Origin of the sequence: Vibrio gelatinilyticus, assembly GCF_022836845.1 — a bacterium.
Lineage (GTDB): Bacteria > Pseudomonadota > Gammaproteobacteria > Enterobacterales > Vibrionaceae > Vibrio > Vibrio gelatinilyticus.
The window spans coordinates 403700-454148 of the sequence record NZ_JAJNNZ010000003.1; the positions used below are offsets into that span (position 1 = coordinate 403700).

Consider the following 50449-nt stretch of genomic DNA (forward strand, 5'->3'; position numbering starts at 1 on the left):
TAGGAAAGCGGCTTGTATTTGTCGACAATTGGAGATATGAGCTCCATCAACCATTTGATTTTTCCGCTGTTTCGGCGAGACGATTTAACGATAAGAGCAAGATCTAACAGAATACTCGTCTCCGATTTCTTGCTCTCAGGCAGATAGCGTATTGTACAGCATTCATCAAGTAGTTGGACCATAAGTGCATGATTATCTGTGAAAATAGTCGCAGTAAGCTTAGGGTCAAGTAACTTAAACAGATCGTTATGGTCGTTGACTCCAGGCACGACATATTTTACAAATTCACCATCTAGATTGCCATGCAATTGCCCGGTGCCACGGTGAATACGTCTTTGATAGAAGGTTTGTGGTTTATCGTTGAGCGCATGTACCCCAATATCCACTTCCTCTGCCAGAATCAGGCTCTCGCTAGTTTTATTCCACTGAAGGATCTCGATAGGTGCCTGGGTGTATTGGCGAATGGCCTTAATGATATCTTTACCACAGGCAATTAAATAAGGCTCAACAATATGTAAGGTGATCTTATCGATGCTCTTGGGCGAGAAAACCTCCGGCTCAATGGCCAGTTGCACTTGCTCAAGTGCGGCTTTCACTTTTGGCTCGATGGCCTTGGCGTATTCGGTAGGGGCTAAACCGTCAACACTTCGCAAAAATAGTTGGTCATCAAGTTCTTCTCTCAATTGAGCCAGCACTTTAGAGACATATGACTGAGAGCGCCCAAGTTTGGCTGCTGCACGTTGTGTGGAGTGAGTTTGCATCAAGGCAAGAAAGACGTTTAAGGCGTTTAGATCTGTCAAGCTTAAGGTCCTAACAAAGAATGCGATAAACCAAGCCTACAATAGATGTCATGTTATCACCATGTAAAACAACAAAATTGTCGGCTATTTTTTATCCTGTTAGATATTGCCAGGTTGGAGTGCTAGTTCAATACAACGTAGCCCCTGTGGGTCATACAGTTTTTAACCACTGCACTGCGATCTTCTTGATACTGGTTTTCGTTGTTTTGTCGAGACCGATTTCGATTAAGTACCCCAGCAGCAAGACCAACCGCAGCGCCTTTTTTAGCGCCTTCTGTCCCTGAACCGCCCGCTATAGCAACACCAGCCGAACCAATCGCAGCTCCTTTAACTGCGCCACTCACCGCGCCACCTGAAGCTTGCTCTTTCTGAACCTGATTCGACATTTCTTCGCATTGATGAAGGTCGTAAATATAGTCTTTCTCGTCAACACCAGATTTGTCGATTATCACGTTCGCCAGCGCTGGTTGAAAAGCTAATACAGAAAGAACGGAAAGTAGAAGTGGTTTATTCATGGACTTTGTTCGCTATTAGGGGGTAGGTGCCATGCATGGTACCGATAATTGAAAAGACATTTGGAATAACCATTATTCCAATGTAGTAACTGAGCGACGAGTAAGAATACTATTTTCCGATCAGAGCGGATCTTTACTTACGTTCTGGCAAATTGGCGAAACAAGCGTGGTTTAATAATAATGTTTAAAATCAGACAACTAGATATTTTGTGATGACCTTGATTGATCAAGTTCAACCGCATACAAAAAACGTGAACGAATATCAAAATGTGAAACCACAGGCGTTACCAAATAAGTTTTACAATCCCGCATACTTGACAAAAAATCGCCAACTTAACCTGCATTGATGATGGCCCTGAAGGACGTGATAATAAAAGGATTTACACTGTTAATTTGCGCTTTGAATGTGTTCTTTTTAGGGACTGATTCTGTGTATGCTTGTGATACATCTTTGGATCTAGGCTGGCAATTATCGGCTCACAGTATCACACCGCAGACTGTGTTTTCTTTGCAAGTGAAGACGGAGGATCGTCACAAAGATCATTGGCTTTGTTTGATAGCCAATTTCGAATAGGGGGCGTTGCAATACATCTTAAAGAGTTTTATAACAACAGCTTAGCTAAAAGCAGTCATTATGGGGAAGCCGAGTTTGGCGCGACTGTTTGAGAACTCTTTTACCAAACCAACATCAATGTGGGCTCGATTAATCTTGATGTGAGTGCCGAAAAAATGCGCGCCGATGGGGGCGGTTATGGTTACCGTGTATTGGACTTGTTTCGACCAAATAGAGGAAGGGATGGGAACCTTGGCAATATACCATTCGTGGTGCACTTAGAGATCTTATTGTTCAATTAAATCCAGATAATTTTTGGCAAATACACCGCTCGACGGTTATTCATCTTCCTTATGTCGACAAGGTGAAAAAAGACATTACTGGTAAACTTAATGTCTGTATTACCAATAAAAAACTCCCTGTTAGTCGCTCACTACAGCATTTAATTAAGTGATGAACGCACGCTACGACTCGACCTCAAATCTAAGCGATAGCGCAATTTGAAATACCGAGTCTACTCGTAGAAAATTGTCGCGACGATAAAGTGCTTCATTTTTTTTAAGGGGCACTTTTGTCATTTCTTACTAATTCAGGCAAGATGAACTAACTTGAATGAGGAGGTGAGTAGTATGAAATTGACGCTCAAAAAAACATTCAGAAAGCCGTTTACTAAGCCAATTGTTCTACTCGGCTTATGTTTGATGGTTGTCGGTTGTACAACTAAGTTTTTGTATAACAACCTTGATTGGTTCGTGATGGAGTACATTGACGACTACGTTACACTCGAACGTGATCAAGAGGAAATCCTTAGCCAAAGAATCGAACTATTGGCTCAGTGGCATAAAGAATCAGAGCTTCCTGTTTACATACAGCAGCTTGACGAGATCCGAGCCGTTGACCCTTCTAGCGTAAGCCCTGAGCTTGTAGAAACCCAGCTCGAAAAAATCCGCCAGCATACCAAAAGAATCGCAGAAGAAATGACACCCGATCTGTACGCGCTAACTCAGCAACTAAGCGATGAACAGGTCAATGAATTACTGCGAAACTTCTCCGAAAGAGATGCGGAATTCAATGATAAATATCAAGATCTCAGTGAAGAGCAAATACGCGATAAATACCAGGAGCGTATTGAAGAAAGCTTTGAAAACTGGTTTGGCTCTTTAGGCGATCAGCACAAGCGCATAGCGTATCAATGGTCCCGAGACATGTCTGTCACGGCAAAAGATTGGAGCCTGCATCGAGACAAAATGCGGGGTCACATTCGAGAACTACTCATTAGACGCACAGACGTTGGTTATTTCCAACCAAGGTTCCAAAGTTTGATGAACGATACTGACTCCTTTTACAGTGCTGAGCTTATGGAAAAAGTGATCAATAACCGACAGGTTGCGTCGAAGTATGTTGCTCTATCTTTGAACATTTTGACCAAAGAGCAGCATGAAAATTTGCTTGAAGAAATTGACAAGTGGCGGGACATTGCCAATGAACTCCTTGACTCTTGAGTTGGCATTATCATTTTGGTGACCAAATTCTTTTGCAAGGAATCTTAGACGCAGCCTCACGAATTTCAGATTGAACGACTTCGATACCGCGTCAGTTTGTTATGATTAAGTTATCGTTTCTTGATTATAAATTCATGCGAGGCCACATGAACGCCAATACAAGTACCACATCGCTTCCATCTGCTTTGTATACCGCACAGCAAGTCAGAGAAGGGGAAGTCGTAGCGGCTAAGGCTGCAAACATCCCCATGTACGATTTGATGGAGAAGGCCGGCAACGCAGTTTTCGAGAGATTATGTGTGCTGTATCCCAACGTCGCCAACTTATTGGTGTGTTGTGGGAAAGGCAATAATGGGGGAGACGGATACATTATTGCCCGCCTAGCGCGTGAACAAGGCATCAATGTGACGCTGTGGCAAATAGGCTTGCCTGACGCATTGCAAGGCGATGCTAAGAGCGCTATGCAGCGTTACGTTGACAGTGGTGGGGAAATCTCAGCGCCAACCAACCATGTGCCCGATGACACCGATGTCATTGTCGATGCCATCTTAGGAACTGGAATCGCGGGTGCTCCTCGAGATTTCTATAATCATGTAATCGATAGAGTTAATCAGGCACCTTGTCCTATTTTATCAGTCGATATCCCTTCTGGCTTGTGTGCCGACACTGGTCATGTGGCCGGAGAGGTCATTTCAGCTAAACACACAGTTACCTTTATTGCTATGAAGCAAGGTCTAGTCACTGGGCAGGCTCGTAACTGTGTTGGTGAATTACTATTCGCAGGATTAGGGCTCCAAGACACCTTCGAGCAACAGCAAACCCCAAACGCATTTCTTACCCAGGCTGACTGGCTTTCTGTGATTCCTGAACGTAGCCGAATTGCTCATAAAGGCAGTAACGGAAAGTTATGTTTGATTGGTGGAAATTACGGAATGAGCGGGGCTGCGATACTAGCGTCGATGGCAAGTAGCGCAACGGGCGTTGGATTGGTGGCGGCGCTTTGCCATAAAGACAGTATTGTGCCGTTTAGAGCAAGGTGTTTAGAAGCCATGGTAGCAGAAATTCGCGCCGACAGGCTTAAAGACAAACTTGCCTGGGCCGATGTATTGTGTCTAGGACCCGGGCTTGGTCGAGACAACTGGGCAGAGAATGTCTTTCACCAGGTTGATTGCAATCAAGTAAGTTTTACTTCGTTACAAAGCGATCCGAAATGTGCTCAGCTCAAACGCGTTTATGACGCCGATGCACTGTATTGGCTTGCGAGACTGTCTCCAGCGAACAAGAAAGCCCGCAGTGAAAACCGGATCTTGACACCACATGCAGGAGAGGCGGCAAGACTACTTGGCGTTGAGGTACAAGAGGTAGAATCCGACCGTTATAAAGCCGCCAATGATCTTCAAAACATCTATGGTGGTGTGGTTGTCTTGAAAGGGGCCGGCAGCATTATTTGTTATGGCAATAAGAGAATCGTCTGTCATGCTGGTAACCCCGGAATGGCATCCGGTGGTATGGGGGATGTACTTGCCGGAGTGATTTCTGCACTTTTAGCGCAAAGAGTTCCGCTAATGCAAGCGGCAGTCTTAGGCACGTTACTGCATAGTATGGCCGCGGATAGTGCGGCGAATGACGCTGGCGAAATCGGATTATTGGCCTCTGAGGTGATTCCTTATGTTCGAAAACACATCAATCAGCGTTAATTGAGAGCGACCTTAATTGAGCTAAACGGAAAACATTGACAAAAATTGTGTCGGTTTGAGTGTTTTTTGAACGTTTGAACTCAAAAAAAGTAATTAAATAACGTGCTTTTACACAGTGAAAACCGAAAAAAAGTGCCTCAAAATATAAATTTAGGTAATCGTTTGCGTTTTTATCATTCACTTTTCACATTAAGAGGAGTGAACTATAACTTTTAATATGAACGGGCGTGTTTGTCTAAAGTATTGATATGTTCAGGTATTTATGAAAGTAGGTGTGTGGCGAACGTACTTTGAAAGGGCGTGGGTATGCAGATTTTCGGAATAGTAGCATAAAAAAAATTAAAATATCAGACTTGCTGTTCAAAATTCTCAGCCTATAATGCTGAAAACCGGAGCGTCTGCCAACGCTCCGGTTTTTTTGTGTCCGAAGCAAGCTAACTCGTCTGCCAACGGGTTACCACAGCATTATGCTTACTGTAGACAAGTCAGTAAGCCATATGCCCACTGGAACATGTTTCAATAAATCAAGGAATTTACACAATGCGTATCGAACAAGAACTTAAGTTAGGCTTTAAAGATGTACTGTTTCGCCCTAAGCGTTCAACACTAAAAAGTCGTTCTCAAGTAAATTTAACCCGCGATTTTACATTCAAGCACAGTGGTCGTCAATGGTCTGGAACACCTGTTATTGCAGCTAATATGGATTCAGTTGGTAGCTTCGAAATGGCAACTGCACTAGCTCAGCACGGCGTAATGACAGCAATGCACAAGCACTACACTGTTGAGCAGTGGGCAGAGTTTGTAAAAGGTGCAGATAAAGAGACGTTGAACAAAGTGTTCGTTTCTACGGGTACTTCTGACAGAGAGTTCGAAAAAACCAAAGAAATCTTGGCATTAAGCGAAGATCTAGAATTCATTTGTATCGATATTGCTAACGGCTACTCTGAGCATCTTGTTGATTATGTTCAACGTGTACGTGCTGAATTCCCAACGAAAACCATCTCTGCTGGTAACGTAGTAACCGGTGACATGTGTGAAGAGCTTATTCTAGCAGGCGCAGACATTGTTAAAGTGGGTATCGGCCCAGGTTCTGTTTGTACAACTCGTGTAAAAACTGGTGTAGGTTACCCTCAGCTTTCTGCAATCATCGAGTGTGCAGACGCAGCACACGGCCTTGGCGGCATGATCATCGGTGATGGCGGTTGTGCTTGTGCCGGTGATGTTGCAAAAGCATTTGGCGGCGGCGCAGATTTCGTGATGCTTGGCGGAATGCTAGCAGGTCACGAACAGTCTGGTGGTGAAGTTATCGAGAAAGACGGTAAGACATTCATGAAGTTCTACGGCATGTCTTCAGAAAGCGCAATGGCGAAGCACTCAGGTGGTGTTGCACAGTACCGCGCGGCAGAAGGCAAAACGGTTCTTCTTCCTTTCCGTGGCGACGTGAACGATACGATTTCAGACATCCTTGGTGGTGTACGTTCAACTTGTACATACGTAGGCGCAGCAAAGCTTAAAGAGCTAACAAAGCGTACCACGTTCATCCGTGTACAAGAGCAAGAGAACAACGTTTACGGCAAAGACGCATAAGTTAACGCTGAGCAAAATTTGTTGAATAAGGGCCGCTTTTTAGCGGCTCTTTTTTTTGCCTGAAAAATAGCAAGTGGCGACAAAGTGGCGACAGTGAAATAATTTTTACCTTGCTCAAAATAAGCCAAATGCATAAACACCGTTAAAAATGAATAATGCTAGAGGTTAGAAAGCGGGTTCTTTGAGATGGCTTCAATCAAATGGTCTGGAGCAAAGTGCGAGTAACGCATCGTCATTTTAATGTCGGCATGGCCATGAATATCTCTCAACATAAGAATATTGCCCCCGTTCATCATGAAATGACTAGCAAAGGTATGGCGAAGAACATGGGATGCCTGACCGTTGGGCAGCTCGATACCGAGTTTGTTCTTCAATATGTAGCAGTACGGCGTGTAGCACTCTTCAAATAACCTTCCGGATATGGTGTGTAGATTTCATTAAACAAATCCTCAGAGATTGGCACAGAGCGATTCTTCTTAGTTTTCGTATTGGTGTAAGTGATCTTATATTTCGCTAACTGAGAACCACGTAGCTCTGCCGCTTCGCTCTGTGGCTAGGCATATCTTCACAATCTTGAGCATATCTTGTCGGTTATGCTGATCAACTAAATCTAGCAGTAAAGGGATCTTTTCTTTGGGAAGGTAAGCCATTTCGCGTTCAGCAAGTTTGAAAGGCTTTAATTTTTTCAAGTGGGTGAGGGAGCGACCATTCACCAATTTCCTTTAGTTTACTGAACACCGCTTTAAACCGAGCTAGTTCTGAGTTTAGAGTGGAAATAGATGGTGCACTCTTTTGCCATTTGTCATCAACAAAACTGATATTCCCAGCCATTCTTTGGCTGCGGAATTCAGCGTAGTTCTCCACGAAACTCTCTGACTATTCACACAACAGGTTGATACCAGTTGAGTTTTATAGCAAATGACAGCAACATAGACGGAACGGAAAGACGGAAAAAGTCCGCCTATAAAGCTAAGCATCAAAGGAGTTATATGGAACATCCCAAGTATAAAGGGTTAAGTAAACTAGATGCTGAAGTAAGAAAGTGTGAAAAAAATCTAGCAAAAAAAGAAGCAGAATTCGCGCGAATTACGAGAAAATTGAAAAATGCTAATCCATCTCTTTATGATATTAACTGTGTCCTTTATGAGCTTTTCTTTATGAGCTGAGTGTTAATCGAAAAGGAACCTAAATACTTAGGTGTTTCAATTGCCATTACGCTGAAAGTTATTACCCATTCACCACTACAACTTGATTATTTCAATACGTTAAGTGCAAATACTACTAATCTGTCCAAGGTTTAGAGGACCTTGAACAGATTAGGTATACACAAGCTTAAATTAAACGTTGGAACGCGCGTTTTTCTTCTTTGATTTATAGGCTTTCATTGAAGTTTTTAAAGCAAGCTGTTTTTGTTTTATTGAAATGAGTTGTCTAGTTACGACCTTATGGTGTAACTCTGTGATAAAGTTTTTTTCCCAAGGCGTAAGGCGGTCAAACCTCAATAAAATAGTGTCATTGAGTACATTGAACAGCTCGTATTGGCTTTTATCCATTCGGCTGCTAAGCATTCAATTAGAGCACTTAGCTAGAGAAATGACGTTAAGGCTTTCTACTTTCTCATTTTTTCCTAAGGTAATGATTCGATAAGAGATCCCACTTTCTAATAGTGGTCTTATTTCGATGTTGTCACAAAAACTAACGGCGACTTTTTCTACTAAGCTGTCCATATTCAACGTTTTCTTTTTTACGAAAATAAGAGTGACACGATTGCCCTCTGATTGAGCATTTACGAGTGTGATTGAGCCTAACTCTTGTGGCAGGTGGCTTGAGATAACTGTCGCTCTATAATCGGCAAGCCCATTAGATTTTATTGGGCTTATCTGACAACCGTTAAGCATAACACTGACGAAGAGAATTACAGTTGTTCGTAGCATCATGCGCTCCTTCTTCCTTTCTTTTCCCTTTAGGTGCCTTAAAATATTTATGGATATAACGTGAAGACATAGAAGATAAGAGCGCACTGTAATCTAAACTGAATGTGACTTTTTCCCCTACAAATAGTGGTTTTTGTGAGGATTCAAGGACCAGATGATCACTGGTTGAAGTCATGATCTTAATCCCATTCGGAGCCTTAAGCCCACTGACACAAACATCTTGGCGGCCTAATGCTACAATAGCTTGTGAGACCTCCCCTCTATCTTGAAGGCTTTCTTTTTCACCAAAAGCATTTAACCCCCGACTTCCCCAAGGCAAAGTCGGTTTAATCTTGGATTCAATCACTTCAGCGGTCAAAGAAACCGCATCCGTATGTAAGCCTTTGATATTTTCGTGCTCTAAAGGCTCACAGCCTAAAAAAATTGCTTCTCCGATACGAAGGTTATTGACTCGAGTTAAGCCTGTTCTCTGAAGAGCCCAGTTAACTGAAGTAGAGTTACCCCCTGAAATAATTTCTAGACTGATCCCAAATGTAGCTTCAATTCTATCGGCAAGATCAGAAAGAATATTCATCTTTTGATCATCTGGAGCGACACCATACCGACAGGCTAAATTCGTACCAATTCCTTTTATCGTGATGTTCGGTAAAGAAATAATCTCTCGGATAAAATCAATCACGCGATTCGGCATCACACCTTCTCTGAGATCGCCAAGCTCAACCATCACGATAATCTCGTGTTGGCAATTATGTTGTTTCGCTGCGTATGCGAGCTTTTGAATAACTTCAATTTCAGAGTTTAGACTCATGTCGCAATATTTTATCACACTCGCCACTTGGCTTAGCATGGGTGTACGTATCAGCATTTTAGGGATAGAAATGCCTGATTCTGTCATCTTTTGAAGATTTTCGATTCTTGAATCGGCTAACATTTTTGCGCCAGCATCAATAAGAACTTGTGCGATGAGAGGGTGGCCGAGGAAGACTTTTGTTACAGGCGTAACGGAGATATTTTTCAGTGAGAGTTGAGCAATCAGGAACTGAGCGTTATGGTGAATTTTATCACAATCGATGTCTAACCTAGGATAGTTCACCTTTTTTCTGCCAGTTTACTTGCTATCACAGGGAAGGCTGACGTTACGATGTGCAGTAGATGTTCGACAGGCAGTGATAATACGTCAGTAACAGGCACACCAAATTCGGTAGTGTAGCTGTCTATCGCACAACGTGTTTCATCCAAAGACATATCTTCATGATTCAGTGTTAGTCCAATAACATCGGTATTAGAAAACGTTTCGATTAGATGGATTTCAGAGGCGACCGAAGGCATTGGGCAATCAGGGAAGTCACTACGATATAAACGTTTAGGGGCATGTTGCAATATTACACCCGTTGGACAACTGCCACGTAAGATAAAAGCGCTGGTTGAAAACGCAGGGTGACTCAAGGCTCCTTGCCCTTCAATAATAATCAGATCCGGCTTTTCTTTTTCATAGGCCTGTACAATGACAGATTCCAACTCACCGGCACAAAATTGTGAAGGAACAGCATCGAGTGCAACGCAGTATTGTGCGCCTTGCATAATGCCAGTTTGACCGGTGGCAATCAAAACGACGTTAAGGCCTTTTTTAATCAGTTCATTCGCCAATATTGTTGCTGTTGTTCGCTTTCCTAGCGCGCAATCCGTTCCCATTACAGCAACTCTTGGACATTTAACACTGTGTATTTTCCCGCTAAACGTTTTCAGATCGCTTTTATTCTTGGGTTTTCGAGTGTCGAATATTCGAACGTTATTCTTTAAGCTTGCTTCTAAAAATAGAGGATCATCAGTTAGGAATTCATGTAAGCCATTTACGATGTTCATTCCTAGTGACATGGCATTTAAAATGATGCTTTTATCTAAGTCAGATAAAAAACCACTTGATGGCGCAATGCCAAAAATGCAGTAATCGGGAATGCTTTCTGCGTGAATGATAGCTTCTTCAGCATTAGCAAGGATAGGTATGCCATTGGCTTTGTTATCAAGAACTTCACCAGCATCTAAGCCAGCAGACTCACTATCAATAACCGATAGAATACGATAGCTTAACGAATGCCTCACTAACCCATTAGCGGTTTTACCATCAATTTTACCAAAATTACCTTCGCAATATATAATCGCTGAAGGGATGACGGGGTGTACTTTCTGGGCAAGTGGTAGCCAAGGTGCGGAATGGGGTACGTCGTTGTTAGTTTCTACATTTTCAATTCTAGTAAGTTTGAAGATGTTTCTTAACTTTTGGGTTGAAATAGACATAATTAAAGCCTTTGGTGAGGCTTAGGAGGGCAACTAAGGAGTGCCGAGATGCGAGTTCGGAAAAGAAAAGAAGTCCCTACTAAGCGGTAGGGATAGAGACCAAGATAACACACTCACCAGACTTTTGTTGATTATTATTCATACGCTTTCTAAGTCTATCACTTTCAGGCTTCACCCATACTAACGTGACTGATTAGAGATCTACGACTCATTGTTCAACGTCGCCGTATCAACCTCTCAGCTTTAAGGTTTCAAGATACTTTTTCTAATATCAGTTAAGTGAATTAGCGTTTTTGATCTAACGCGTTTTTGTCCAGATCCTTGCTGGCGGGGCGACTTAACTCAGATTTGTCCAGAGGCATTTTAGCGGGACTCGTGCTAACTTGCCTTTGCCCCATTCTAACTTAGGACAATACTCCGGTGTGTTTCAATGCAACTATCTTGACCTACTTTTTCTAATCTTTAGGTGCGTATAGGAAGAAGGGCTCTTAACAAGGGTCAATTGTCCAACAGGCTGTTGGAAAAATTCCATCATTAATAATTCTATCACTCGCAATTATCCCATCATATTGTTTAATAAATATTTATAGGTTGGTCACAATTTTTTCATTGATATTGTGAAATGCCAATCATTCTATAAATCGTCACATTTCTACGTTAGAGAATGTGTAAAAATCGCCCTATAAATCGATTTATATTAATAGAATGCCAGGATGGTGATAAATGATTCGAGTTAATAAATATGGTTGTCGTGTTGTTCTCGCAACTTTGTTTTTAAGTCAACCCGCTCAAGCTGTAAAAAACGGTACAGACGTTAGTGCCGAGGACTATCAAGATTTTGTTGTTCAGATTGCTGATTCCGACGGTGAGTTTACGTCTGTATGTGGTGGGACTTTATTCGGAGGTGAATTTCTATTAACTGCTAAGCATTGCTTTACATTAACTCTGAGTCGTCATACCAGTGTTACAGGGGAATCAGGCTCCACTCGCTTATATCAGGGTATAGAAGAAGAGCCTGACACTTTTTATGATGTTAACTATACAGTTATTGCTGATGGAGTAGATAACCAAATTAAAGCTAATGGTTTAGCTCGTCAAATTGCCTATGCCGATGAGTTGTTGGTAGATCACCCTTTATTTGCTAATGATGCGTCATTATCCATGAACCTTTCCGGTGATTGGATTCTTCTTAAACTCGATGAAGCTGTTCCTCACAAAAGTGGCGTTCTTTTGTCTCCATCTCATGACATTATCACCAAAGATAATCACACTCCTTTGGATACCGTCCTTACTTTTCGTGGTTGGGGGGTTGATGAATCTGGAGAATTTCCGAGCGTGATGCAAGAGGGGCAGCTTAAGAGTTTTCTTTCTTATGGAATGTTGATGGAACAAGCCACTATTTACAATGATGAAGTCGAAACCAACGTTGACTCTCCGTGTGACTTTGAAGATGAGTATGGTGATGGTTCTCTGGGTTCTGGCTGCTGGTTTAAGGGGGGGGATACGTTCGTTGCTTATGGGATAGGAGCGCAGCATGTTCAAGAAGGGGATAGTGGTTCACCATTAATCGCTAATGATCGCCTCATTGGTATTGCGAAGTCAGTGAGTAGTGTTTCAATTTCATTTACTCACTTTTCGCTGTATATGCCAGAAATTCAAGCTGCGATAAATAAAGTGATATTCCCGTCCGCCGCTGGTGGTGAGATAGAACCAAGCTCGACTCGCGAACTAACGGTGACAGTACCGGTGCAAAACTTCACGGCGTCGGATGTTACCTTTACCCCGTACCTAAACGATTCAACCGGACTTTTTTCCGCTGACATTACCGACTGTAACACAACCGTGGCTTCGCAACAGGGGTGTATCATTACTGTGTCATTTAACAGTGGTCACGATGTAATTGAAGCAACTAAACAGGCCACATTGGTGCTCAACGATGACTATTCTGTGCCTTTAACGGTGTCCATTAAAACCGCCAGTGATGGCAATAACCCTGACTACCCTGAATCTCCTTCAGGAACATCGGGCGGAGGTGGTTCACTGGGTATCTTTAGCTTACTGGCAGGACTGCTCTTAATGCGTCGCCGCTAAAGCGTTTTTTGATTGGGAGCTAGTTAAAATCCCTAGCTCCTTAGATATTTTGCCATACCTGTATTTATTTATAGATTTCTAATTTAGGAAGCTCACTGACTTGTTTTTGTCCAGAGGCTTGCTGGCGGGGCATGAAACACGAAGTAGATAAGAACTTTTTGCACCGGGTCTCTGGCTTGTGATGGGGTTTAGACAAATGATGAAGATCTGCAAATGAGTAGTAACTAGGTGTTCCCTGCAGGATTACGAAAGTAATTTTCTTACAGCTAGTTCTGGACTAAATTTGTTGCTTCACAAAATTATCAGTTTATGGTTGTTTTTACAGATATCAATATATGGTTGTTTTTCAGGTAAATTACTGATTATTAACGAATCAAAAATATCAATTTATGGTTGTTTCAACACAAAATTTGTTGAATAAGGGCCGCTTTTTAGCGGCTCTTTTTTTGTCTGAAAATTAGCAAGTAGTGACACAGAGCTATCAATCACGCCTTATGCGTACTTGCGTCGTCAACAAGCAAAATACACAGCCGCATTGAAATGGCTCGAACAGAATCAAAGATATTTTTATCATGCAATCTAGCCTAATAAAGTCTACTTTTACTCTATCTTTTCTGTTGGTTAGCTTTCGCTTATAGTGGCTGAATGTCTTTGACGAGTCATCTGTTACGCTAAAGGATACGTAGAACAGGAACACACTTTATTTAGGGAGAGTCGATGGTTGCCCCAGTTGTTGTTATTCAAGAGGCATCAAAGTGCTTTGTTGATGGTAAAGAAACACATCGCGTCCTTGATGGCGTTAACTTGCGTTTGGATAAAGGCGAGAGCCTTGCATTGACTGGTGCCAGTGGCAGCGGTAAAAGTACCCTGCTGAACATTATCGCTGGCTTCGAACCAATGACGTCGGGCGAACTTGAACTTTCGGGGCAGCCAACAAACAAGTGGCGGGATAAACAGTGGGGACATTACCGCTATAGTCAATTAGGCGTGGTGTTCCAGCAGTTCAATTTGCTCACCCCTTTGAACGTGCGTCAGAATATTGAGTTTCCATTGAGTTTGAATAAGCAGCAATGGGATCCGTGGTGCGATTATCTGGTGGACACGTTAGGGATTAGTACCTTGTTACAGCGCCATGTATCGGCCTTGTCAGGAGGGCAGCAACAACGCGTTGCAATTGCCAGAGCACTCGCTCATAAACCTCAATTGTTACTTGCTGATGAGCCCACAGGCAATTTGGATCAAAAGGCAGGGCTAGAAGTAATGGGGTTGCTAAACGACATCACTACTCAAGGTGAAACAGCGGTGCTATTGGTTACCCATAGCCAGGAATGTGCGGCGTTTATGCAAAGAGGTTGTCGCCTAGAGAATGGTCAGCTTAATGAGTCTCAGTAGCGCTACTCATTTGCGAGTCACGCTAAAGGTAACCTTAGCGCATTATCGACAGGCTCCATTACAGGCCTTCGCCATTCTTATTGGAATCGTATTAGCCGTAACTCTGTTCGTTGCGGTTCAAGCGGTGAACCTAAACGCCAAGCGAAGTTACGCAGAATCAACCGAGTCTTTAAGCATCAAGGCTGAGAATCTGATTATTCCACTTTCTGGTCAACGCTACCTTCCCGAATCCCTTTATTTCAAACTTCGCCAATCTGGGCTTAGTCGAGCTTTACCGGTTATTAAGGGGCGCGTACGTGGTGGTGAAGGTCGCAGATATTCCATAGAAGGCATCGATATAGTCGCTGCCATCACATCTCGACGAGGACAACAAACTCAAAATGAGCAAGAGGGGGCTAACCTATTTGCATCCTCTTTCCCGATCTCTGATTTGCTGGCAGGGAAGGCCATTGTGATTGTGAGTGAATCTCAACACAAGGTTATGGGAGGTAAAAAGCAAATAACCCTCGATGACGTCGTCACATCCATAGTCGTCATTCCTGATGAATGGCAGCTTGGCAGTCGGCTTTTGATGGACATTGGGTTTGCCCAAACTTTATTGAACAAAGCTGGCTTGCTCAGTTACATCGCCGTACTAGAGAACGATTCAGCCAACTCTTTGCGGTGGCAATCGCTAATTGCCGATGACGCGCAATGGATAGCCAATACCAAAAGCACAGACCTAGGTTCCTTGACTGACAGCTTTCATTTGAATTTAACAGCCATGAGCCTGCTCGCATTTTTGGTAGGGCTCTTTATTGCGTACAACGGCGTGAAATACAGCTTATTAAAGCGAAATCGATTGTTAGTTCAATTACAGCAGGCAGGGCTTACGGCCAGTACTGTCTTTTTGTCGCTCATTGTCGAACTCATCATATTGGTTGGATTCGGTACCACTTTAGGCTTTATTTTTGGTATTCAATTGAGTCATTGGTTGCACCCAACGGTCGCGCTCACTCTTGAACAGCTTTACGGAGCCACTTTATTACCAGGCAGCTGGAAATGGCAGTGGTGGGGGCAAGCTTTAATTTTGACGTTAATCGCATCGTTGTTAGCATGCTGGCAGCACTTTAAGCAGCGTGTCAGTCAACCTTTGTCTTCCCACGGTGGTTTTTATCAGGCTCCGGAACAAACCAATGAGACTTTGCTGGTGAAAGTAGGAGGGTTGTTAATAGTTACCGCTCTGCTAGGTCTTTGGCTGAGCAGTCATTTTAGACTGACCATGTTTTGGCTTGGAGTATTGATCGTTGCCATTCCAATGTTGCTTCCAAAGTCGCTGGGGTTACTCGCTCGCTGGGCCGAGCAAAGAGCAAATATTGGGCTAGGGCAGTATTTGTTTGCCGAACTTAAAGAGCTGGTTGCGCCACTCTCTTTAGCCATGATGGCATTACTATTAGCGGTCACCGCCAATATCGGAATGAATACTCTGGTGGGCAGTTTTGAAACGACGCTCAAGCACTGGCTTGAACAAAGGCTACATGCTGATATTTACATTAGCCCTTCGCAAGCGGAAATGGTCAATGTAGAAAAGAAACTGGAGCAATTCGAACAAATTGAGGAAGTCTACAAGCAATACTACGTGCAAGAAAAGGTTGATGGATTACCCACGCGCTTGGGAACGAAAGATCCCGCTACGCTCGAGCAAACGATGGTGTTTCACTCTCAGGTTCCAGATTTTTGGCAGCACTTTTATTCAGGAGAGGTTGTCGCGATCAGCGAGCCGATGGCGGTCAAGCTTGACCTTTCGTTAGGCAGCATCATGCCAAATAGCCTGGTCTCAGGCGTCAGTTTATCTGTTGGTGCCATCTTTTACGATTATGGTTCTCCCGATGGTGAAGTGCTGATATCCCCGCAGTTGTGGCAATCACAGGGTTATTCCATGGTTCCAAGCAGCTTAGGAATTAAGGTGGCAGGTGATAAAGCGATCGTGCTGTACACATTAAAGGATGAACTGCAGCTTCACTCTAGCCAGTTATTTGATCAGCAAGAAATCAAATCAATTGCGCTGGATATTTTTAGCCGAACTTTCGCCATTACCAGCATACTGAATTGGGTGACGTTATTGGTCGCAGTTGTTGGCCTATTTACCTCATGCTTTATGTTGTTAGAAGCGCGCAAAGCCGCGATTGCAAGGCTTTATGCTCTTGGGGTCTACAAAGCTCAGCTCTTTGCGCTCGTCATTGGGCAGATGGTGGCATTGGTGTTGTTCACGTTAGTCGTTTCGTTACCTTTGGGCGCGCTGGTGGGCTACGTTCTGACAGACATTGTGACTTTAAGGGCGTTTGGTTGGAGCTTGAACTTCGTCTGGAACTGGATGGACGTAGTTAGCTTAGCGTTTATAACAGTAATTGTTGCAGTGATCGCGACCATTATTCCCCTTTGGCATCTGGTTAGTAAACCGGTTGTATCAAGCCTACAAAGTGAGGTGATGTAATGCTACGAACCTTCATTTCAGCGTTGTTGATATTGTTTGTAACGGCTTGCAGCGAGCAAGAGGCTACAACCAGTTTTAGCCGTATGCTTGGCACAAGTGACGACCAGTTTGAGTCGGTGGAGAAGGGGGGGCTGATTGTTTTTCCAGGAGATCATCAAGCGCACACCGGATTTCGACAGGAGTGGTGGTATTTGACGGCAAACTTGGTGGATGAACAAGGCAATGAATATGGAGTGCAATGGACACAGTTTCGCGTAGCTCTTGACCCGACATCATCGCCTTCATCAACAGGTTGGCAAGGCCAACAAATTTACATGGCGCACAGTGCACTTACAACGGACATGATCCATCTTGCCGATGAGAAGTGGTCACGAGAGCATCCTAAAATGGCAGGAGTGACTAGGCAGCCATTGCGGGTTTTTCTTGATGATTGGCAGTGGAATTCTACAACCGATGATCTTTTTCCGGCAAAGCTAAATGTTGCTTCGGAGCGGTTTAGCTATGAATTGGCCCTCGATAGTGATTCACCGTATCAAAAACAAGGTGACAGAGGCTATAGCGAAAAGAGCGCGGATGGCAAAGTGGCTTCCTATTATTACAGTCAGCCTTTTATAAAAGTAAGCGGAACTATTTCGCTCGATGGCGAAGTCGTGAGTGTGAGCGGATCTGGCTGGATTGATAGAGAGTGGAGTTCGCAATTTCTGCTCGATTCGCAGCAAGGCTGGGATTGGCTTGCCATTCGATTGAGTGATGAAGTTAGCCTTGTTCTCTTTCAGTTGAGAGACGCAAAATCTGGACAAGCTAACTATGCCTATGGACGACTAATGTCCATTGACGGTACGGGAGTTACCATCGAGCAAGACCAAATTAACTTGAAGGCGACTAAACAAGAAAAAGTAGAAGGTAGGCTCTACCCAACACAATGGACACTTAACATACCAGCTCAAAATATAGAGGTGACTTTATCTGCACTAAACCCCAAGGCGAAGATGCCGCTTTCAATACCTTATTGGGAAGGGCCAATCATTATCCAAGGTTCTCACTCCGGTAGGGGGTATATGGAGTTAACGGGTTATTGATTCCAGCCTAGTTGTGCTCGCGCTTGAAACTGACAAAGTGCTCGAATGTGTCCAGTGTGAATATACAACATTAGAACAATAAGTTAGTGTAGTTCTTAAAGTAGAGTATATGCTTTAAAATTGAGCCTAGATTGGTAACGAAAAGGAGTTCGTATGCAATTGAGCACGTTAGATTTAACTCAAAGCAAACAGTGGTTGTCAGAGCCGCAAAGATATTCGATCATGGATATTATCAGTGCAAGTTTTTCTGATGTTGCTCCGAAGGATTACTTGGCTATTTATTTCGATAGCAAAGAAGCGCATGAGAGAAAGCTAAGGCTGTACTATGATGGCAGCAACTTGGTTGGCTATTGCCTATTAACCTTTACTCGTAAAATGAAGACGACAGTGATTGGTGCCTCCGCAGGCTTTCTTCCTGAATACCGGCAAGGGGGCAACACCTTCCAGTTTTCTTTGTTTGAAAGCTTTAAATGTTGGCTTCGCTCTCCATGGAGAAATCATTACTACGCCGATAGAATGCTAAGCCCGGCGATGTATCGGGCAATCGCGAAAAACACGGGTATTATTTGGCCTCATTTCAAGCACGAATCCCCAAAACATCTATTTGATCGTTTCAATCCAGATGGTGAGATTGACAGTCGCAATGCACTTCGTTGTCTGGTTCCTATTGGGCGATCAAGTAACTACACCACTGAGGAATTAGCATCACTAAGAACAAGCAACAAGCCTGAAATAGAATACTTCTGCCAGGTAAATCCGCAGTTCGACAAAGGTGTTGCTTTATTTGTGATAATACCTATCCATTTACGCCAATTTATTTGGACCCTTGTTAAGCGCGTTTCTATGTCGGTAAGAGAAAACTAAGGTTACTTTGTTTGACCCACAACGCTGTGTTTCCTTGGTTGTATAAAGTAATGTGTAAACTATGTGAGGTGCTATGTGTTTGTAATTTTAATTGGCTGATTTAACGGAAAATAATGCTAGTATTCATCGAACTTCCAACGGTAAGTAAAGTGCTCACATCGAGTTGATTTAACCTTACTGGAGAGTGTGATTGCAACCTTGGTGATAGTGAGCAACTTTTTATAAATTTTTTCAGTAACTATGGAGCGGTAATGATTAACAAAATTATAGGGATAGTATTGATTGTTGCGGGTGTGGCCTTGGCCTGGTGGGGTTACAACATATATGACTCTGCAAGCTCACAGCTTACAAGAGCAATTAATGGCGATACCCCGATTGAGGCCTGGCTTGGTATGGGTGGGGGAGTCGTCTCGGTACTGATTGGCCTTACCAGACTCAAGTAATAATTAAGCCGTGGCCAAATTTAGAACCCAATAAATAGGGGGTAATTTGCCCCCGAAAACAGATAGACGCTATTCTGAACTAAGCCAGATTAGGGCAATTCAGTAGCTGCTCAACCACTCTCTAGCATTCATTGGTGCGCGGTACCCAGCGGAGTAGCCGAAAGATGACCCACTTCTCGCGCCCTCTGTATTAACCATAGCGTGATGAAATATGGGGTTCATGACTCTAATTGAGGGTCTTAAATTGCCATAAAGGTTTACCTTTCAACCTAGGTTTCTTCGGTACCCGTAATTCTATACAGCCACGGGCTCGGCGCGGCAATAGCCTGACTCGGCTCAAAATTAGTAAACATGGGAAGCGGGGAAGCGTTATAAAAGGAGTTGTCATGAATATGGAGACAAGCAGGCTTATTCTTCGTCAGTGGAAAAAAGACGATCTTCGCCCTTATGCCAAGTTATGCTCAGATCCTCATGTTATGAGGTACTTTCTGACAACTCTTTCTCAAGAAGAAAGTTATCAACAAGCTAATAAAATCCAACGTCTGATATCTGAGAAAGGGTGGGGGTTCTGGGCTCTTGAGCTCAAATCGACAGGACAATTCATGGGGTTTGTAGGACTACATTGGCAAGATGAAGAGAGTGGTTTTCCTCAAGCTCCCTTTATTGAAATAGGCTGGCGGTTATCGTCTGAGTTTTGGGGCTTTGGCTACGCACCTGAAGCTGCGCAAAAAGCGTTGCAATTTGCATTCGAAGTTCTTGAGGTACCTTCAGTTTTTGCGTTTACGACGTTGCAAAATATACCGTCACAACGCGTAATGTTAAAGCTGGGTATGGTTAATACAGGTCAAAATTTCAACCACCCTAAAGTTAAGAAAGGGCATCAGTTCGAACAACATTGTTTGTATCAAATCACAAAACAAAAGTGGATGCATAGCTCTAGGTAGGGTTTTATGAAACGCATTAATGTCGTTGGGACGAGCGGCAGTGGTAAGTCTACGTTTAGTCGTCTGTTAGCTAGCAAGCTTGATTATCCGTATTTAGAGATGGATGCCATGTTTTGGAAGGCCAATTGGCAAGAGTCCAGTGATGAAGAGTTTTTCTCTATCCTCAAGCGTCAATTATCTCAAGATTGTTGGGTTCTAGACGGTAATTACAATAGGACTGCTTTGATAAAGTGGCAAAATGTCGACTGTGTAATTTGGGTCGACTACTCCTTTTCTCGAACCTTATATCAGGCAATAAAGCGTGCTTTACTAAGATCGATAACCAAAGTCGAGCTTTGGAAAAATACGGGAAACGTAGAAAGCCTTCGTAAGAGTTTTTTCAGTCGTGACTCGGTTATCCTTTGGACTATTAAAACCTATAGACGTAACCGTGTTCGCTACAGCGAAATGTTTCAAGATCCCAATTACCGTCATATCAATTTTGTGCGAGTGACCAACCCGAAAATGGCGAAAGCGTATATTAACCAGTTACGCAGTGACCGAATGACGTAGCGACTATACAAGATTAAGCGATAGTAAACACAAAGTAGCACTTGGATATAGATGGCGTAAGAGGAAGCTAGGTGAGAAATAAAGTAAAAATCGCGTTGGAATGGTTGACGGAAATACTGGATTCTCAGCAAGTGCAATATCAAATAGTTGGTGGGCTTGCGGCAACCATTCATGGAGGAAGCCGACCGGTAGCCGATATCGATCTTTATATTCATCAAGCGGATGCTGACAAGCTTTTAAAGCAAGTGGGCCCCTGTGTTTCCAAGCCCCTTAAACACTACGTAGAAGGTGCATGGGACTTACATTACGTTCAATTAATCTATCAGTCACAGAAAATTGAAATTGGTTTATTTCCTGGAACCAAAATTCGCTCATCACATGATGGTAGTTGGCATGAGCTGCGAATAGACTTTTCAAGCTCAACTCTAAAACGTTTCTATGATATTGAACTCTCGGTGATGCCATTAGACGAACTTATCAGCTATAAACGTATTCTTGGCCGAGAAGTCGATCTTATCGATATAGCGCAGTTATCAGCCAAGTAAAAGGCGTCAGATAAGTAGCTGGACAACTTTGAATTTTATGCCTTAACGATCCATAGATTCTATCTATTTGTTTCTTCTATAAGTACTAATTGTTTATACAGGGACTCATCCGATAACCTTATAGGTATCCTAAAGAGAGTCTAAAATGATGAGCCAAAAAGCGTTATGCGCAACTAGGATGCCAACAAAACAAGAGCAGGAAGCCCTTAACTTTTACTTTGAATACAACCGAAAGCATAAACCTGAACCCTATCATCAAGGTGGAACACTCGTATTTCATCCTTTTCTAAAACGTAAGCTGATGACAACTTATGATTGTTATCACTGGGTTCTTGGTGCCTGTCAGATGAAAGCAGCAGTGTTTAGTACAGGCGTAATCAAGCTGTTTTCTTCACATCATACACCTCGCTATTTTGTCAGAAGCGATAGAGGTTGGGTGGTGCAAATTGAAATGGGGGATTGTGAGATATGAACTTAAAACAAAGACTAAGAGAAGTTCGTAGAAGCGCGAGAGCTAACCTTTCTGATAGTCAGAAAATTGATATTAAAAATCTCTATGAGCAAGGCTATAGCATAAAAGTTCTCTGTATTTTTTTAGGTTGTAATTACGAAGAGTTTAAGCAACTCATTAGGGCAACGCAGTGAGGCTTCTTTTTTGGTATTTGGTTGGATTGGCTTCATGGTTAGTCATTTTTAACTCTTTGGCCGCAGGAGAGTCTCTCCAGTTTGAACCTCCGGAAACTATTCGCCAGTAACGAATATGTGAAATAAGGGGAAATTGGTGGAGGGTTCAGAACAGCTTAAGTAGATTGAAACGCTCTTGCCATTTGGCCGCTGTGCAATACCACCTTGGCAAGAGTTTGTTCATTTCATCTTTATTCCTGATGCTCTATTACTCTTAGTACGTAGTCTGTTATCCATGCCGTGCCGAGCAAGCACAACCACACCACAAACACTGGGTTAGCAACTTGAATATTGGGTGAAACCATCAAAGTGGCAAACGCTATTGTGGGTAACGACCAGCAGAGCAGTTTTCGCCATGGGTAATCGTTAAGCCGAGATAAAGTTTCGATAGAGGTGATAATGGCAGTAAGACATAAAGCGAGCACAATGGTGTATGGCAGCTTTAAAAACCATAGTGGTATGAGTAACCCTAGGCACCACCAGTTGTAATGTTTAGAAACCTTATAATGTTGCAAAGCGTACCAAGTTGCTATAGCGGCCATTGTTTGGATGATCGTCATAGCGGCGCTGCCAGCTAACGTTCCATTTAATTGCGTCATAATGATGCCTATCTGCAACGCGGCCATAACAACAAAAATCAAAATCTTGGCGTTAACACTAGATCGCTTGGAAAACGCGACCATCATCATTGGCAGTATCATCCAGGCTGCCACAGACAGTTCTACCGATTGAAGCGGCAACGTAAATCCATAAACGATCAACGCAGCGAATAACATCACGCCCGCGACACCCCGTTTGGGAAGTATCCACAAGGCTGGGATAAGTAGAGCGAGTGGCGAGACATGACCCTGGCTAAGGCTTATGACTTGTGCACTGATGACCACTAACAGCGCGGTTATTAAGAATTGAAGCATTGAAAACAAAGCGATCTCTTCTTGTTATTGCTGATTGTTTGATGAGTTGATGCACCTGTATAATTGTGCAAATTCAATCAAATTAAGCACACCGTTGATACGGAGGCTTTGGTAAGCCAGCACCTGTTTTGTGCTGGCTTATCTCTATATAGACTTAGTTACCGATCAGTGCTGGGATCCCCGGAAGTTGCCCAACCATCGCCAATGAACCGATACAGATTACAAAGGCGAGACCTGGTATTAAATACTTGTCTTTCTTCGAAAGTGTTTTTGCACGCTCATGATCACCAATCAGTCCCATATTATCGAGGAGCATAGTGGTTGCCCAACCAAAGACTGGGTTAACAAATGCACACGCGAAAATACAGATACCCGCGCTCAATGAATCTTTGTGTTTATGAATCATTTGCATTCCCGCCTCAAGTAAAGGAAGGAATACACCGACAATAAGCGCCACACGTAGTACAGGCTCCCACATTGCAAGATCCATTGGGTAGCCGATGACAGAAGCCGCTACACACATTAAACCGGTAAGCAAAGCACCACCAGGGATAGGGCGTTTAGCGATTGCTGCAGGGATCATGTAAGTCCCCCAAGATGAAGCTAAGTTACCACCGCCTAGCAAAGCACCAACACCTTGTCGTACTGAAGCACCAACCATAGTGTCATCAACGTCCATCAAGACGCCTTTCGCTTCTTTCGGGTAGTTAAGCTCCTGGAAAACGCGATGGCCTAAATAGTCTGGCGACCACATTGCAACAGCGAGGATAGCGAAAGGAATAACGGCAACAAAATGCTCTAGATTAGGCCAGCCAAGTTTCCAACCTGTGTCTTCACCCCACCAGTAAAATGGGCTAAAGTGAGGAAGTCCCGGCTCTGTTGTAAACGAGAAATCTGCGCCTAATGCGTACGCAACAATACCAGCAAGTGCTGAGCAAAGCGGAATAGCAAGCCAGCGTTTATTCACCTTGGCTAGATATGCGTACACCATTACTGTAACGCCGATGACGGCAAAAGAGATATAACCCTGGTCGGTCCCTGAGGCCCAGGCTTCTGTTTTGTTGATTTGACTGATCAAGCCAACAGCGCCCAAATAAATAAGCAGTCCACCCCGAACGCCAACTCCGGTTAAGGTCATTAACTTAGAACCGCCCTTGGTATAGGCGAGAATCATACCAAAGACACACACCATTAAACCGAGTGCGAGTGGGTGCCCTCCAGCTGCTGCTATTAAGGGGATCAGTGGGATCATTGGACCGTGCGTGCCGGCCAGGTTAGCGTTTGGATTTAAAATTGCAGAGAATAAAATTACAAACAGAGCGCCAGCGATGAGCAACTCGTAGCGAACGTTTTCAGCAACAAATTCGGATGATAAGCCAAACTGTGCTGCAAATGCGGCAACCATTGCGGTTACCATAACAACTTTGCCAATGGTGGCGGCGAGCGCGGGTACCCAGTCTTCAATTTCGATGCTGTAGTCACGGGAAGGTAGGTGGATCCCCCAGCGTTTGAAGTTCATGATGGTTAAGTCGTGATTCAGAAACTCTTCGCGACTATCAAACTCTTGCGCCTTACGGCGCATATCTCTATAAAATGTCTTATTTTTCTTAGACATAAAGTATTTCCCTATCGGTCGTGAGCGTTGTAAATCTCGGCTACACGTCACTTACACATGGTATACTAGCCTTCGGCTGGTACGAGGCGACATCCCAGACGCTACCTTGCTCCTTAGTCAACAACCCTAAGAGGACGTGCAGTGGTTTACATTACTCAGTGATGAAAAAGGAAGGGCCATAGCCCTCCCAATTGAATGCGATTTAGACATCCACCCGATTCTAGGAATTTAAATTGTAACAAATATTGATCTGGGTTAGTTCGTAACTAGATGTTTCGTTTAGGGTGATAACTTTGAACCAGCGTGTTAACTAGTGCACAGTTTTTGACTGGAAATTATTTCTTCTACAACGTTGTCGGTGAATAGTGATATGAAAATATCTGAACATGCCATGCGAACAGAGCAGCTTTTGGGCATTCGCGGTGAAGATATCCACAAATGGATTGATGGTTTTTTTGATCATAATGGCACCGAGCACTCGAGCCGGATGAGCAAGAACCTAGAGTTTGACCCTTACGATCACCGCCGTTTTCGTCACTGTAAAGAAGCGCTTGCCGAAGCGTGTATGGAGTTTGGTGATCGTTACACCCATCAGCAAATCAAGAATGTCTTCGAAACGCATGTGCGAGACGATTACGATGGTTATTTGCCTTCACGTGTTGATTTCGAAAATGGTACGTTCACCGCCAAATATCACGATGCGACGCATAGCGAAGCCATGAGCGACGTGCTCGATGCCAGTGAATTTGCCGATTATTTTGAGGGAATACGAGCGTCACAAGAAGAAGACTCTCAGCCTCTGAGTAAGTTCAGTTTTCGAATCGTCTTACCGACAGTGGCGGCCATTGCTTTATTCGTGACCTCTATTATTTATGTGATTTTGCCTGTGGTCGAAGACTCGATGATGACGCAAAAGCGTCAACTACTACAAGAGCTGACCTCAACCGCTGTGAGTATCGTGGACAGTTATGTCGATTTAGAGCAGCGTGGCGTATTAACTAAAGAAGAAGCGCAATCTCGAGCCGTCGCCGAAATCAAAGCCATGCGTTATGGCACTGAAAACAAAGACTACTTCTTTATTACTGATATGCACCCCAAAATGGTGATGCACCCGTATCGCAGTGATCTCAAAGGTCAGGATCTTACTCATTATTCAAACGATGAAATGAGTGATAATCCCTCTGTATTTGTAGAAATTGTCAAATTGGTCAATGCCCAACAACATGGTTTTTTGGAGTACCAATGGCAGTGGAAAGATGTGCCGAGCATTACCGCTCCCAAAATGACGTATGTTGAGGGAGTGGAGGAGTGGCAATGGGTTATCGGGACCGGTGTCTATTTTGAAGACGTACAAGCAGGTATCGATCGCCTGGAAAGTACCCTTTATAGAGTATTCTTTTTCATCACTCTTGGTCTTACCGTGATCATGGGCTACATCATTACACAATCAAGAGCAATAGACGTACGTAAAAAACGAGCCGAGTTAGCATTACATGAAGCAAAGGATCGCTATCGAGCTCTGGTTGAATCATCTAATGAAGGCTATATCCTAGAAGCTGATGGGAAAATCATTTTTTCGAACAGCCGTCTTCATCAATTGCTGGGCTACACCGATTCCGAATTGAAGTCTCATTCGATTTGGAAAGAGTTGTTTTCTGACAATCCGCAAAATACTCAAGTCTTACATCACTTGTTGAAATTGTTTAGTCATGACGCGGAGCCAGGTGAGTTCGAAGCTCAGATACAAACCAAAAGCGGTAAGCCCATCGATATTTTGCTTAGCACCTCTAAGATCTTTCTGTCTGAGAAGCTTGGCCACGTGGTTTCATTTCGGCCTATCGTTCGCAAAATATATGGAACAAGCTTTGGGCCTGTTAATCAAATCACCAACTACCAAAAGGTAAGTGGCAATATTGTTCAAGAGATAGAGCAAGGAGATAGCCATGGTCAGGTTGTTGAATCTCTAAACCAACTGCCAGAATTGATTCGAGAGATGATCGAAGTAGGTACGCGGCCCGATTACCTACGTCGCCTGATAGGCTCAACCTATGACGCCGCTATTTGCCGTTTCATCGAATTAACCATTCAAGATATCGGTGAGCCACCTGTGCCTTTTTCGTTCATTTCATTTGGCAGTAATGCTCGCCACGACATGACCCTGTTTTCGGATCAAGATAATGCGATAGTGTTCGAAACCCCAGAAGATGGCGACCTGAAATCTATTCGACGCTATTTTCTGCACTTGGCTGAAAAAGTCTGCGCAATGCTCAATCAAGCGGGGTATAGCTATTGCGATGGCTTTATCATGGCATCGAATCATCAGTGGTGTCTGAGCCAAAAAGAGTGGAAAGACAACTTTGCACATTGGATCAAGCAAGCCTCACCTGAGTCAATTCTAGAGCTAAACGTGTTTTTCGACATTCGCTCGACTTATGGAGATTCGAGTTTGGTGGATGGAATACAATCTTACATACAGCGTTTACTGGACAAACACCCTGAGTTTTTGCCTATCTACGCACAGCATTGTCTTTCTTATGATGTCCCTTTAAATTCGGATCTAGAGATAGAGACAGAACCGTACGACGGCAAAGCATCACTTAACCTGAAAGACTGCCTAAGACCAATGGAAATCTTCTGCCGAATTTACGCCCTTAAGCATGATATCCGCGAAGTGAACACAATGACTCGATTGAAAAGCTTGTTGTTTTACAAGGAAATTGACGCTGAGATGTGCAGAGAGCTGACCTATATCTTTGATCACATCTGGCACTTGCGCTTCATGAATCAACTTATTGAATATACGGATTTAAGAAAGGTGAATGACGTGCTGGCGATTAACGACCTCACGTCTTTAGAGCAAGAGAACCTTATAAATGTGTTACGACGGATCTCATTACTGCATGAGAAGGTCACACAGGACTACCTCTAGATAAGGAGGGCCTATTTAACGGATTCCAATAGGTTAAAATGCCGAAATTGCGATATACTGTATATATGAACAGCTTTTTTGGTTTTGGTGATGTTTCAATCAATTCATGTTCGTGTCGGGTATAGTATTTTTAAGATGAGTGCGCTCGGACCAATCGGATCGAACATTAAGAACAAGGGACAGATCGATGCACTTTTGAAGCATGGAAACCGTTTTAGTGCTCCGTTCGGCGGGTTTATCGATGCACAAAATGTCATTGGATTAAGGCGTGTGAAACTGCTCGATGTACAGTACCTTTGTAGCGATAGTAATGGCGATGAAATCGAATATTCGATTCCAAAAAATCATTATGTGGTAGGGGCTTATATAGAGAAACAGCTTTGCATACTGCTATTTTTAGGTAGTGTCAGACACTACCTAATGAAAGACGCCGATCAAGACGAAAAGAATAATGTTTATGGCTTATTTTGAACTCGTTGTGCCGTTGAACTTTGTTTTTAGCCTCGTTTGTAAAATAATCTAGTTGTAAGCCCTAGCAAGCACACCGTTCCCCTGGTATTGATAAGAGTGAGAGCTGTAACTGATAAAGACAGACTCTCCGGCTTTTAACGAAAGTTGTCTATCGTCGACGGTAACGGTCGCGCGACCTTCGATGCAGAAGAGTATTTCTGCACTTCGTAAAAACTGAGACTGGTTCTTATCTGTGGCTGACAAAATATCGAAGCCGAAGTCATCGACAGGAATGGGATAACTCAATCGACCTTCTTTTAATATGGGGGAAAGTTTGATGTTGTCTGGGTCTATGGGGGTGAATTTGGTGTTGTTGATCAGTTCGGGAACATCGATGTACTTCGATGTGAGGCCAGCACGTAACACATTGTCAGAACTCGCCATGATCTCTAACCCTGTCCCTTTCACATAGGCATGAGGGGTTTCGGAATGAAGGAACATCGCCTCACCCGGAGCCAATTCAATGGTATTGAGCATAAAGGGTGCAAATAACCCAATATCATCTTTATAATGCTGCGTGAACTCAATACTGTACTGCATCGCATCCCTTGCCATTGAAGTCTTGGCTGGTTTTTTCTGTGCCTGGTAAAGCTCTGATAGTGCCGCCTCTTTACGTTTCCCTTGTAGAGACATAATCGCGCTAAAAAATGTTTTCAACCCATGGGTATTGAGTTGGTCTTTCAAGGCTGCAACTTCCCCTGCCAACGTATCAATTTGTGCTTGCTCGAACAAGGCAATAATGTCGTCAATAGGCCTAAAACCATTCATTGCTTTGTAGAAAGTGAGGGCGTAAACCATCTCCGGTTTGTGGTTAGCATCTTTGTAATTTCGGTTTGCCGCTTGTATTGGAATGCCTTGTTTGTTTTCACGCTCAAATCCCTTTTGAGCTTTCTCTTTACAAGGGTGAACCTGAATAGATAAGGGTGACTCTGCCGCAAGTACTTTCAATAGAAAGGGCAATTCACCAAAGCGGAATGTTGTATAAGAACCAAACATCGCGTTATTGTCTTGAGAAATGACATCAGAGAGCAGTTCACCGGTTTCGGCTACTTTTGAGCACCCATTTGGATGAGCACCCATCCAAAGCTCTGCTTGAGGTTCGTGTTTGGCATTACGAACCCCAAACAAGTCTGAGATAGATTTCTTACTGCCCCAAGAATAATTCTGAATTACGTTTTTTAGTTTAAATAGTGGCATACAACAATCAATCCAATTAGAGACACCATAGTGAAACTAGGCTTGGTCAATGCACCTAAGTATTTCAGTATAGTATTGTGTGTTTTCTCAGTTAATATTAGGAAAAAACGCGATAATTGACGAATGGGTTAACATGATTAATCACAAATTTTGAGAGAGTAGATTCAGTAATGGTGGGGGAATTCAAGAATTTAATTATCATAATTGATATAAATCAGGTTAAGCGTTTAACCTGATATCAAGAAAGTGAAAAGTCGAGAAACATGAGCGCTAAATGCCGCGCAGCCTAATGCCTTTTTGGGGAGCTATGAACAGAAAACTGCGGCGTGTAGTAACTTTGCTGTTCACTCGCTTTACACGCTGAGATCGGTTAAAGGGTTGATTCTCGCACAATCAGTTTAGGTGACAGGATCACTTTTTTTGGGGGCGATGGGGCACCTTTCATGCGAGAGGTCAAAAGCTCACCCGCGACTCGGCCGATTTCTCGCGCGGGCACAGAGACAGTCGTTAGAGACGGAGAAGAGTCGACAGCTTCAGGAACATCATCAAAGCCAATAACCGCAACTTGCTTCCCGACCTGAAGTCCCAAGTCTTGTAGGGCTCGAATCACACCCAGTGCAACGATATCTTGATAGCCAATAATAGCGGTTATTTCAGGGAAGCGCTCCAGCAGTCGCTTGGTGGCGGCCGTTCCTTCTTTTCTAGATGCCTTACAAGGTGAGATATACTCTTGGCGGATGGGCAAATCGTATTCAATTAACTTTGAAATATAGCCGCTCAACCGCAATGAGCGAACGTGAGAATGCGGTTGCCCCCCAACAAAAGCAATATGCTTATGACCTTGCTTTATTAGGTAGTCCATCGCCAATTGCACACCAGCGACATTGTCTATTCCTACAAAGTCAAAATCATCATTGAGTGGTCGAACTGCGCAGATGATTGGGAAACCGCGTTTTTGAATTGTTCGCAAATGGTCAATGTCAGTATCTTTCGTTGGACATAACACCATACCGCCTGCATTTTGACTAAGAAGAGATTCAATAAACTCTTGCTGACGTATGACATTTTCTTCGGCATTTGCCAGAAACAGTAGCGATTTTTGATTTTCCAGATAATGACTTAATCCAGTGATCATATCGGCATAAAACGGATTATTTAGGTCGTGTATCAATAGACCAACTAGGTTAGTTCGTTTATGACGGAGATTGGCCGCTGCCTGATTGTAGACGTATCCTAATTCATCAACCGCTTTAAGGACTCGATCTCTCGTTCGTTGTGAAATTCTACCTTTGTTGGTGAGAACCATAGAAACGGTTGCCGTAGAAACGCCACAGTGTTTTGCCAAATCTGAGATGGTGATATTGGACACAAAAACCTCTTCCGACAAGCAATTATTAACGAAATATAGACACACTATACCGCAACACGCGTCTTGATAGTAAACGAAAAAGCACTGAATTCAGAACGTTATCAAATGAGTAAAACCGCAAAAGATCTCAATAAGTTAAAAGCAGTTTGTGATTTTCCTCGGAGAAATCATGGTGTTTCTTAAGTTGTTTGATTTTGAGGACGCTTATTAACACCAGAAGAACGGCTTTTGACCGTGTGGATTTTCGTAGGAAAGATTATGCGACAGACATTATTTTACGTATGGCTAGGTGCGGTATTAACAAAAGGGATCCAATACCAGCCTACACTAAACTCAATAGAACGATTACAAAGCGGTGACATCACGCTCTGGGTTCATATCATATTGGAATTTCTGATCACTCTGATCCCTGTAATAGCTTACTGGTTTGCTGTTTCTACAGGCGGGAAAGGGTTTCCAATCGAAGGGCGATTGGTTACTGTTCTTATTTCATCGGCCTGTATGAGAGTAGAAACAATAACGATTGACTGGTTTAAGTTAACCGTCAGTGACTATTATTGGTCACTAATTGCTGTTTTTGTCGTGACTTTTGCCCTTGCTCTTAACGTCAGGGCGCTAATACCACAGTTCAATAGAGCGAAATAACGTTATCAATTAGCCCAATGAGAATGAAGGGGAGTCCAGCTTTTGTTCAACATGAACCTTCGACCTGGCTTCCTTATTACTCGTGTAACAATGCAATACAGCGAGAAGGCGGGATCTTGGGTTTTCGCTTTTTCTTTGGTGTGGTTTTCACCGTCTTAGTTTGTTTTTTTGTTAATTCTGGCTTCCACGATGCGAGTTCAGCGCCACAGCCTTCGCCAGCGGGTGGGGGGGCTTGTGCAATGCATTGAGAGTCCCCTTCTGGGCATGCTAATCGGACATGGAAGTGATAATAATGCCCCCACCACGGGCGAATTTTTTGAAGCCAATCCCTTTCTTTCCACTGAGAGTCACACAATTTCTGCTTAATTACCGGATGCACAAAAATGCGTGATACACGATCATCAGATGCTGCGGTTTGTAGAAGTAACCCGTGTTTTTCAGTCCAGTAATCGTTGATTTGGTATGTTTCTGTGTCGACAACAGGATAAGGACTAACGCTATCAAGTTCCCCTTTCGATAGTGGCTTAGAAGGTAGGCGCAACCATATATCAGCATCTAGCCCAGTTTGATGACTTGCATGACCAGAATTGAAGCGGCCACCTCGAGGCATCGCGATATCTGCGACCAGTATTTGGCCAATTTCTAACTTTTCTGAGCGAGAAGCCAGATTGGTTAAGTAATCAATCATTGTCTCGTGCCCAAAGTAGCGTTTACGTTGTTGGCGAATAACCTGATAACCAGGACCAGTCAACTCAAGGGCCTTCCCACCTGACAGACAACCATTAGAATAGCTACCAATAGAGTCGGAATGCTGGCCAACTGGAGTGTCGATATCTTCCCAACTTTTCGCAAACATAGGGCTTTGATAGACGAGTAAAAACAGCAGTGTGAAGATATGCTTAGACATAGTAAAACTTATTTCAAACAGAAAATTCTTTTAATAGGATAGACGCAAATTGCGATTATTGCTCGCCGATAATATCGGGAATGAACCTCAGTATTACGTTGATTTAGTACACTTTTAACTATGTTGTCCTAGACTGGTAAATACGAATTAACTTTTGTTGGGGCTACGGATGGCTAAGGTAAACTTTTGGCATAATTTATCGATAAAATATAAGACAACCGCCCTGGTTGTTTTGCCCATCGTTTTAGTCGTATTCCTTGCCGTTCAACAAGTTAATGAATTAAACCACAAGCTCGTTGGGTTAGAGAAGGCCCGATCGGTTGCTTCGGCACTTGAACGGTTAACCGAACTTCATTCATACAAGCATCATAATCAGGATCTGCATAAAGAGACCGATGCGATGACGTCGGTTGAACAGTTAAGAAAAGCCTTTGAGCCAATTTTGAGCGGAACACGCTGGGAAGAAGCCAACGAGCTTTTGTCTGCTTATTTAGAAGCGGACGTCGCCCTTCATGAAGCGACGAATTACACCGAGAAACAAGAGCTCAATGACTGGCAAGTGGATCTTTACAGTCAACTTATTGTTCTGCTAGAAAAAGAAAAAACGGAAACATCAAATATTAGCGTAGAAGGCGCATTAAAAGCGTTATACCAACTCGAATGGTTAATGTTTTGGGCCGGGCAAGAGATGTGGTTTAGTCAAGGTTTAGTGAGTCAAGAACAGCTTTCTATGACAGAAAAACTGGAGGTGCGAGACGAAATTCGCTCCCTGATAGAAAGGCAGCAATTATTTCTGGAACGTTTTGTCACCATCAACGCCAGTACCCACCAGGTTGGGTTACTACTCGACACCTTTACCAACGACGCTTATCAACAAAGTCAGCTCTTTAGAGAAAATCTCTCTTTAGACGCTCAACTTGCAGTGCTCAGTGAGGCTCAAAAGCGACAAGGTGTTGAGGCTCTGCGAGAGAGGCTTGAATTGTTAAATAGTGTTTCTAGCCAAATCAAAAAACAGTTGGTGAATAACATTGACCAATCAGTAGCGACGGCGAAACAGCAACTGTACGTTTTTAACAGTACCGTATTAGTGTCTTTATTATTGACGATTGTTTTGTGTATGAGCCTTGCTGTACGCATTACGCGTAACCTCAATGCCATTCTCGTTTTCTTAAAGAACAGTAAAGGAGGCAATCTAGAACTTTCTACCGAGTTGGCTAAAGGTAGTGATGAGCTGGGGCAATTTAGCCGAGAGGTAGAGCGACTTACCATTGAACGTGCAGAAAGTCAGAAGCACCTATTGCTCGCAAAAGAAGAAGCTGAAAAGGCGAAAGATAACGCGATCAGAGCGAACAAAGCGAAAAGTAGTTTTGTCGCTAACATGTCACATGAAATTCGTACCCCGCTAAATGGTGTCATCGGCCTTACTGAAGTCTTGTCGGACACCGAGCTCGATGTCAATCAACGAGATTATCTCGACACGATAGAAACCTCGTCACAATTGTTACTTGGGTTGATCAACGACATTTTAGATTTCTCGAAGATTGAATCAGGTATGTTGGTGATCAACCAACACAATGCTTCGGTAAAAGAAATTATTTATGACATCGCCGCGATCATGGCGCCGAAGATTGAAGAGAAAAACATTCTATTGGAAGTGGATATTGACCATGAGCTGCCTTGCGAACTCAAAGTAGATGATCATCGTTTAAGGCAAGTTCTAATGAACTTTATGTCTAACGCGGTGAAATTTACACAGGCGGGTAAGGTCGTCCTATCGGCGAGAGTGATTGAAACGCAGAATGGCAACGCAAGTATCGAATTCTCAGTACTGGACTCAGGTATAGGAATAGACGACAAACAACAAGAAAAAATATTCCGACCGTTTGAGCAAGCCGATGATTCGACCACAAGACAATTTGGTGGCACCGGCCTAGGCTTGGCAATCAGTGCGCAGCTTATCAGTCTTATGGGAGGTGAGATTCAGCTCGACTCTAAAATTGGAGTAGGCAGCCGATTCTACTTTACGCTGCGATTGCCAATTACCAATCAAAGCTATCAAGGCAAACTAAAAGAAATCGACTCGACGTTATTAGTCATCTCGCAATACCACCATATGCAGAGAGTCTTGATGCAAGAATTGTCGTATTACGGGTTTCACGATGTTCGAGCATACAGCTCGGTAGCCGATATAGAGAACCTCGGTCAGTCACCGATCGTTGTCTACGTTCATACACACGATCAAGATACCTTGCCAGAACTCGACAAACTCAATCAGATGGTTTCGGCAACTGGTGAAGGGCCAAAGGACTTGCCTATATGTCTGGTGAAGGAGCTAGGTGAACAGGCTTCGAATTTGGGTGGATGTGTCAATGCTATCGTGACCTATCCGTTACTTGGTAATCGTCTTGTTAAAGCCATTGAGGCGAGTCGAGAAAGTCTGGTTGAAGAGACTGAAAACATCAAAATAGGCACTGAAAAAGCGAAAGTTCTCATCGTGGAAGACAACAAGGTAAACCAAAAAGTCGCACAACTCCATGTCATCAAAGCAGGGTACGACTGCGATATTGCCAATAATGGCGCAGAAGCTTTACAGTTGATTTCATCTGGCACCCATTACCACTTGGTGCTGATGGACTGTATGATGCCAATTAAAGATGGTTTTCAAGCGACGCAGGAAATTAGAGAATTTGAATTGAGTAATAACCGACTAAGAACCCCGATCATCGCATTAACTGCCAGTGTTTTAGATGATGATATTCGTCGCTGTTTTGATGCAGGAATGGATGATTATCTACCCAAGCCGTTTAAGGCTGAAATGCTTGAGACAAAACTTGAAAAAGCCTATGCAAAAGATGACCAAGCTAGTAAACAAAGTGATTCACGAACTGACGCTGGTTTTGCAAACATTAATGAGTTGGTAGACGAAAAGCAAGAGAACGCTTTCGAAGAGCAACGCCATGATCCCATAGTCATAAATCAACAGCAGATAGATCGACCAGTAAAAAAATCACTTAAGGTACTGCTTGTAGAAGATAATCCAGTCAATCAGAAAGTCGCGTCACTTCATCTCAAAAAATTGGGATACGAATTTGAGATTGCTGGCAACGGGCAAGAGGCCGTCGAGTTGTTTGAGGCAAGGCAACATTTTAAAGTTGTGCTAATGGATTGCATGATGCCAATCAAAGATGGATTTTCGGCTACGCAAGAAATTAGGGCATTTGAAGAAAAACATGGATTAGAGCCTGCGAGGATTATCGCATTGACCGCTAGTGTGGTTGATGAAGATATCCAACGCTGCTTTGATGTCGGGATGAACGCGTATGTGTCTAAACCCGTCCGACGCGATACCTTAATTCAGGAATTGGAAGCGACAGGATAACGCAGGTTTTCACTACACGGTTAAGACAAAAAAAGGCCGTTAGGTCTTTTTATCGTTCGTAGGTTAAGTCAATCTAAGAGGAAATGTGTATGTGTGGGCGATTGAATGTCATCAGCGATCCTCTGAGTAAGGCAGTGTGCCAGCAGCTAGGTATTGAATTTTCTGTGCATGAAAATCGCGATTTGTGTCCTACACAACAGGTATCTGTGGTTGGTCAGATTCATGATAAATTGACACAAATGGATTTTTCGTGGGGAATTAAACCCGAGTGGGCCACACAGCTGATCATCAATGCTCAAGCAGAGACAGTAAATGTAAAACCGACTTTTAGACAGGCGTTTCGGCTTAACCGTGTCGTGGTACCTGTGTCAGGTTGGTATGAATGGACAACCAAGGCTCAGAGAGGCAAACAAAAATGGCTGTTTGATAGCGCGGATCAAGATGCCCTTTATATGGCGGCAATCGCCTTTACCAGCGCAAACAGCCTAGTGACGATTACGACCAAGCCAAGCATACCTTATGCTCAGTATCGTCACAGAATGCCGCTGTTGATTGCCCCAAGCATGGTTAGGGCATGGCTAGAGTGTGAAAACGACGCCCTTAGATTATTGAGCTGTGACTTACCACTAGTGCTACGCGTTAGTGCGGTTAATTGAAAGCCCCTGGTATTCGAAGTTTCTAGACGTGCCAGTGATAATTGAATGAAGCCTAATAAGCATCAGAGCTGCAGCGATGGTAAGGCCTACAATTATCCCAAACCAGAACCCTTTGGTGCCCAGAGCAGGGACAATCCAATCAGTCATTGATAACATTACCCCTATCGGTAATGCGATAAGCCAGTAAGCTACACAGGCAATCCACATGGGCGTTTGAGTATCTTTATACCCACGTAATGCCCCGTTTGCAGCAGTTTGCAGAGCGTCACTGAATTGATAGATTGCGGTGTAAGTTAGCAAGATAGCGGCACCAACAACAATTTCGGGATCGTTTGTATATAGAGCGATGATTTTATCAGGGAATAGCAACAAGCAGCTTACTGAAAGTAATGATAAGAGTGCAGTCAAAACGATGCCACTCCATGAACGGATTTTTGCTGCGTTATGATCCCCACGCCCTAGAGCATGACCCACACGGATAGTAATACCAAACGAGATGCTAAGAGGGATCATATAGGTCATGCTAGAAAAGTTTAATGCAACTTGAGCTGAAGCAATATGGGTTGCGCCAAATTTTCCGATAAGTAATGAAATTACGGCAAAGATGCTACCACCGATAAATATGTTGATGCCAATGGGCAAGCCAAGTTGAACTAACTCACCCATGCGTCGTAGTAGTGGCTTCATTTCATTGGCTAAAAGCAACTTTTTGTATCTGTGATGCGTGACGATATACCAGGCCATCAACGCGGACATTACCCAGTAAACAATACTCGTTGCCCAACCACAACCCACCGCGCCGAGTTGTGGAAAGCCAAACTTGCCGTATATCAGCACGTAGTTAATTGGAATATTAATCACTAAGCCGATGATCGAAATGAACATCGGTGCACGTGGATTTCCCATACCCTCACAAAAACTGTTCAAGGTATAAAATAGTGCGATACCGGGTAGACCGAACGCTAGGGCTTGAAGGTACTGGGTTGCAACGGGAACAGCGCTTGGTGCCACTTCCATAAATGTGAGAATATTGCCAGCCTGTGTTAGATAGGAAATCAGCAATAGCGAACAGATCGCCGCTATCCAAATCATTTGCCCCAAATCGCGAGAAATACCGGATTGATTGTTTGCTCCTCGATGATGCGCTGTCACGGGGGTTAGGCTCATTAAGATCCCTCTTAAAATAAGGCTTACTGGCATCCAGAGACTAGTGCCTACCGCTATGGCCGCGAGATCGGTCGAGCTTGATTGACCCGCCATAGCGGTATCAACAAAGTTCATCCCTTGAGTGGCAACTTGTGTAATAACTATGGGTAATGAAAGGGATAAAAGGGCGCGTACTTCGGTAGTAAAACTTGAAAAAAATGAGCGTTCTTGAGACATATGGACTAATAACACCAATATCAAATATTCGCAGTGGTGGCAGAATTACGAAAATGAATATTTGTAGGATGTGCTCTTTGGAGCGATGCGGATTCTAACAGCGGTTATTAGTAGACACAAGTCACACTTTTTAAACTTAGCTCAATGCAACCGTAGAGAGGCTTTATCGGTGAATGAGCTAAGTTTGAACTATTCGGCAGCTAAATTGCTTTGGCTACCAAATGTTGGGTGACAAAAGGAAAGTTTATAGGATGCGAGCTCTGAATTGGCGTCCTTTCATTTTTCCATTTTGAAGTTTCTTTAACGCTTTTTTTGCCACATTTTTGTTGACAGCGACATAGGCTCTAATTGGGAACATGTGCATTTTTCCCACTTGATCGCCTTGTATGCCGCCTTCGCTAGTCAGCGCTCCTAGAATATCACCTGGGCGTAGTTTTTGCTTTTTGCCACCATCAATTTGAATGGTAGTCATCGCCGATGAATAAGGGGCAGTCGTTGGCATTTCTGGTAGTGCACTCGGTTCGATTGGCATGTCCATGTATTCGTCTATTTGTGCGACCTTATACATTTCTTTTTCGCTAAAGAAGCTACAAGCGATACCTTTACTACCAGCACGGCCTGTACGACCAATCCTGTGTACATGAATTTCTGGATCTCTTGACAGCTCAAAATTGAACACTGCGTCAAGGTTGTCTACATCAAGTCCACGAGCCGCAACATCGGTAGCGACAAGAATAGAAACGCTTTTATTCGCAAATTGGACAAGTGCCTGATCTCGTTCTCTTTGTTCTAAGTCGCCATGCAAATCAATAACGCTAAAACCACGAGCATGGAGCTCATCGGCAACATGTTGAACTTCCTTTTTGGTATTACAAAAGACTACGGATGATTCAGGTTGATGCTGCAGTAATAGAGTCTCTAGAGCATCATCACGTTGTTCTTTAGAATCAAGCTGATAGAAGTACTGCTTGATGCTGGAATGGTCATGGGTTGATTCAACCTTTACCATTTCAGGTTTATCCATGATCGCTTCAGCAACTTTTTTTATTTCCGTAGGATAAGTGGCACTAAATAAAAGCGTTTGACGTTGAGCAGGAGCGTGGCTGATTATTGCATCAAGTGCATCTTGGAAGCCCATATCAAGCATACGATCGGCTTCATCAAGTACCAGAGTGTTGAGTTCGCTTAAATCAATTCGGCCACGATCTAGATGATCGAGAATGCGGCCGGGGGTACCCACCAAAATATGAGCGCCATGCTCAAGAGAACCAATTTGAGGTCCCATCGGCATACCACCACACAGTGTGAGTACTTTGATATTGTGGATAGCGCGACCTAACGTGCGAATTTCCTTAGCGACTTGGTCGGCAAGTTCACGTGTTGGGCATAGCACCAAAGATTGAACTCTAAATCGTTTTACTTTTAAATTTGATAATACGCCTAAACCGAAAGCCGCTGTTTTACCAGATCCCGTCTTACCCTGACCGATTACGTCTTTTCCTTCGAGTATCAGTGGCAGAGCTTTTGCCTGTATTGGCGTCATCTTTGTATAGCCCAACGTGTCAAGGTTGCTCAATAGTGATGGATGAAGCGATAAGGTCGTGAATGCTGGGTTACTCAAAAGGAATTCCTTTGGTTTAAGGCTAATTAGGACGGCTATTATCAACATTTATCATCCAATGACTAGCGAATTCTAAAAATAATTGAAAAGTAATGCGTTGAAAAAGTGACCAATGTCAAAGCAAGAATTTATATATTAGAATACGCTAAAACATAAGGTGCTAAAGAAGATGGTGCTAACTTAACGAGTGCCGCAAGGAGTGTATTATGCGAAAGGTATTTCATTCTTGGCTATTAGGCCTTATTGGTATCATAGGCGTAATTCTCGTGCCACTAGTTCTATTTACTGAGCCAAGTGATCCTATTGCTGATACCCCCTGGGAGCATGTTCCAAAGTTAGCGGCATCCGTTGATCATAGTGACTTATTCTTGCAACGCGAATTTAAAACTGGCCAAGAAGTCACCCAGGCTTGTGTCGAGTGTCATCAAGATGCAGCGCAACAAGTGATGCATACAACGCATTGGACCTGGCAAGCAGAACCGGTTGTTGTAGAAGGGAGATCAGAGCCAATATCGATAGGCAAGAAGAATACGATTAACAATTTTTGTATTGGTATACAAGGTAACTGGGAAGGTTGTTCTGCATGCCACGCAGGATATGGTTGGGAAAACGAAGCGTTTGATTTCCGTGACCAGGCCAATGTTGATTGTATTGTTTGCCATGATCAAACACAGACTTACAAGAAAGGAAAAAAAGGGCTACCCGTTGAAGGCGTAGATTTACTTGAGGTCGCGAAAAGTGTGGGTAGACCAAGTCGCACCAATTGTGGTTCATGTCACTTTAAAGGCGGAGGTGGTAACGCAGTAAAACACGGTGATCTTGATGAGAGCTTATCTTTTCCGGAAGAAAGGCTCGACGTGCACATGGGACGTTACCAATTTGTGTGTGTGGACTGCCATAAGACACGGCAGCATGACATATCAGGCCGCTCAATTAGTGTCAGTGTCGACAATAAAAATCAAATATTTTGTACTGACTGCCATAAAGAATCATTACACAAAGACGAACGGGTAAGCCTGCATGTCGATAGTGTCGCGTGCCAAACTTGCCACATTCCAACAGTCGCCAAAAAAGATGCGACCAAAACGCGTTGGGACTGGTCTCAAGCTGGTGATGCAAACCGGCCGGAAGATCCTCACCATTATTTAAAAATGAAAGGTAGCTTCGTTTACGAGAAACAGCTAGAACCAAGTTACCTTTGGTTCAATGGTCTGGCCGAGCGCTACTTGCTCGGCGACCCTATTCAGCCAACTGAAGTGACCGACATCAACGCACCTAAAGGCTCAATTAGCGATCCAAAAGCCAAAATATGGCCATTTAAAATACACACAGCGAAGCAACCTTATGACGTTAAATATCGTCATCTGCTACAACCTAAAACGGTTGGGAAAGATGGCTACTGGAGCCACTATGACTGGAACGAAGCATTATCGCTAGGCTCGTCCTTTGCGGGCATACAATACAGTGGAAGTTTTAATTTTGCTGAAACGGCAATGTACTGGCCGCAAACACATATGGTGGCACCAAAAGAAGATGCGTTGCAGTGCCAAGACTGCCATGGAGAAAATTCCCGCTTTGACTGGGAGGCGTTAGGCTATATCGGAGATCCGATTAAGTGGGGAATAGGCGATCGTCGTCGTGCACTAAATAAAGAGGAGGCATCATATGAATCGTCTAATTAGTGTAATGGCTTATTGGAAAGTGATGCTGTTGCTCTGTGTGATGTCGATGGTACCGTCAGAGAGCTATGCTATGCAAAGCAAGACCAATCATAATCCGTTACATCCATCATTTATTTTACTCGATGCGGATAAAGAGCGTATTTTAACGACTTCTAGACCACTTTCTTTACGAAACACGTGTGGTCAATGTCATGATGTAGACTTCATCGTCAAGCACAGCGATCACGAACAGTTCTGGCAAGACTCTGAATTAAGCTGGGATCCGATTGCCAATTCCTATGGTTACGCTCGCCGAGTAAAATCAAGTAACAATGAGTTTGCAAAAAATACTACGTCTAAAGACAGTCTTGACTGTTTAATATGCCACTCAAGTGTCAATAAAAGTAAAAGTTGGACAGTTCAGCAGTTTCAGAAAAGTGGGGCCCTTAAGCCAGGCGTATTGACTATTCATAAACCGAGAAATGAAAACTGCGCTCAGTGTCACGGAGTTGTCGATACCCTGATACATCAGCCCTTAGTGGTTGACTCCATATCAATGAATAATGCAATGACGTTGACTTCAGGGCAAATAATTTCGCCACAAAAAGTCAATATGAGTGGTATGAATATCTCAGACAAAGAGGGTCACAATCGAAGTTTTGATGTGCACAGCGAAAGAGTGGTTGACTGCGTAGCGTGTCATTATTCGCAAAACAATCCTGTGTTTCAAAAGGATGCTTCTGGGAAAAGCGAACACTTGCTATTTGACCCTCGTCGCTTAACATTATCAGATTATCTTTTAAAACCCTCTCACCGTTTGGCTAATACCAAATCAGCACGCCCTCAGGGGCACCAATCTAACAACGAACAACAGGCGTGTGAAAGCTGCCATCAAACTCGCTCTACACACGACTGGCTACCGGCGTACAACAAACATTTTAACGTTTTGGCTTGCGAAACATGCCATGTTCCAAAGCTGTTTGGGCCAACTCTAGAATCGGTAGACTGGCGTTTTGTCGATAAAAGCGGCCTAGCACTGAAGTACTTTAAAAACGTCGATAAACATGGACTGATTAGCCCTTATTCGCCAAAACTAATGGTGCGTGCAAAAGGAAGTAACAGTGAACGATTGAGTCCGGTAAACAGCGTAACCGTTCATTATTGGCAGCACGGTGAGCCTTCGACGCCTGTGACTGTAGGATTGTTAAGACGGGCTCTAATGGAAAAGACAGAATTGGGAAACCCTGAAACTTATCGATATAACTCTATGTTACTGAGTCAGTTCGACAGAAATAGAGATGGTCTGCTTAATCAGGCAGAAATAGAACGCGATAGAGTTGCACTACACGAATTCGTGCGTAAACAGCTTAATAAGATAGGCCTAACTCAGGTCAAGATGACACAGGTGTCTAATACTTATGATATTTCGCACGGTATTGTCAACGGGCAGTGGGTGACAAAAGATTGTATGAGTTGTCATGGCAGTGACTCAATGTTGGCAAGTTCGTTAGCGATAAATTCGCCGGGGCCTACGAATTACGTCATTGGTACTCATCGATATGTATGGATAGACCGTTCAGGCGCTCTGCTGTTTTCTGTAACATTGATACTGATTATTGTTCATTCGCTAATTCGCTATAAAAACCGTCACAATAGCCTAGCTACGAATGTAGGTGGTCAACAAGTGTATATGTACGACAAATATGAGCGTTTTTGGCATTGGCTACAGGCGACTACGATAATTGGCCTTTTGTATACGGGGTTAGTCATCCACCTTCCTAGTCAATTTGCGTGGCTAAGTTTCCACTATCATGTGCAAGTACACAATATACTGGCGGCGATTCTTATTTTGAATGCGGTCTTTTCGTTGTTCTACCATGTAGTTAGTGGCGAAATTCGACAATACTTACCAAAACCTCAAGGGTTGTTCAGCGATGTTGTATCGCAAAGCGTCTTTTACCTAAAAGGCATATTTACCGGAGCGAAGCATCCTTTCCATAAAACGAAGACCCATAAACTTAACCCGTTACAACAAGTCACATATTTCGCAATTCTAAATGTCCTTTTACCAGCACAGGTGGCTACAGGCTTGGTTATTTGGGCCGGAAATTATTGGCCAGAGTTCACCGCTATGATGGGAGGAACGGCACTGCTAGCCCCTGTTCATACGACATTGGCATGGTTATTTGCGAGCTTTATCATCATGCACATATATCTCACAACGACAGTTGGTAGCAGCCCTACCGCAGGTATCCGTTCTATGGTGAATGGTTGGGAGGAAAGCGAAGCTACAAGCACTAATGACCCAGAAAAGGGAAAGAACACAACCAACGCAGAGGGTAAAGGAGAAAAAATATGATGACGACTCAAACAGCGAAACCCTATTGGAATCCTTATGTCGCCGGTGCGTTATTGGGCATAGTATTGTTCCTTGCCTTTTTTATTACAGGAAGTGGACTCGGTGCATCGGGAGGGTTAAATCGAATACTGGTGTATGTCCAAAACCTTTTTTCTCCGGAGCATATCGATCAGGTTCCTTATTTATTGCAACTGGCGGGGGGCAATAAAAACCCGCTAGATAGTTGGATAGTGTTTTTAACTATAGGCACCGTTTTTGGCGGGGCCATGTCCGGAATAGTCAATGGGCGTATCTCATTAGAAACCAATAAAGGGCCTCAAATTAGTAATAAACAACGTTGGGTGTATGCTTTCATCGGTGGCATTTTTATGGGGTATGGCGCTCGTCTGGCACGAGGCTGCACTTCGGGTCAGGCTTTATCGGGCGGAGCGGTGCTTTCTGTAGGCAGTTGGGCATTTATGTTTGCCGTCTTTGCCGGGGCGTATGCACTGGCCTATTTTGTTCGCAAAAGTTGGAACTAGGAGGTTGTCATGGCTGATTTTCCACTACCACTCGTTTCGCTTCTCGGAGACTGGGGGGCATATGGCGTATACCTCATTGTTGGGTTGTGCTTTGGCTACGTATTGGAGAGTGCTGGTTTTGGCAATTCGACGAAACTCGCTGCGCAATTTTATGGTAAGGATATGACGGTGTTTAAGGTCATGTTTACTGCGATTATTGTTGCAATGACGTTGATCTTCCTAAGCTCTTCGATAGGGCTACTAGATTACAATTTAATTTGGGTTCCTCCTACTTATCTATGGCCCGGTGTTTTAGGGGGGCTAATCATGGGGGTGGGATTCATCATTGGTGGATTTTGTCCGGGCACATCACTTGTGGCGATGGCGACTGGTAAAATTGACGGAGTTGTGTTTGTTTTTGGTGTGCTGTTTGGCATCTTTTTATTTGGCGAAACCGTGGCTTCTTTCGATGTGTTTTTTAGCTCTTCTTATATGGGGCGCTATACACTTCCGGAATTATTCGATGTGTCCACTGGAACGGTAGTCATCGTGATTGTTATTGCAGCGCTGTGTTTATTCTTCGGCGCAGAAAAATTAGAGAGTTGGGTTAACCACTCTCAGGGTAATCCAGCATCATCGACACAACAACCGGGTAACGAAACAAAACGTTGGGCAGTTCCTGGGGGATTCCTAATCATATCTCTCGCTCTTATGACCAACTTTTGGGGGCAACCGACCACTCAAGAGCGCTGGGAGAAGGTAAAACCGCAACTGGCGAAAGCCATTGAAGAAAGGCAGATTTACGTGTCTCCACTTGAGCTACTATCGACGATACACGACCCGACAATTCGGGTGTTAATCTATGACGTTCGAGATGAAAGTAGTTACAACCAATTCCATTTATCCAACTCAAAAAGGCTGGTGGCCGAAGATATTCACAGCGAAGCGAAGAAACTGCAGTTAGAGCCCGCTAATACGGTCATTATGCTAGTGAGCAATGACGATGACCAAGCAACGGCAGTTTGGAAGCTGCTTAAGGCTACGAGTGTACAAAATGTGTATGTTCTAGATGGCGGAGTAAATCATTGGTTGGAAATATTCACAAAACCTGGTGAGTTAGGCCTAGTAGAGCCGAGAAAGGCAAATGAATTGGCGTTTGAGTTCTATCGCGCAATTGGTGCTCGTCATCCAGCGGCGAACCCTAATCCCGATGCTTATGACTTTGCCTTTGACAAGAAAATTCGTTTAGAACTAGAACGTGCTCCCACGAGTGGTGGTTGTAGTTAACTATTCGAACTGTTGGCATGATGTGGCTATTGCGTTCAAAGTATGCGGTATGTGGGCCGCGCGACTGATTGAGGCAAGGGAAGCTTTGGTTATTATAGGCCCTTATATATGCGAAACAGCAGTAGACCTATTATGCTTTTGATCCTAATTTTACTCATTGCCGCAATTATCGTGTTGCCACCACTTAGAAGTTACGAGCCAAAGTCCTTGAACAACAGAGCTCGCGAACATGCACCCGGTAATTTTATTACTCTAACTCACGGCTGCGTTCACTATTCACGGGTCGGTGAACTTAATGCCCCTGTTGTTATTATGGTACATGGATTTTCTGCACCTTCTTATATGTGGGATAAAAACGTTCCAGCACTTATTGATGAGGGTTATCAGGTGATTACCTTTGATCTATATGGGCGTGGTTATTCCGATAGACCCAATGTTGCTTATGATAAAACACTGTTTGTTGAGCAAATTAACGACCTGTTGATTGCCCTTGAGATTACAGAACCTGTATTTATTGTTGGCTTGTCGATGGGGGGCGCCATAACAGCAAGTTTTGTCGCGACCTATCCTGAAAAGGTGGCCAAAGTGGTTTTCGTTGCACCTTTTAATCAACCTGTAGACATTGGGCCACTGATATTACCTGTTGTGGGTACGTGGTTGGGATACACGGTGTTTATTCCTTCATTGGCTGGAAATCAAAGTAACGATTTGGTTGAACCAGATCTGATGCCAAATTGGAGCGACAAGTTCAAAGTGCAGATGCAATACAAAGGCTTTAGACGAGCCATCATTCGCACAGGTAAAAACATGATACAAAAGGATCCGAGCGCTGACTTCTCTATGGTCGGAGAGCTGAGATTGCCAACGCTATTACTTTGGGGAGACCAAGATAAGGTCATTCCTTTACAAGACGCAGCGAGGGTGCAGAGGTTCTTAGGGGAAACATGTCAGTTTGAGAAAATTAACAATGCCGGACATGCATTGCAATATGAGCGCTATCAACAAGTAAACAGTAAGCTCATTGAATTCTTAAGTTCGCCAAAACTAAGTGGATAACAAACAATAAAAAGGGCACCGATGTGCCCTTAATTTATTGCAAGTTAATTGATTCTATTTCCAGATTGCTCATCAAACAGGTGACAGTCTTTAGATTCACAGGAGAGCTTTAGAAACTCGTATTTATCAACGTCTTGGTCACCAGGTAGATGTACTTTAAAACCATCTGTTCCCACCGCCTGACCAAACATGTAGGTACTGTTACCTAAGCGTTCTACCACTTCACTGTGGAATTCGAATTGTATTCCATTGATTTCCTCGATATTTAAATGCTCAGGCCGGATACCGAAAATCACTCTTTGCTGAGGAGCAACGTTTTCGCCCTGGTAATCAACACAAATTTCGGTTTTGTCATCTGCCATTAAGAGAACGGATTTCTCGTAGCATTCTATGACGGTCATAGGGATAAAGTTCATCTTTGGTGAGCCGATAAAACCAGCCACAAAAAGATTTCCAGGCTTGTGATAGAGCTCTAATGGAGAGCCTACTTGTTCTACTCGTCCATCTTTGAGGACGACAATTTTGTCAGCGAGAGTCATCGCTTCCACTTGATCGTGGGTGACATATACCATGGTGTTTTGCAAATCCTGATGCAATTTTGCGATTTGTAAACGCATGTCAACCCTGAGTTCAGCATCAAGATTAGACAGTGGCTCGTCAAACAGAAATACTTTAGGGTTTCGTACAATTGCACGGCCAATGGCAACACGCTGACGCTGGCCTCCGGAGAGCTCTTTAGGTTTTCGGTTTAGTAAATGATCAAGTTGAAGTGTCTTTGCCGCTTTACTTACCTGCGAGTCAATTTGGCTTTGTGGATGTCCTGTCATTTTTAGGCCAAAGCCCATATTTTGTTCAACAGTCATGTGCGGGTAGAGGGCGTAAGACTGAAACACCATCGCAACCCCTCTTTCGGCGGGGTCAACGTCATTGACAAGATCGTCGTCTATATAGATTTCGCCGTCGGTGATGTCTTCCAACCCCGCAATTAACCGAAGTAGAGTAGACTTGCCACAACCTGATGGGCCAACGAAAACGACAAACTCCCCATGGCGTATGGTGAGGTCAACATTGTGAATGGTTTGAATGTCACCGAATCGCTTGACTACGTCATTGAGAACGATGTTTGCCATTTCTGCCTCCTTGTCCAACAGAAATAAGTATAGCCACTTAAAAAACATAGGACTTTTCCAAGTCAATTGTTATGGACTAGAGTTAATTAGTTGATCAATGTCATGCAAGTTTACTGAAATGAGCGAAAAAGTGTGGAAGCCTTTACATTCTTTTAAATTGAGTTTGTGAGGTCTCTATTTAATGTCTAAACCTATTGATATAGCGTCGTAATTATTCATTAAAGTACAGAAATGCATAGATGTCATATTTCAACGGTAATCGCTTATTAGTGCAAGGAGTTACATATAATGAGTGGAAGTGTGAAAACGTTACCAAGGCGGAAGCGTCGTGCTTCACAAAGTTCTCCTTGGTGGTTTCTCGCGCCAGCAATGGCGATTTTTATCGTTTATGTCATTTATCCGATTGCCGATAGCATTTGGTTGAGTTTTTTTGAATGGGACGGGCTTGGCGAAAAGCGTTGGGTTGGCCTTGAAAACTATCGTGAATTGTTTGATTCAGACGCATTTTATACCTCACTTAAGAATAACTTTTTGTGGTTACTATTTTATATGTTGGCACCACCAATAGGTTTGGCGATAGCCTTATTTCTAAACCAGCAAGTGCTCGGCATCCGCGCGGTCAAGTCGTTATTCTTCTTTCCCTTTGTTATTTCGCAGGTGGTAGTCGGTCTAGTGTTCGCGTGGTTTTATGATCCGTCATTTGGCTTGTTCAACATAGCGTTGGGTGCGTTTGGTGTAGAGCCCATGGCAATACTTTCTAACGAGAAATACGTCACTTACGGCATTATTGCAGCCGGGCTTTGGCCACAAATATCTTATTGTATGATTCTCTATTTGACGGGGTTAAATAACTTAGACCCTGAGCAACTTGAAGCCGCAAGGCTAGATGGCGCTAAGAAACTAAGGATGCTTTGGTACATAGTACTTCCGCAACTCAGGCCAGCGACTTTTATTGCCATCGTGGTGACAGTGATTGGTGCGCTGCGCTCGTTTGACCTTGTGGCAACTATGACGGCTGGTGGTCCATGGGGGAGCTCTATGGTGCTGGCATACCAAATGTATGAGGAATCCATATTCAATTATCGAATGGGTTATGGTGCAGCGGTATCCGTGGTGTTGTTTTTAATCATGGACGTCTACATCGCTTATTTCTTATGGCGAATGTTGAGGAGTGAAAAGTAATGTACCCACAACCCATTCAAAAGTCGGGCACCTTTGCTAACATTAGCTACCGTGTCGCTTTACCCATTTCGATCATTTTATGGTTACTGCCATTAATTGCGGTAATGTTGACGTCTATTCGTTCAATGGAAGATATCAATAAAGGCAACTATTGGGGTTGGCCAAGCGATTTTCATTTTGTTGAAAACTACACCCAAGTCTTTACCACAACGTCCATGGGTGAGTATCTTATTAATAGTTTAATTATTACCTTGCCGGCCGTTGCTGGAGCGGTTGCGCTCTCAACTCTCGCGGGTTTTGCTCTAGCAAAATATCGTTTTAAGGCCAATGTTTGGATATTTGCGATGTTTATCGGCGGGAATTTCGTACCATTTCAGGTATTGATGATCCCGGTCCGAGACCTGACCATTGCATTTGGGCTCTATGACACGCACTGGGCACTTATTTGGTTCCACGTTGCTTTTCAAACCGGCTTTTGTACCTTATTTATGCGTAATTTTATTGTCGGAATTCCTGATGCACTAATAGAAGCGGCTCGTGTAGAAGGTGTAAAAGAATGGCGAATCTTCTGGTATATCGTGTTACCGCTAGTGCGTCCGGCTCTGGCGGCCTTAGCTGTCTTAGTGTTCACCTTTATTTGGAACGACTTCTTTTGGGCATTAGTGTTAGTTCAAAGTGACGAAGTCCGCCCTGTGACAGCAGGGCTGAGCTCCCTTCAAGGCCAGTGGCTTGCGTCCTGGCAGTTTATGTCAGCCGGGGCCGTCGTAGCGGCCATTCCTCCGGTGATTCTATTCTTTACCATGCAAAAGCATTTTATTGCTGGTTTAACTTTAGGTGCAACCAAAGGTTAAATCAGCACATATAAGCGTTAATCAGTAGTAACACAAGTAGATACAATAATAACAAGTTAGGACAGAGGCTTAGGCCAAAAAAACAAGGACCTTAACTATGAAAAACGTGAAACACCTGCTCGCTTCTTCTTTCTTGGCAGCGACGCTATCTTTACCAGTTCTTGCCGGCACTTTGGTGATTAACTCGGACGCTTCCGATCCGGCACCGAAAAAGGCGTGGGAAGAAATCATCAAGCGTTTCGAAGCGGCCAATCCAGATATTGAAGTGAAATATAATCTGTATGATCATGAGTCATACAAAACAACGATTCGTAACTGGCTGGTCACATCTCCGCCGGATGTCGTGTTCTGGTATGCAGGCAATAGGATGAAAACGTTCGTAGATCGTGGGCTTTTTGAAGATGTCAGTGATCTATGGCAGCAAGAGGGCATGTTAGAAGATTTCTCAGCCGCCGCACCAGCAATGACGGTAAATAGTAAGCAGTACGGGGTACCCTACACCTACTACCAGTGGGGCATCTATTATAGAAGAGATATCTTTGACCAGTATGGTATTGCCACTCCAACCACTTGGGATGAACTAAAAGCCGCAGCAGCAACTTTAAAAGAAAACAATGTTACTCCGTTTACTATAGGAACCAAGTATCTTTGGACTGCAGCTGGTTGGTTTGACTATCTCAATATGAGAACCAATGGCCTTGATTTTCATATTGAGTTGATGGATGGCAAGGTTCCATATACAGATCAGAGGGTTAAGAATACGTTTGCTAAATGGGCCGAGCTTGTCGAACCGGGCTACTTTTTAGAGAATCACGCCTCATATTCATGGCAAGAAGCACAACCGTTTTTGTATAACGGTCAAGCGGCCATGTACTTAATGGGTAACTTTATTACTCCTAATTTCCCGGCTGAACTTGATGGTAAGATGGACTTCTTCACTTTCCCTGTGATTGATTCGAAGGTCGGCATGGCGGAAGATGCACCAATGGATACAGTGCACATTCCATCTAAAGCTAAGAACAAAGAAGATGCTCGCAAGTTCTTGGCATTTGTGGCCCAAGCTGAGAATCAGCAATTGATTAACGAAATGTTGTTGCAAATTCCAACGAACAATAAAGCCAAAGCAAAACAAGACCCATTCTTAGATAAAGGGGTTGCAATGCTTGCAGCTGCGTCCGGTACTGCGCAATTTTATGACCGTGATACAGATCCGGCAATGGCTAAAGAGGGAATGAAAGGGTTCCAAGAATTTATGGTTCACCCAGATAGATTAGATAAGATCTTAACAAAGCTTGAAAAAGTGCGTAAAAGAACGTTTGATAAGTAGTAAAAAAGCCCCTGCATAGGG

Annotated in this window: 41 protein-coding genes and 1 pseudogene (1 of these 42 only partly in view); 27 read left to right on the top strand and 15 right to left on the bottom strand. The window is 43.5% G+C overall.

Annotation, left to right across the window (positions count from 1 at the left end):
* Positions 1-800: the 5' portion of a LysR family transcriptional regulator gene (locus LNL84_RS05925; RefSeq protein ID WP_244355808.1), read on the bottom strand. It extends 7 nt beyond the left edge of the window; only the first 800 of its 807 coding nucleotides appear in the window; its start codon is at positions 798-800; the stop codon falls past the left edge of the window.
* Between the two features lie 122 nt (positions 801-922).
* Positions 923-1315 (bottom strand): glycine zipper family protein, encoded by a 393-nt coding sequence (locus LNL84_RS05930; protein WP_244355809.1) that lies wholly within the window; start codon positions 1313-1315, stop codon positions 923-925.
* 818 nt (positions 1316-2133) lie between these two features.
* On the opposite strand from LNL84_RS05930, the gene LNL84_RS19800 reads away from it, so the two are divergent.
* The 4 genes from LNL84_RS19800 (at position 2134) to LNL84_RS05945 (ending at position 6654) form a co-directional block, all read left to right on the top strand.
* Positions 2134-2322, top strand: coding sequence for a LytTR family DNA-binding domain-containing protein (locus LNL84_RS19800; RefSeq protein ID WP_425244289.1), 189 nt, complete (start codon positions 2134-2136; stop codon positions 2320-2322).
* 175 nt (positions 2323-2497) lie between these two features.
* On the top strand, positions 2498-3370 hold the full coding sequence (locus tag LNL84_RS05935; RefSeq protein WP_244355810.1) for a DUF6279 family lipoprotein: 873 nt from the start codon (positions 2498-2500) through the stop codon (positions 3368-3370).
* A gap of 146 nt (positions 3371-3516) precedes the next feature.
* Entirely contained in the window at positions 3517-5067 is a 1551-nt protein-coding gene (locus LNL84_RS05940; protein ID WP_244355811.1) for an NAD(P)H-hydrate dehydratase, read from the top strand.
* Positions 5068-5607: 540 nt separating this feature from the next.
* Entirely contained in the window at positions 5608-6654 is a 1047-nt protein-coding gene (locus tag LNL84_RS05945; RefSeq protein WP_244355812.1) for a GMP reductase, read from the top strand.
* Between the two features lie 158 nt (positions 6655-6812).
* Here LNL84_RS05945 and LNL84_RS05950 read toward each other — a convergent pair.
* The 5 genes and pseudogenes from LNL84_RS05950 to LNL84_RS05970 form a co-directional block, all read right to left on the bottom strand.
* Positions 6813-7515 (bottom strand): annotated as a pseudogene (locus tag LNL84_RS05950) (phage integrase); the annotation flags it as partial.
* A 476-nt stretch (positions 7516-7991) separates the two neighbouring features.
* On the bottom strand, positions 7992-8222 hold the full coding sequence (locus LNL84_RS05955) for a hypothetical protein (RefSeq protein WP_244355813.1): 231 nt from the start codon (positions 8220-8222) through the stop codon (positions 7992-7994).
* Entirely contained in the window at positions 8223-8588 is a 366-nt protein-coding gene (gene gspS2, locus LNL84_RS05960; protein WP_244355814.1) for a type II secretion system pilot lipoprotein GspS-beta, read from the bottom strand.
* Positions 8545-9681, bottom strand: a complete 1137-nt coding sequence (locus LNL84_RS05965) for an alanine/ornithine racemase family PLP-dependent enzyme (RefSeq protein WP_244355815.1) — start codon at positions 9679-9681, stop codon at positions 8545-8547. Before LNL84_RS05965 ends, gspS2 begins: the two co-directional genes overlap by 44 nt.
* Entirely contained in the window at positions 9678-10883 is a 1206-nt protein-coding gene (locus LNL84_RS05970) for an N-acetyltransferase DgcN family protein (protein ID WP_244355816.1), read from the bottom strand. Before LNL84_RS05970 ends, LNL84_RS05965 begins: the two co-directional genes overlap by 4 nt.
* A 723-nt stretch (positions 10884-11606) precedes the next feature.
* Between LNL84_RS05970 and LNL84_RS05975 the strand changes: the two genes are divergently transcribed.
* From LNL84_RS05975 to LNL84_RS06020, 10 genes are all read left to right on the top strand, one after another.
* Positions 11607-12974, top strand: coding sequence for a trypsin-like serine protease (locus tag LNL84_RS05975; RefSeq protein ID WP_244355817.1), 1368 nt, complete (start codon positions 11607-11609; stop codon positions 12972-12974).
* A gap of 717 nt (positions 12975-13691) precedes the next feature.
* Positions 13692-14366: an ABC transporter ATP-binding protein gene (locus LNL84_RS05980; protein ID WP_244355818.1), complete on the top strand. Its 675-nt coding sequence runs from the start codon at positions 13692-13694 to the stop codon at positions 14364-14366.
* Positions 14353-16839, top strand: coding sequence for an ABC transporter permease (locus tag LNL84_RS05985; RefSeq protein WP_244355819.1), 2487 nt, complete (start codon positions 14353-14355; stop codon positions 16837-16839). Before LNL84_RS05980 ends, LNL84_RS05985 begins: the two co-directional genes overlap by 14 nt.
* Complete coding sequence (locus LNL84_RS05990) at positions 16839-17918, top strand: lipocalin-like domain-containing protein (RefSeq protein ID WP_244355820.1); 1080 nt, start codon at positions 16839-16841, stop codon at positions 17916-17918. Before LNL84_RS05985 ends, LNL84_RS05990 begins: the two co-directional genes overlap by 1 nt.
* A 153-nt stretch (positions 17919-18071) precedes the next feature.
* Complete coding sequence (locus LNL84_RS05995; protein ID WP_244355821.1) at positions 18072-18782, top strand: hypothetical protein; 711 nt, start codon at positions 18072-18074, stop codon at positions 18780-18782.
* Between the two features lie 251 nt (positions 18783-19033).
* Positions 19034-19225, top strand: a complete 192-nt coding sequence (locus LNL84_RS06000) for a DUF3185 family protein (RefSeq protein WP_244355822.1) — start codon at positions 19034-19036, stop codon at positions 19223-19225.
* Between the two features lie 386 nt (positions 19226-19611).
* Complete coding sequence (locus LNL84_RS06005; protein WP_244355823.1) at positions 19612-20169, top strand: GNAT family N-acetyltransferase; 558 nt, start codon at positions 19612-19614, stop codon at positions 20167-20169.
* Between the two features lie 6 nt (positions 20170-20175).
* Positions 20176-20721, top strand: coding sequence for a P-loop NTPase family protein (locus LNL84_RS06010; protein ID WP_244355824.1), 546 nt, complete (start codon positions 20176-20178; stop codon positions 20719-20721).
* 71 nt (positions 20722-20792) lie between these two features.
* Complete coding sequence (locus LNL84_RS06015; RefSeq protein ID WP_244355825.1) at positions 20793-21266, top strand: MazG-related protein; 474 nt, start codon at positions 20793-20795, stop codon at positions 21264-21266.
* 145 nt (positions 21267-21411) lie between these two features.
* Positions 21412-21738: a hypothetical protein gene (locus LNL84_RS06020; RefSeq protein ID WP_244355826.1), complete on the top strand. Its 327-nt coding sequence runs from the start codon at positions 21412-21414 to the stop codon at positions 21736-21738.
* 403 nt (positions 21739-22141) lie between these two features.
* On the opposite strand, the gene LNL84_RS06025 is transcribed toward LNL84_RS06020, so the two are convergent.
* Together LNL84_RS06025 and LNL84_RS06030 are read right to left on the bottom strand one after the other, a co-directional pair.
* Complete coding sequence (locus LNL84_RS06025) at positions 22142-22864, bottom strand: VP0952 family biofilm-associated protein (protein ID WP_244355893.1); 723 nt, start codon at positions 22862-22864, stop codon at positions 22142-22144.
* Between the two features lie 154 nt (positions 22865-23018).
* Complete coding sequence (locus LNL84_RS06030; protein WP_244355827.1) at positions 23019-24479, bottom strand: DUF3360 family protein; 1461 nt, start codon at positions 24477-24479, stop codon at positions 23019-23021.
* 370 nt (positions 24480-24849) lie between these two features.
* On the opposite strand from LNL84_RS06030, the gene LNL84_RS06035 reads away from it, so the two are divergent.
* Positions 24850-27408, top strand: coding sequence for a DUF294 nucleotidyltransferase-like domain-containing protein (locus tag LNL84_RS06035; RefSeq protein WP_244355828.1), 2559 nt, complete (start codon positions 24850-24852; stop codon positions 27406-27408).
* A 90-nt stretch (positions 27409-27498) separates the two neighbouring features.
* Positions 27499-27879, top strand: a complete 381-nt coding sequence (locus tag LNL84_RS06040; RefSeq protein ID WP_244355829.1) for a hypothetical protein — start codon at positions 27499-27501, stop codon at positions 27877-27879.
* A gap of 48 nt (positions 27880-27927) precedes the next feature.
* Here the strand turns inward: LNL84_RS06040 and manA are convergent, their stop codons facing one another.
* Together manA and LNL84_RS06050 are read right to left on the bottom strand one after the other, a co-directional pair.
* Positions 27928-29115 carry a mannose-6-phosphate isomerase, class I gene (manA, locus tag LNL84_RS06045; protein ID WP_244355831.1) on the bottom strand — a complete coding sequence of 396 codons (1188 nt, stop codon included), beginning with the start codon at positions 29113-29115 and terminating at the stop codon, positions 27928-27930.
* 370 nt (positions 29116-29485) lie between these two features.
* Positions 29486-30484, bottom strand: coding sequence for a LacI family DNA-binding transcriptional regulator (locus LNL84_RS06050; protein ID WP_244355833.1), 999 nt, complete (start codon positions 30482-30484; stop codon positions 29486-29488).
* 258 nt (positions 30485-30742) lie between these two features.
* Between LNL84_RS06050 and LNL84_RS06055 the strand changes: the two genes are divergently transcribed.
* Entirely contained in the window at positions 30743-31129 is a 387-nt protein-coding gene (locus LNL84_RS06055; RefSeq protein ID WP_244355835.1) for a hypothetical protein, read from the top strand.
* A 76-nt stretch (positions 31130-31205) separates the two neighbouring features.
* Here the strand turns inward: LNL84_RS06055 and mepA are convergent, their stop codons facing one another.
* Complete coding sequence (gene mepA / locus LNL84_RS06060; protein WP_244355837.1) at positions 31206-32036, bottom strand: penicillin-insensitive murein endopeptidase; 831 nt, start codon at positions 32034-32036, stop codon at positions 31206-31208.
* A 169-nt stretch (positions 32037-32205) separates the two neighbouring features.
* Between mepA and LNL84_RS06065 the strand changes: the two genes are divergently transcribed.
* Together LNL84_RS06065 and LNL84_RS06070 are read left to right on the top strand one after the other, a co-directional pair.
* Positions 32206-35415 (top strand): response regulator, encoded by a 3210-nt coding sequence (locus LNL84_RS06065; RefSeq protein ID WP_244355839.1) that lies wholly within the window; start codon positions 32206-32208, stop codon positions 35413-35415.
* An 89-nt stretch (positions 35416-35504) separates the two neighbouring features.
* On the top strand, positions 35505-36071 hold the full coding sequence (locus LNL84_RS06070; protein WP_244355841.1) for an SOS response-associated peptidase: 567 nt from the start codon (positions 35505-35507) through the stop codon (positions 36069-36071).
* Here LNL84_RS06070 and LNL84_RS06075 read toward each other — a convergent pair.
* Both LNL84_RS06075 and dbpA read right to left on the bottom strand, forming a co-directional pair.
* Positions 36048-37454: an MATE family efflux transporter gene (locus tag LNL84_RS06075; RefSeq protein WP_244355843.1), complete on the bottom strand. Its 1407-nt coding sequence runs from the start codon at positions 37452-37454 to the stop codon at positions 36048-36050. The two genes, LNL84_RS06070 and LNL84_RS06075, sit on opposite strands and share 24 nt — an antisense overlap.
* Positions 37455-37698: 244 nt before the next feature.
* On the bottom strand, positions 37699-39075 hold the full coding sequence (gene dbpA / locus LNL84_RS06080; protein ID WP_244355845.1) for an ATP-dependent RNA helicase DbpA: 1377 nt from the start codon (positions 39073-39075) through the stop codon (positions 37699-37701).
* Between the two features lie 206 nt (positions 39076-39281).
* Between dbpA and LNL84_RS06085 the strand changes: the two genes are divergently transcribed.
* From LNL84_RS06085 to LNL84_RS06105, 5 genes are all read left to right on the top strand, one after another.
* Complete coding sequence (locus LNL84_RS06085) at positions 39282-40757, top strand: tetrathionate reductase family octaheme c-type cytochrome (RefSeq protein ID WP_244355847.1); 1476 nt, start codon at positions 39282-39284, stop codon at positions 40755-40757.
* Positions 40741-43095 (top strand): cytochrome b/b6 domain-containing protein, encoded by a 2355-nt coding sequence (locus LNL84_RS06090; protein ID WP_244355849.1) that lies wholly within the window; start codon positions 40741-40743, stop codon positions 43093-43095. The genes LNL84_RS06085 and LNL84_RS06090 overlap by 17 nt, the downstream gene beginning before the upstream one ends.
* On the top strand, positions 43092-43616 hold the full coding sequence (locus tag LNL84_RS06095; protein ID WP_244355850.1) for a YeeE/YedE thiosulfate transporter family protein: 525 nt from the start codon (positions 43092-43094) through the stop codon (positions 43614-43616). The genes LNL84_RS06090 and LNL84_RS06095 overlap by 4 nt, the downstream gene beginning before the upstream one ends.
* Before the next feature lie 9 nt (positions 43617-43625).
* Positions 43626-44882 carry a YeeE/YedE thiosulfate transporter family protein gene (locus tag LNL84_RS06100; protein ID WP_244355852.1) on the top strand — a complete coding sequence of 419 codons (1257 nt, stop codon included), beginning with the start codon at positions 43626-43628 and terminating at the stop codon, positions 44880-44882.
* A 132-nt stretch (positions 44883-45014) separates the two neighbouring features.
* Entirely contained in the window at positions 45015-45938 is a 924-nt protein-coding gene (locus tag LNL84_RS06105) for an alpha/beta fold hydrolase (RefSeq protein WP_244355854.1), read from the top strand.
* A gap of 44 nt (positions 45939-45982) precedes the next feature.
* On the opposite strand, the gene LNL84_RS06110 is transcribed toward LNL84_RS06105, so the two are convergent.
* Positions 45983-47068, bottom strand: coding sequence for an ABC transporter ATP-binding protein (locus tag LNL84_RS06110; RefSeq protein ID WP_244355856.1), 1086 nt, complete (start codon positions 47066-47068; stop codon positions 45983-45985).
* A gap of 288 nt (positions 47069-47356) precedes the next feature.
* Between LNL84_RS06110 and LNL84_RS06115 the strand changes: the two genes are divergently transcribed.
* The 3 genes from LNL84_RS06115 (at position 47357) to LNL84_RS06125 (ending at position 50428) form a co-directional block, all read left to right on the top strand.
* A complete protein-coding gene (locus tag LNL84_RS06115) occupies positions 47357-48250 on the top strand; it encodes a carbohydrate ABC transporter permease (protein ID WP_244355858.1) in 894 nt (297 codons plus the stop codon).
* Complete coding sequence (locus LNL84_RS06120) at positions 48250-49101, top strand: carbohydrate ABC transporter permease (protein WP_244355860.1); 852 nt, start codon at positions 48250-48252, stop codon at positions 49099-49101. Before LNL84_RS06115 ends, LNL84_RS06120 begins: the two co-directional genes overlap by 1 nt.
* A 97-nt stretch (positions 49102-49198) precedes the next feature.
* Entirely contained in the window at positions 49199-50428 is a 1230-nt protein-coding gene (locus LNL84_RS06125) for an ABC transporter substrate-binding protein (RefSeq protein ID WP_244355862.1), read from the top strand.
* The last annotated feature ends 21 nt before the right edge of the window (positions 50429-50449 follow it).

Bases quoted from the DNA above. Each gene is read 5' to 3' on its own strand.
- LNL84_RS05930 (WP_244355809.1), bottom strand. From the start codon at position 1,315: ATGAATAAACCACTTCTACTTTCCGTTCTTTCTGTATTAGCTTTTCAA.
- LNL84_RS05935 (WP_244355810.1), top strand. From the start codon at position 2,498: ATGAAATTGACGCTCAAAAAAACATTCAGAAAGCCGTTTACTAAGCCA.
- LNL84_RS05940 (WP_244355811.1), top strand. From the start codon at position 3,517: ATGAACGCCAATACAAGTACCACATCGCTTCCATCTGCTTTGTATACC.
- LNL84_RS05945 (WP_244355812.1), top strand. From the start codon at position 5,608: ATGCGTATCGAACAAGAACTTAAGTTAGGCTTTAAAGATGTACTGTTT.
- LNL84_RS05955 (WP_244355813.1), bottom strand. From the start codon at position 8,222: ATGCTTAGCAGCCGAATGGATAAAAGCCAATACGAGCTGTTCAATGTA.
- gspS2 (WP_244355814.1), bottom strand. From the start codon at position 8,588: ATGCTACGAACAACTGTAATTCTCTTCGTCAGTGTTATGCTTAACGGT.
- LNL84_RS05970 (WP_244355816.1), bottom strand. From the start codon at position 10,883: ATGTCTATTTCAACCCAAAAGTTAAGAAACATCTTCAAACTTACTAGA.
- LNL84_RS05975 (WP_244355817.1), top strand. From the start codon at position 11,607: ATGATTCGAGTTAATAAATATGGTTGTCGTGTTGTTCTCGCAACTTTG.
- LNL84_RS05980 (WP_244355818.1), top strand. From the start codon at position 13,692: ATGGTTGCCCCAGTTGTTGTTATTCAAGAGGCATCAAAGTGCTTTGTT.
- LNL84_RS05985 (WP_244355819.1), top strand. From the start codon at position 14,353: ATGAGTCTCAGTAGCGCTACTCATTTGCGAGTCACGCTAAAGGTAACC.
- LNL84_RS05990 (WP_244355820.1), top strand. From the start codon at position 16,839: ATGCTACGAACCTTCATTTCAGCGTTGTTGATATTGTTTGTAACGGCT.
- LNL84_RS05995 (WP_244355821.1), top strand. From the start codon at position 18,072: ATGCAATTGAGCACGTTAGATTTAACTCAAAGCAAACAGTGGTTGTCA.
- LNL84_RS06000 (WP_244355822.1), top strand. From the start codon at position 19,034: ATGATTAACAAAATTATAGGGATAGTATTGATTGTTGCGGGTGTGGCC.
- LNL84_RS06005 (WP_244355823.1), top strand. From the start codon at position 19,612: ATGAATATGGAGACAAGCAGGCTTATTCTTCGTCAGTGGAAAAAAGAC.
- LNL84_RS06010 (WP_244355824.1), top strand. From the start codon at position 20,176: ATGAAACGCATTAATGTCGTTGGGACGAGCGGCAGTGGTAAGTCTACG.
- LNL84_RS06020 (WP_244355826.1), top strand. From the start codon at position 21,412: ATGATGAGCCAAAAAGCGTTATGCGCAACTAGGATGCCAACAAAACAA.
- LNL84_RS06025 (WP_244355893.1), bottom strand. From the start codon at position 22,864: ATGCTTCAATTCTTAATAACCGCGCTGTTAGTGGTCATCAGTGCACAA.
- LNL84_RS06030 (WP_244355827.1), bottom strand. From the start codon at position 24,479: ATGTCTAAGAAAAATAAGACATTTTATAGAGATATGCGCCGTAAGGCG.
- LNL84_RS06035 (WP_244355828.1), top strand. From the start codon at position 24,850: ATGAAAATATCTGAACATGCCATGCGAACAGAGCAGCTTTTGGGCATT.
- LNL84_RS06040 (WP_244355829.1), top strand. From the start codon at position 27,499: ATGTTTCAATCAATTCATGTTCGTGTCGGGTATAGTATTTTTAAGATG.
- manA (WP_244355831.1), bottom strand. From the start codon at position 29,115: ATGCCACTATTTAAACTAAAAAACGTAATTCAGAATTATTCTTGGGGC.
- LNL84_RS06055 (WP_244355835.1), top strand. From the start codon at position 30,743: ATGCGACAGACATTATTTTACGTATGGCTAGGTGCGGTATTAACAAAA.
- mepA (WP_244355837.1), bottom strand. From the start codon at position 32,036: ATGTCTAAGCATATCTTCACACTGCTGTTTTTACTCGTCTATCAAAGC.
- LNL84_RS06065 (WP_244355839.1), top strand. From the start codon at position 32,206: ATGGCTAAGGTAAACTTTTGGCATAATTTATCGATAAAATATAAGACA.
- LNL84_RS06070 (WP_244355841.1), top strand. From the start codon at position 35,505: ATGTGTGGGCGATTGAATGTCATCAGCGATCCTCTGAGTAAGGCAGTG.
- LNL84_RS06075 (WP_244355843.1), bottom strand. From the start codon at position 37,454: ATGTCTCAAGAACGCTCATTTTTTTCAAGTTTTACTACCGAAGTACGC.
- LNL84_RS06085 (WP_244355847.1), top strand. From the start codon at position 39,282: ATGCGAAAGGTATTTCATTCTTGGCTATTAGGCCTTATTGGTATCATA.
- LNL84_RS06090 (WP_244355849.1), top strand. From the start codon at position 40,741: ATGAATCGTCTAATTAGTGTAATGGCTTATTGGAAAGTGATGCTGTTG.
- LNL84_RS06095 (WP_244355850.1), top strand. From the start codon at position 43,092: ATGATGACGACTCAAACAGCGAAACCCTATTGGAATCCTTATGTCGCC.
- LNL84_RS06100 (WP_244355852.1), top strand. From the start codon at position 43,626: ATGGCTGATTTTCCACTACCACTCGTTTCGCTTCTCGGAGACTGGGGG.
- LNL84_RS06105 (WP_244355854.1), top strand. From the start codon at position 45,015: ATGCTTTTGATCCTAATTTTACTCATTGCCGCAATTATCGTGTTGCCA.
- LNL84_RS06110 (WP_244355856.1), bottom strand. From the start codon at position 47,068: ATGGCAAACATCGTTCTCAATGACGTAGTCAAGCGATTCGGTGACATT.
- LNL84_RS06115 (WP_244355858.1), top strand. From the start codon at position 47,357: ATGAGTGGAAGTGTGAAAACGTTACCAAGGCGGAAGCGTCGTGCTTCA.
- LNL84_RS06120 (WP_244355860.1), top strand. From the start codon at position 48,250: ATGTACCCACAACCCATTCAAAAGTCGGGCACCTTTGCTAACATTAGC.
- LNL84_RS06125 (WP_244355862.1), top strand. From the start codon at position 49,199: ATGAAAAACGTGAAACACCTGCTCGCTTCTTCTTTCTTGGCAGCGACG.